Source organism: Siminovitchia terrae (genome assembly GCF_003605405.2).
In the GTDB taxonomy this organism is placed as follows: domain Bacteria; phylum Bacillota; class Bacilli; order Bacillales; family Bacillaceae_C; genus Siminovitchia; species Siminovitchia terrae.
Map to the genome: position 1 here is coordinate 57,672 of NZ_QYTW02000003.1, position 57,671 is coordinate 115,342.

Here is a 57,671-nt window from a genome sequence, read left to right on the forward strand (position 1 = left end):
GAGCGATGTATCATATGTACCAACCGCGAACGAGTTGCAAAATAGCATCTCAATTATTTTAATAGTGCATTCCGATTAACAGTATTGACATTTCGTATAACCAAAATTAAATTTTTATTTATTCCGACTCTTCTCTTTTCTCCATGAAAAAACACCTCCGAACTTTGGGTATATATCTCTATATACCCGTTCGAAGATGTTATATGTTGTCTCAAAATATTTGGTTAGCCCATCTCAATGAATTCAACAGAGATGTTTTTATTCTATTCTCATTCTATCGGGTCAGTTCACTTCTGTTATCTTGAAGTTTTATTAAGTCATTATTAGCCCTGTTGCCAGGTCCATTTCAGTGCTTGTTTTTCTAATTGTTGCACATATCCATCTTTTTCATCACAGTATCCTTCTATATCTTCTGGATGTCGTTGTGCAGCATTAACCTTAATTTCACCATATTCTCTTGCAATATCTGGATGGGCTCTTAAGTAATCCCTTACGCTTAAATGACGCTGAATTTCATACACGTTATCAAATTGAAATGCATGGATTTGATGAGTGCGATAATAACCACCCTTTGCATAGTATCGTCTTCCTTTGATGCCTAGTTCTCCACGTGGCTCATACCCCATGGAACGAAAGAGATTATCATACTGATCCAATGATTCAATTTTTTTAACGACTAGCAGAATATCAATGATTGGCTTTGCTTTTAGTCCTTTCACCGAAGTACTACCAATATGAAGAACTGAAACAATTTCTTCCCCAAGTGACTTTTGAAGAGATTCTGCTTCTTTCTGAAAAAGCATCTCCCATTCTTCTTGGTACGGTACAACATTGATTTGCATTGACATAAAAACGCTCCTTAAAATTTACTTCCAACTCATCTGAGCGTCCCATAAATGTAACATAAAATCCCTTACACGACAATATTTACAATATTTGAATCCGGTTTTTCAATGAACCGTACCTCAACTGCTCCCGAATCAAACATATAATATTCAAAATATTCCCGAAAATAATCAGGTAAATCTGGAGGGTTAAAAAGCTGCTACTTTTTCGATGCGGCTTTTTCTTCCTTAAAATATATATCTATTGCAACTTCTGCAACCGTCCTATATAGTTCATCAATCTCTTCCTGGGTCGGTTCCCTTTTGGGAACATGAAGCTTTACTAGTCCATGTTTCCCCTGAATTTGAATGATGTCATATTCCTCCATAACTTTTTCTTCCTGTGCTCGATCTATTCCGGTTTCTCGAAACGAACCAGTATCTTTAAGAAGTGGCTTACTATTTATTAATTTTTCTTTTGAGTCATGTGTCATTTTGATATCCTCAACCATCAAAACATCAGCCAGCATGAGTACGTCACTTCCTTTTCCTGATGTTCAACCGAACGCATTATGAGTATATGAATGAATAATTTGTCCACATTACCTCTGAACAACTTCTATTTCTTCGGATAGTTCGGCTTCTCTTTCGGACATCACACAAAAGAACGCTAATTCTCCACAAGAAAAGGACTCCCGTTGTTAAGGAGTCCTTTTCGTTCCATCTCAATTTCTGCGTTTCTAGCTGCTTTTTTCTCTGTATATCAAATGCGCTTCGGCGTATTTGCGCCCAGATTTTATCGAGCTACGCTCGATAAATTTCCTCTGAAAATCTGTGGCATCCGCCGGAGTCTTTAACTTTATTCAGCCAGGGTTTGGCCCCCCCACTGAATGGAATACCGATATGCATTCATCTCACCACTTACAGAAGTGGGAGACTTCTGCTGAATGAAGTTAAATCCTATAATTTGAAAGCCAAGGATGATGTCTTTATTCAGCAATAACCTTTAACGGTTCATACCACCTTTTGAGAAACTGCCCCATCCCTGTTCCACAAGCCTGTCGTCAAGTTCATCGAACCCAGTCTCAACTCCTCCTCAGCAAGTAATTGGGGAGGGACCGTAATCGTGGTTATAGCGCATGTTTCAATGACCAAACTCCGCCTAGCTTGAATATCCCCATTTTCATTACAATTCAAGTAAACACTCGGCTTACTTATCACTTTAGTCCACTTTGGTAAAGCTCATAAAAATGATGAGTAGGGCCGTTGCCCTTTCCAATTGATAAGGAATGCTGAATTGCGGTTGTGATATATTCCTTCGCTCTATGTACCGCTTCCTGTACATCACATCCCAAAGCGAGATTGGATGCAATAGCGGATGAATAGGTGCAGCCCGTGCCATGCGTATTTTTTGTATTAATTCTCTGTGCGTCGAACGAATAATATTGATCTCCGTCGAACAATATATCCAGTGCGTTTCCTGTGGCATGACCACCTTTTACAAGGACATTTTTACAGCCCATTTTATAAATCGCTTTTGCAGATCGTTTCATGTCTTCAATGTTATTAATTTCTATACCTGTGATCTTCTCCGCTTCAGGTATATTTGGGGTAACAAGGTCGGCTAACGGAATAACAGTTTTGATTAGAGTGTCTATTGCATCAGGATTCATAAGTGGACAACCGTTTTTCGCATACATAACTGGATCTATAACAATATTGGAGGGAGCATATTGTTCCATCCTTCCTGCAACAGATGTCATGCATTCAGGCTGTGATAGCATACCAACTTTCACTGCGTCCACATCTATATCTTCAAAAACTGCATCGATTTGTTTTTCAATCATATCAGGGCTTACATCTTGAATATCAATAACCCGACTCGTATTTTCAGCTACTACCGAAACAATAGCGCTCATTCCAAAAACTCCATGAGCTGAGAAGGTTTTTAAGTCTGCTTGAATTCCAGCACCACCGCTGCAATCTGAACCAGCAATACTTAATACTTTTTTCATACCTAAAATCCCCATTCTGCTCTAATATTTTTCAATCAACATATGAAATTCTTTATTCCTTTTTTATATTAAAAAACCCTTGTCCTGGGACAAGGGTAAACAACACTATCAAATGTTATTTGCTCCCTACGTCAGTATTAACTAACAGGTTCAAAGGGTCAGGTTTTAACCTTCTCAACTAATAGTCCCCCTGCAAAAATTACTATATTTTTTCAATTTTAATGTTGTGAAATAATGACTAATTTCGGAACATCACTTTCCTCTGAATCAGATGGTGTATTTTGTGTAGCTCCTTCTCCTTCAATACTCTCGACTTCTGTAACTTCTGTTTTATTTTCTGATACTGGGACTAATTTCGGAACATCACTTTCTTCTGAAACAGATAGTGTTTCTGTAGGTCCTCCTACTTCTATACTTCCAACTTCTGTTTTATTTTCTTTTGCTGGGACTAACTCAGCAACCTTATCTTCTTCTGAAACAGATGGTGTATTTTGTTGGGCTAATACAGCTCCTCCTACTCCAATACTTCCGAGGCCCAATAATGCAAAAGTGGATAAAGCCATAACAGATTTACTCATTTTTTTAACATGTAACATTTTGATCAATCTCCTTTTTAAATTCAGTTGTTCAGTTGAAAAAAACACTCCTAGAAAATAAGAATCAGGGTGCAGGTTTGCACGTTCAATCATATTTAATATTGTTTCGCCGTATTTCTTTCTTTCAGTTTGTGACATCTCCATTACTACATCTTCATCACAAGAAAGCTCACTCCACAGATGCACCTCTTTTTGTAATAAATAAACAAATGGATTGTACCAATGCACAATACTAGCGATTAATACGGCTCTTCTTATCCATAAATCTTTTTTCTTAAAGTGAATCAATTCGTGCTTAATAATCATATCTAATTCATCATTGGGAATCTTATATATCGGCAACACGATAATAGGTTTGAATATCCCAATAAAAACTGGACTCATATTACAATTACAATACGCAATTTCTATAGCAGTTGAGAGATTCATACGATTCACATTTTTATTAAACAGTTTCCGTACTTCACTTTCTTCCGACAGTATAAAACAAGACGCTTTCATCTTCTTCATAAACCTCTGATACGAGAAAAAAGCCCAAACACTTGTGACGATTACTCCTGTAATCCAAACCGCAAATAAAACTTGGACGAACGTCAATGGTAACGATAGTGTGTTCTGATGTATTACAGACTGACTCCCAAAAGAAATATCAGGGTTTTCTTTTCTGAAAATAGAAAGGAATTCAGTAGTAAAAAATATTGGAACCAGAAAAAAGAAAAGAGACATTTTTCTACTCCAATAACTCCATTTTGCAGACAATGACTCCTTTGTAACATACGTGATCAAAAAGGAAAGTAATAAAACAACACTTCCCGCAACTGTCAATGAAACCAATATCCTTAGCCACTCATTCATCATCACACCTACTTATCTGAAAACCATTTTTTGAGTTCCTCCATTTCATCTGGAGGAACTTTTTCGTCATATAATGATGCTAAAAAGTTCCTGACCGACCCTTTATACATCCTATCTAATACGCTTTGGGCTTCTCTCTTTCTATACTCTTTTATTGAAAGAAGTGGGATGTACACATTTGACCTACCATCTTTTTTTACATCCAGCATCCCCTTGTCCACCAACCTTGTCAAAAACGTGGTAAGGGTTTGGGATTTCCATCGTTTCCCTTTTTCACGATTAAAGAAGTCTAATAATTCTGTTGATCTGAACGATCGATTTTGTTCCCATATTACATTCATCAACTCCTCTTCGGTTTCAGACAACTTATAAAAATTCACCTCTTTCACCCCTTTGAAATTTATACTACATAACTGTAGTATTTAAACAGTACTACACGTCTGTAGTATATGTCAATAAAAAATCGGCTGTTGGTTTGTAAAATGTTATCAAATATGCCTTGGCGTATTTGCGCCCAGATTTTATTGAGCTCCGCCCGATAAATTTCCTCTAAAAATCTGTGGCATCCGCTGGAGGCTTTAACTTTATTCAGCCGGGGTTTGAACCCCCACTGAATGGAATACCAATATGCATTCATCTCACCACTTGCAGAACTGGGAGACTTCTGCTGAATGAAGTTAAAATCCATTACTTCTTTTAATTAATTTTTAGGGAATATCCCCTAAGTCAATAATAGGACACCAGATAAAACTACTATCCGGAAACAAAACTAAATAGAATATGTAGCAAAACAAATAAAGGAATGATTGGAAATGAAGAGGCCATTAAATCCTGAGGATCTGTTTGAATTAAAAATCGTCAGTGATCCACAAATTTCCCCTAATGGGAAGAGCATTGTCTATGTCGAAACAAGGATGGATCCTGTTACCAATAAATATTGCAGCCGCATCTGGATCGTTTCCACTTGCGGAGAAACCGAACCGCAACAATTTACATCCGGTCCTTGTCTAGATTTTGCTCCCCGTTGGTCCCCAGACGGCAAATGGCTAGCTTTCGTATCCACAAGGCGGGGGCATCCTCAACTTTGGATCATGCCCAGTACATGTGGCGAGGCCGAACCTCTCACTAATATTCGGTATATAGGTGGCATTCCTGTGCGGTCTCCAGATAGCCGAACCATCGCTTGTGTCGTTCATGTTAGCGCGGAAGGCCCGGAAGAGGACCAGGGTCGAAAAAAAAACGCCAATACAACGTTTTCAGAAGATGTGATCGTCATTGATCGTCTTGAGTATAATTTGGACACCACTGGTTATTTAGTCGGGAAACATTGGCATCTTTTCACTATCCCTGTCGTAGGTCCTGATCGCGGTAAATTCCAGCAACTCACGTTTGGTGACTACAACTACTCTTCCCCGCCATGGTCTCCCGATGGACTATACATCGCTTTAGCTGGAAACAGGACACCAGAACGTTTAGACCTTGCTTTGGTCAATGATATTTGGGTGATTCCTGCTAAAGAGGGAGAAACTCACCGGTTAACTCGCGATATATTCATCTGAATAGGAACTAGAAGCAAGTTTATTTAAAGATTTTTCTTTAAACCCATAAGTTTCTCCCCAATATTTCAACTTCGATTCAGCCATAATATGTTCCTTAAATGCATCTTATAGACTTTTATCACGGTCCACTTTGCAAAGAAGATGATGGGCATCCTCTGATAGAAATTCATCAATCAAATGCGCCTTGGCGTATTTGCGCCCAGATTTTATCGAGCTTCGCTCGATAAATTTCCTCTGAAAATCTGTGGCATCCGCCGGAGGCTTTAACTTTATTCAGTCGGGGTTTGAACCCCCACTGATGGAATACCAATATGCATTCATCTCACCACTTATAGAAGTGGGAGAGTTCTGCTGAATGAAGTTAAAAACTCGATAAATAGCTTTCATTATTGTTTGATCTTCATCTGTAACAAAACGCCATTTTCGTAATTTAAGTGTTTGTTTTATTAGCCAAAGTTGAGCGAGAGTTGTGTAATTTGAATTGATATGAAGACGGTCAATATACTTATTTCTTCTTGTGAATTCATTAAGTAACGTTTCGCACTCTATATCTGTTTCATCATCGTCTTCCGTGGGTGGCTGAGGTGAATGAGAGAAAAACGAAGTTTTACAACGACTCTTTTGACTGAGTTCTTCATAGGCTTTGATAATAGTTACGTAGAGACTTGGATGGATATACAAGGAAAATACTGCGTTGCCTTCCAACATAAACTTCCGAATCAAAAGAAAGAACAAAAGATGCGTTCGAAGATGGAATATAAGTTTCTTTACGAGTATTAATCCAATTCCTGCCTATTGGCTGGGTCTGTATTTTATTTAATTATTTTACCTGGATTCCCGACGACCGTCTTATTGGCTGGAACATCCTTTGTAATCACACTTCCCGCTCCAACGATAGCATTTTCACCGATGATCACAGCTGGAAGGAGGGTCGCGTTATTGCCGATTTTGGCCCCCTTGCAAATAATGGGCCCCTGATGCTTATAGTTCCCCATCCCCATATACTTATCGTTTGAGGACGAACAGCATGGACCAATGAACACCTCATCCTCAATCACCATATCAGCAGTTATATAACAGCCTGTTTGAATCGTCACACGTCTGCCAATTTTTGTATTTGTCTCGACAATAGCATTTCTGCCAACAATACTGTCCTCTCCGACAATGACCATTTCGCGAATACTAGATAAATCCCCCACAAATACCCCATTCTCAAGGGTCACATGGCGGTAAATCACACTATTGCAGCCTATTGTTACATGATCCTCTATGATTAGTGGATTGAGTATTTGTCCGGGCTTTCGTGTCATTTTTTTATTCGAGGACGTCGTCTTACCTAAAACGGTCAGATCGCCGATTTGCACGTAATTGCCAATGATCGTATCCTTTTTTATGACTACATGATGACCGATCGAAACGTGATTACCAATCACGACATTCTCTTCAACAACAACGTTCTCCCCCAGCGTAACGTCATTACCAATTTTCGCTGTTGCATGAATCATTCCCTTGCTCCTTTCTTTTGATAAGGAATGATGAAACAGAACTTCACTGATTCCTTAAAGTTTCCGATAAATTTTTATTAATTTATCTGTAACCCGTTCAGCCGCATGATAGGTTTCCACGTACTTTCTGCTTGCTACACCAATATCATGACGTTTTTTCGGATTCTTAATTAAATCTTGTAATACATCCTTCAATGTTTCTGGTGTTGCTTGCACAATCGGCAGGTCTTTAGGAAACTTCCTACGGACATCATCACGGATAAAAGCCACAACAGGTTTGCCCATCGCCATCGCTTCAACACTGAACATTCCATAGGTACCACATAATAACTGATCAATGATGATATCCGCTTCTCTATATTTAGCGAGCGCCTGATCGTGGCTCATCTTTTCAAGAAGTTGATAGGTGAATTTACCTTTTCCTTTGAGCTTCTTTCTGAGCTTCTTTATTGCTGCTTCGATATGATCAGAGCCTTTAAAAGCACGGTTCGTCGGGGCGTGGATAATAAGCGGATTTTCTTTATCGATCGATGGATATGAGACAGTAAAATCCTCAACATTACATGCAAGCGGGAGAACATACACTTTTTTATAGTAGTCTTTTACATAAGGATAGGCCTCATAATCTTGTACAATGGCGGTATCAATGTGCGCTGATATTATTTTTAACTGCCTATCAATTTCCTCATCGGAGAAATAAGTGGGAGGAAGCTTATAGGGATTTAACGAACCAACCATTTTTTCCGTGCGTACATCACTCCCCCAATGATGCATGACCATCTTCTTACCTAATTTTTTTAATAGTCCCAGATCAGAGAAATCATAAAAAAATGTATTTGCATTATGAAAGTGGATAATATCGCTTTTTTGCACTATAAATTCAAGATCCTTCAGAATTTCAAAAGCGTCGGAATTAATGATTTCGCCTTGATAGTTTAAATAGGTGTGAAAGGTATTATATCCTGCCGCTTGATGATCCTTTTTTCTTAATTCCTTACAAAGAATCCCCATTTGACCTGCTATTTCAGTTGATGCATGGACAATTTTCATATACATCTCTCCTTCCGCTATAGTATATTCACGGAAGAAAAGTTGGTCATTTCTTTTTCTATAATTGGGGAGATGCGTACTCACCGTTAATCCTATGATACATACGCTGTACTAGGATAAAAAAGAAAGGATGGGATATGCTTGTCACTATTTTTGACTGCAGATGAACTAGGAATCCAAAATCATCTGTGCTTGCTCCCATATGGAGAAAAGAGTGAGAATCCAACTTGGACAACAAAAAAATTAGAGCCGTATCTGCATTATCTAGAAAATGGCGTGAAAGTCGATAGAATGTTCAACGGCCTTATTTTTCAGGCGATTAGCGGAAGAAAGAATCATTATCTGTATCCAATGTATGCTTATCTAGGTCAGGAAGCAGAAAAAGTAGATTGGAACCTAGCGATAAGCAGACTCTTTGAAAGAAAGGTCAACTTTGATGCAGTTGCCAGAAACACAGCCGCTGGAGAAACAACAGACATATGGGTAACACTGCCTTACCCAATGCGTACGCAAACGGGGTTTGGTCGAAGAGAGTTGAATTTCAAAATAGAAAGGGACCGTTTCTTGGCCTTAAAATGGTGGATCCGTAAATTCCTTAGACGATGGAACCGGGCCACCCATCTGCATGACAAATTAAATTTTCGCGGCTTTGTTTGGCCTCGTGCGTCAATCGATGAGATTGATGGAAAACTAGTCAGGAAAGTAAACGCCTATATCCGGCTGAAAGGATACATGTCACTTTGGCTCCAGCAATACGGATCTGCAGGCTGTATAAAGTGGCAACGGTTCGGCTTTGATGCGGCCTGTTCCCATCCCAATTTTTATGGAGCCATGGGGCCTGACCATAAATGGATTAATACTGCCACTATTTTTGCCGAGCATTATAATACAGGTATTCAAATCACTGCAGGCAAAGGAGCAATGTATAAGGATAAACTGCTGCTTGATTATTTAGATTACGGGTATGATACGGGATATATGGAAAAAAGCCTTCTTGTCTATCAATTTCCTTTTCAAACGATGCAGGATCTGATTAAGCAGCATCCTGATGAATATGCGCTGCTTCATTCCTTTATCAATAATTCGTATAAACCGGCAAGGAAATCTTCCGCTATCCGGAGAAAACGCCGCTCAAAGAAGAAGGTTTCCCGATAAGAATGGAGAAAGCTGATGGCCATGACCATCAGCTTTGTTATTCGGAAGTTATACCTTAATATTTTCATAAATCTTAAGCAGCTGTTCCGCCACAACATCGTTAGTATGATAGGTTTCTACATAACGACGGCCTCTGATCCCCAGCTCTCTACGCAGGTGGGGATTCTCCAATAATTGCTTCACCTGCTCATCAAGCAGGTCAGGATTGGTATTCACAATCGGCAATCCGGCAGGAAAGGTTGAAACGAGATCTGGCCGAATATAGGTTAAAACCGGCTTGCCCAACGCCATTGATTCGACACTCAGCAATCCATAGGAGCCGCACCGAACTTGATCAATGATGATGTCAGCCTCCTCATAAAGCTTGATGACCTCCTCATGCTTCATCTTTTCAATCCGGCGATAATGAAAATCGTACTGACCTTTTAATCGTTCAATCGCTTCCTCTATATAGTAAGTCCCCTTAAAGTCAGGATTTGTCGGAGCGTGAAGAATCAAAGGTCTATCCTTTTGAACCGATGGATAGGATGGCTGAAAAGAGGCTATTTCGATGGCAATCGGGACCACATGCACTTTTTCATAGTATTCCTTCACATAGTCATATACCTCATAATCCTGAACAATCGCTTCCTTGATATGTTTGGAAATGCGCTTAAGCTTTGCATGGATGATTTCATCAGGAGGGGAATCCCCGGTATAAACGTAAGGGTTATTGCGTCGGGCTTGGTCATGAAAACGAACATCGTTCCCCCAATGATGCATAATCATCTTTTTTTTTCGTTTCCGAATTTCCGATAAATCTGAGAAATCGGTTGATAGTGTCGTGCCATAATGAAAATGAAATAAGTCATAGGTATCCAGAATTTCTTGATATCGCTCCTTCAGGCCCTGTTCATCTGTATTAATCAGATGATCTGTATACTCTAAATAGGAGTGAAAGGTATTATACCCAACAGAACAGTGCCCCTTTCTCTTCAGGGCACTGCTCAATACTCCCATTTGGCCAGCGATTTCGGTTGTACCGTGAAAAATCTTCAACCTATCCCTCTCCTTTTAGCCAGTTATAGGTCTTTATAATCCCCTCGGTCAAAGAATGGGTATTTTTCCAATTTAACTCCTGCTGAATTTTAGCAGCAGAAATGCATCTTCTTTCTACTACATCTACCTTCCGCTTTGGGGCAAATGCAAGCCTTGGCTCTGCTCCACTTGCCTTTTGCACCTCATTTGCCAGATTTAATATGGTTGTTTCAATTCCAGAACCGACATTATAGACATTACCGATCGCTTTGCCGTCAACTGTTGCTAGTATAACCGCATCCATTGCATCTTCAACATAAGTAAAATCTCTGGTTTGACTACCATCGCCAAATATCGTCATCGCCTCATCACGAAAGGCAGCTTCAAAAAATTTTGCAATAACACCGCAATAGGGGTTCGTTGCTAATTGACCCGGACCATAAACATTGGAAAACCTTAAAATTGTCACTGGTAATTTGTACATTTGATAATAAACCTGGCAATAATGCTCCATTGAGAATTTGCTGGCTGCATACGGCAGCTTGATATTATAGTAAGATTCAGGTGTAGGCAGTGTGGAGGCGTTACTATAGATAGAGGTTGTTGAAGCATAGATGAACCGTTTTAACTGCGGACAGCAGGCCTGTGACTTTTGCAGCAGCAAATAACCACCATAAAGGTTCGTCATAAAGTCATCAGTCATATTTTCAACGGATAAAATGAGATTTTTGCAGGCAAAATGAAAGATATACTCTACCTTTGGAAGAACTTCTTCAAGGACTTTTTCATTTGTTATACTTTCTTTATAGAAAGTCACTTTTTCTGATTGTGGGATAGCTGCGTGATTTCCAGTTGATAAATTATCAATAATATAAATATGCTCCGAGATTGGCAGCAGCCGTTTTACTAACTGAGATCCTAGAAACCCTGCTCCGCCGGTCACCACTACTTTTCCAAGATTCATAATTCACTTTCTTCCTTTCTGTTCATATCGGAGGTAGAAAATGACGGGAATGGATAGGACATCGTCTGTTTAGCCAAATAGGACTGGTATATCGAAAAAATAATTTCAAGCGCTTTTTTCCCTTCTGATCCATCGATCAGTACATGCTTGTTCTCAGACTTCACTGCCTCAATAAAATTTTCATACATATACACCTGTTCCATCCTATTCTCGAGCAGCTGCTCTAATTCCTCGAGCTTCGTATCCTCTCCTTCAATATGCCAGCGCGAAATCTGATTGAGCGAGGGGCCATTAAGGACAATCGTTCCTTTCTCTCCAAAAATGGATAAGGAATAACCCATGTTAGCAGGCTTCGTGACAATATTGGCCTCAATCATGCCCATTGCTTGATTCTGAAAATGGATAATTCCCAAGGCGACATCCTCTGTTTCTTTTACCTGTGAAAAATGACCGATTTCCCCATAAACAGTTTGAACATCGCCAAGAAACCATTGAAGTAAATCAATAACGTGGATGCCTTGATTAATTAACATTCCTCCGTCACTGGCCCATTTACCTCGCCATGCCGTTGATGTGTAGTAGTCCAATGTACGATTGATCCGTAACGATGCTACACCTAGATAAAGGCTGCCGAGCTTTCCGGAATCAATTATTCCTTTAATGGTTTGCATAATCGGTCGAAAGCGGAGCTGATGACACACCATGAGCTCCCGTTGTTGTTGGACAGCCAAGGCTACTAATTCATTCGAATCTTCGATTGATAGGGCCATTGGCTTTTCGAGCACAACATGCTTGTTTGCCAGCAGCGCCGCCTTTGCCATTATCGCATGCAATCCGGAGGATGAAGTAATAATGACCGCATCAACAGTAGAATCCTTTAGCAATTCTTGATAGTCCTGATAGGACTTAACCAAGTCCTCTTGACCTGACATCGTTAGATAATATTGTTTCATTTCCTCCATACGTGCTTCCTGCAAATCACTAACAGCTGCTAGCTTTGCTTCTTCACAGCTGGCTAATGCCTGGATATGCTTACTCGAAATAAAACCGCAGCCAATCAGCCCAAAGCGAACGGTCATTTAATTTCCTCCTTCCTGACGTAGGATGGAAACAATTTGATCCTGTTCCTCTTCCATTAAGAATGGATGCATGGGGATTGCAAATAACTTTTCCGATAACCTTTCTGCCACTGGAAAATCTCCCTCTTGATAACCAAGTCCACTGTAAACTTCTTGTAGATGGAGACAGCGTGGATAATAGACACCGGATTGAATGTTAGCCTTGGCCAAGGCTGCCATTAGCTCCGCACGTCGATCCGATTCCAAACAATATAAATGATAAATATGATCGTCTGCTTCCTGCGGTATCCTTATATGGACCGCATCCGCAAGCAATTGGCGATACCGGTCTGCCAACGCTCTTCTTTTTCCATTCCATTCTTCAATGTTAACAAGGTTAACCAGCAAGATGGCTGCGTGCAGTTCATCTAACCGGCTGTTATAACCAATTCGATCATGATAATACTTTTGGGCCGTACCATGAGCTCGCAATTTGCGAATCTGACTAGCCAACTCTGAATCGGAGGTTGTAATCATACCTCCATCTCCCATTGTTCCTAAGTTTTTCGTTGGGAAAAAGGAGAAACAAGCAGCATTCCCCAACCCACCGACAGGCCGGCCCTTGTAGGACGCTCCAAAAGCCTGACATGCATCCTCAATTACAAATAATCCATACTTTTTTGCTAATGCATTGAGTTCATCCATATCGGCGGGTTGTCCGAATAGGTGAACAGGAATAATGGCCTTTGTAGCGGAGGTTATTTTTTTCTCTACTTCCTTAGGATCGATGTTGAATGTGACTGGATCGACATCGGCAAAAACAGGTGTTGCTCCGACACGTGAAATGGCCTCAGCACTGGCAAAGAAGGTAAATGGTGATGTAATTACTTCATCACCCGCACCAATTCCGTATCCATCTAGAGTCAGCACTAATGCATCCGTACCGTTGGCCACCGCAATTGCATCTGAAACACCGAGCCGCTTCGCGATTTTTACTTCTAGCTCACGCACTTTTGTTCCTAGGACGTATTGGCCTCTTTCAATAACGGCATCGATTTCCTGCAAAATTTCATTTTTTACACTTTGAAATTGACGTTTTAAATCTACTAGGTTTATCATAGCCTTCCCCCTTCATCTCTAAATCAATTAAGTTAGTAATTTTATTTTCACAGCTAATCTATGACATTCCTTTCGATATGGAAACGGCTTGCAACCATGTATCCTGTCCAATTTTTTTATGAAGACTTGTCATTTTTTGAAATAAACTTCACCTAAATTTTAATAGTTGGATACCTGTCCATTCCATTCTCTTTCTCTTTACATATTTTAACTTGTATTTAAATTTTTCAGACAAGGAGCGTTGTAAAATGGAAAGCCATAATTCACAAAAGGAAAGGGATAAAATAGCGGTTATTGGTCTTGGTTATGTAGGCCTGCCCTTGGCTGTCATGTTGGCTGAAAAAGGCTTTCGGGTGATTGGAATTGACCGGGATGCCAATAAGGTAACCATGCTTCAACAAGCTCGCAGCTATATAGGCGATGTCAGTGACAGTACATTAAAGGCCTTGGCCGACACCGGGCGTTTCCAGTCAACTGGTGACTTTGATAAATTGCAAGAGGTAAATTCGATTATTATTTGTGTACCAACACCTATTACTGTTCAGAAAACCCCCGACCTCACCTATATTATTAGTGTCGGGAACGACATTCAGACGCGGCTGCATAAGGGGCAGCTTGTCATTTTGGAAAGCTCTACTTATCCAGGGACTACAACAGATGTATTATTGCCTATTCTTGAAAAAAGCGGATTAACAGTGGGGGAAGATTTCTTTTTGGCCAATTCCCCAGAACGGATTGATCCCGGGAATGACCGCTATCGGGTCGATGAAATTCCTAAGGTATTAGGGGGGACGACGGAAAATTGTCTAGAAAGAGCTTTGTCTTTATATAGCCAAATCTACAAACAAGTTGTTCCTGTTTCTTCAACCGAGGCCGCCGAATTAACGAAGCTGCTAGAGAATACTTTTCGGTTTGTGAATATTTCCTTTATTAACGAAATGGCCATTCTTTGTGACCAATTAAAGGTGAATATTTGGGAAGTCGTAGCGGCTGCATCCTCTAAGCCCTATGGTTTTACTCCGTTCTATCCCGGGCCAGGAATTGGCGGACATTGTATTCCGGTTGATCCATTCTATCTGCAATGGAAGCTACAGGAAATGAAGACAAGTAGCCACTTCATCAGCGTATCAGACTTCATCAATACACGAATTATCCAATATATCGTCTCTCGGACAGAAGAACTTCTAAAAACCAAACCACTCTCAACGGCCAAAGTTCTTCTTTACGGAGTTACCTATAAAAAAGACGTAGCCGATATTCGTGATGCACCAAATTTACAGATCATCGAGCAATTGATGGAAAAAGGGGCTGCAGTCTATTATCATGATCCATATATACCTTCTATTAAAGTAGCAAACAAAGACTTCTCCAGTATTGAATTGACAGATGAGCTGATCAGCAAGATGGATTGCGTCATCATCCTAACGGATCACTCCGTCCTGCCACTTGAACAGCTTTTACAACAAGCCCCGCTAGTGTTTGATACAAGAAATGTGACCCTTGGAAAACAGGGTAATGCAACAGTTGTCCGGCTTGGTGATGGGACGGTCCTGTAAGCTCAGCCTAAACTGATTCCATTAAGTTGCTAACAACATCGGCAAGCCGATGCTTTTTATTTTTCTATAGAAAAAACTCAAACAAAATCGAGGACACTAAAAAACTTATGTTTTTTGTCATTTTAATCTTAGGTGGATACAAAAGGCCATTTTCCGTATGCGTTCTAGTCGGAAAATGGCCTTTTGCCTTTTCTTTTTTATTTAAGATTTTCACGATTCGCTTGATGTTAACTGCAATTATCGCTGTGGCTCATTGAGTTTCCATACCAAATAAACCAGCAGATGATATCGTTTCGTACCCTTGTCTATGTTATAACTCACTATTTTTTGCCTCAATTTATATCGAGAGCTGTTCCTTAAACTCTTCACTGTTTTAAAATGCTTCTTGTTTCTTATGTTCAGATACTAACAGCACTCCAATTATCAAGGTGAGTTCTAAGCACAGTGCAGAATTTAACGATAAATCAAATATTACAGAAAATTATATAGTGATAATTGGAAGTAGAAGGGTTTGTCAAATAAAGTGTGTAAGTCCACTTTATTCAAGGTATTTTAACACCAACATACTTCTTTTCGACTTCTGTTAATTCTGTTAGTGCATACTCAATAGATTCTGCCATTACTTGAAAGCCTTTTATTTACTTTTTAGAAGGTGCATAAAATATGATGCGGTTACTAGAAAAGAAAATTCACAAGATTTATTTTTCCCTTAATGTAGTTAATCCCTATCAAATTGATCATCTAAGTATTATAGATCAAATAGCAGATTTACTAGGATTTTCTATCCATTATTATGATGAACCAAGTGAAGCAAATAATTGTGTCGGATCGTCTGCATCTAGACTCGAAAAGAAGGGCACAAAGCTCCCTTCATCCGCGGTTTGAAATGCGTTATTGACTTTGTGTTGACCAGAAGAGTTCTTCCGTGGGCCTTTTTTCAATATTTCATAGACATGGGAATAGACCTATCAGACAAGTGACGATTTTTCTCTCATTTTATGCGTTTGTCCAATGCACTTATTAAAACCTACATATAGTATTTTATGGGTTTGTATTAATACATCCCAAATTCGTTCAGCGGAGGTGTTTAGTATGGGAGGAATGGGAACTGGATTTGCTTTGATAGTAGTATTATTTATTTTGCTTATCATTGTAGGAGCTTCTTTTGTTGGAGGCGGATATTAATTACTTCAGTGTTTACTTCGTTGAGATTCAATCGAATTTAAGTGGCAGTCGAACCTGAAAGCCACTAGAATAGCCAGTTCATAGGTAATCAAATGCGCCTTGGCGTATTTGCGCCCAGATTTTATCGAGCTCCGCTCGATAAATTTCCTCTGAAAATCTGTGGCATCCGCCGGAGGCTTTAACTTTATTCAGCCGGGGTTTGAACCCCCACTGAATGGAATACCAATAGGCATTCATCTCACCACTTACAGAAGTGGGAGATTTCTGCTGAATGAAGTTAAATAAGTGGAGCACACATTTTTTTGTCCACATGTCCCTATTCGTTTTACACTTACCCGGATAATTTGTATTAGTCCTGTAAGGGGGGATATTTATGTCCTACGGCTGTGGGAAAAGATGTGGGTACGGCGGTTATGGGTATGGAGGTGGTTACGGCATGCGTATTTCCTTTGTGTTAATCGTGGTGCTTTTCATTCTGTTGATTATTGTCGGCACAGCATTTATCCGTTACTAGCCTCTTAAGGAATGAAGCAATAACCGGAACAGATTCCGATTCCATTTCGGCTCATCTTAACCGCTAGGAGCGCTTCATTAAAGCGCTCTATTATCCGTTTCATGGTATCTATACTATTTTAAAAACAAGAAAAAGCCCCCTACAATGAGGAGGGATGTGTAATGTTAAATGGAGGCCAGATTATTGGCTTTTTATTTTTATTTAATCCCTCAACTTTTTTTAGCTGCTGCGTATTCTGCACGGCCGTACCTTTATAGTTTTTGATAACGTGTTTGACAGCAAGCTTTACAAAAAAACCCGCTTTATTCTAGAAAGATGCTAATACGTTGTTAAACAAGCCTCCCATCGTTTAAAGTAATGTTGTTCTACAACTGGCGCAATACATAGGCGGAATATTAGATATTTGTTCCTTTAACCTACCAGCAGGCATTGACAAGGCCCCCAGAATATTTGAACTTCAATTCTTCCTTTGGCCAAACATCAATTAATTTTTTAGGCAATCCCCTAATTCAACAATTGGATCCCATGGTAAAACTTCTATCCGGATAACAAGTTAAATAGAATATATAGAAAAACAAATTAAGGAATGATTGGAAATGAAGAGACCATTAAATCCTGAGGATCTTTTTGAATTAAAGATCGTTAGTGATCCGCAAATATCCCCTGATGGAAAGAGCATTGTCTATGTCGAAACAAAGATGGATCGTGTTACCAATAAATATTACAGCCGCATTTGGTTCGTTTCCACTAGCGGAGAAACCGAACCGCAACAATATACATCCGGTCCTGGTCTAGATTATGCTCCCCGTTGGTCCCCAGACGGCAAATGGCTAGCTTTCGTATCCACAAGGCGGGGACACTCTCAACTCTGGATCATGCCCAGTACAGGTGGCGAAGCCGAACCGCTCACTAATATTCGATACATCGGCGGAATTCCTGTATGGTCTCCGGACAGCCGTACCATTGCTTGTGTCGTTCACGTCGGTCCAAAAGGCCCAGAAGAGAAGCATGGTCGAAAAAAAACACCAAGACAACGTTTTTCAGAAGATGTGCTCGTCATTGATCGTCTTGAGTATAAGTTGGACACCACTGGTTATTTAGTCGGGAAACATTGGCACCTTTTTACTATCCCTGTCGTAGGTCCTGATCGCGGTAAATTCCAGCAGCTCACGTTTGGCGACTACAACTACTCTTCCCCGGCATGGTCTCCCGATGGACAATACATCGCAGTAGCCGGTAACAGGACACCAGAACGTTTAGACCTCGCTTTAGTCAATGATATTTGGGTGATTGCTGCTACAGGGGGAGAACCTCACCGGTTAACCCGAAGTCAAGGGCCTGCCAACCATCCAGCATGGTCCCCTGATGGACAAGTGATTGCTTATGTTGGACACGATCGGAGTTACGGCAGTTATACGAACCCAGGCATTTGGATGGTTGCTGCATCCGGGGGAGAGCCATGGGAATTAACTAACGGCTTCCCCTATCCCGTAGGTGATAAATCAATTGGGGACATCCGCGGTCATCAGGAGCCTTCGATTAGCTTAACTTGGGCTCCTGATGGTCACAACATTTATACATGTGTAAGTAAGGCCGGAGCCGTTCATCTTTGGCGCTTTTCACTTCCAGATAATCAAGCAATTCAAATGACCACTGGGAATTCAGTCATTTACAATGTAAGCTTTACTCTGGACACTCGTCAGGTGGTGATGGCCATTACTACAGCTACGCTGCCAAATGACATCTGGGTTGCTGACATCTCTAATGAAACGATTACCAACAAACGTCGTCTAACAAGAGTGAACCAAGATTGGCTCAGTCAGCTTGCCATTTCCGAGCCGATCCGTTTTTCCTCACGTTCGGCGAATGGTCCGGAGGTCGAAGGTTGGATTCTTTATCCGCCTGGGAGGATGTCTGCACGAAGTCTAATTCCTGCGATCCTGGAAATCCACGGTGGACCGATGATTATGTATGGCTATGTCTTCTTCCTTGAATTCCAACTGCTAGCTTCACAAGGTTTTGCCGTGATTTATACCAACCCTCGCGGGAGCATGGGCTATGGACAGGAGTTTGTCGCAGCTATCCGAGGCGATTGGGGAAACCATGATTATATGGACTTGATGGCGGCAATGGACTACGTTCTTTCGAAGGGATTGCTCGATCCAAACCGTCTTGGTGTTGCGGGCGGAAGCTACGGTGGTTATATGACTAACTGGATCGTCACCCAAACCCACCGTTTCAAAGCTGCCGTCTCGATGAGAGGCATCAGCAATCTGTATAGTTTATTTGGTACGTCAGACGGTGGATTTTTAAAGGCCGATGAATATAGTGGGCCACCTTGGGTGTTTCCGGAAAAGTATATGAAGCGCTCGCCAATCAAGTATGTGGCCAATGTTCGAACACCGCTCTTAATCATTGGAAGCACCCACGATTTTCGAGTTCCTATTGAACAGGGTGAACAATTTTATACTGCCCTGAAGTTTCAGGGACGTAACGTGCGCATGGTCCGCTTTCTCAATGATACCCATGAGCTGTCACGTTCTGGAAACCCCTGGCATCGGGTGATTCGACTGGAACATATTCTAAGCTGGTTTCAGAAACACCTTAAGTTGACTACTGGTACAAATAATAAATAAGGAAATAAAACATAGAAGACGTTCGGACCCGCGCCGGACGTCTTTCTTTATATTGGGTTTGGTTTTTAGAATCCAATTTGTTGAAGGAATCAACATCGTAGTACAGTGAAAAGACGAAACTTACGTACAAGTTATTTTATGAAACATTCTAGATGTCATTGATATTTCTAATTTCTTTCTGATGGATCAAGAATAGTCCAATAAATTTCGTATGATTAGCCATGATTCTCTATGGAACACTCACAAATAGTACAGGATCTATTCTATTGTTTAAATTTTGCGAATATCCATTCCGAATCATGATTTAATCCCCCTACTTATAATTTCTAAACAGGATGCTATTCGTGTAATGTGTTTCTCCTTGAAAAAATTCTATCTAAATGTATTCAATGAAGGGAACTTCATTCCAAATATATATACATGATTTTAATGTCACAAACAAGATCGGGTTCTTTAAGTTTTAAAGCAGGTGCTTCTTTCTATTCCATAGTCATATCCTTCATCATTTTTGCTTGAATGTCCTTAAAGGTATCAGTGCTAAAAATGCTTTGAGCTTTTTTCTCTAATTCATTTATGATTTCATCATTTTCTAGTAATACCTCTCTTATCCGCTGTATTAGTTGAAGGGCGCTTGGTCCAGTGACTTGCTTGGCAATTCGTTCGAGAAGAACCTTCGCATCAACTGAAAATTTAGGGACGAAGCTAAGACACATTACCATATTGATCTGAAGGGCTTTGCTATATTCCTTTGTAAACGCACGGCGAACACCACCTCTTACACCTGCATAACCATATGAAATCTCGGAAACAGCCCGATAAAAAAGAATCATTCCATCTGCATGACTTGATTCCGGATTTAACCGAAATTCACTCACTAAAGATACTAAACGCTGTACTATAAGTTTAGCCGACTCCATTGTTTGCCACCAATCCAACAAATGATGCTGCTCCTCCGCGCTTAATTTCATGTATTGTGAATTTGACATTTTTCATTCCCCCTTTATGCCCTTACAAGCGTGGAATAGCTTGTATATTCTCGATCCGTTTACGTATGGTTTCCCATTCAGGACCCAGTAGAGTCCGACCGAGTCTGATCGCTTCTTTGATTCTTTCCCCAATTTGATGATTTAAATAGCGGCTTTGCTCAACCAGATAAAAAACATCGGGATTTGCTCTTTTTACAGCCAGTTCAAAATTAGGGCTTAATTGTTTTAGGCTGATACCAAGTGTATCAAGGTCGAACACCAGCATTTCCTTTACTAAAGATAAGGATTCACCTTGTCGAATCCGATGAATCGTTCCTTGTACCGCATCAAAACCATAACCGATATCTGCAACAGAAGCATGGTATGGATTCAATCCCGGTGCAGCCCGCATGGATGGAATAACTCGAAATCCTGTAGTAATGGAACACACTACTTCTTTTGCAGCCATCCCTTTCTCTAAGGCTGCATGAATGGCTTCAAGATAAGAATCTGTTTGACCGGAATCCATACCCTTGAAGGTAATTGTCATTGATTTGTCCCTCCTCTTTGTAATCTATAACTATGTACTGGGATCCTTGAAAATTTATATTATGTACTAAGATACTTGAAATTTATAATTGTGATTAGGCCTATTCAAGCAACGTTTTCTCCGAAGGGAAAGTCTTTATATATTGTCGATTTTGGAATCTTAAGGAGCCCGTCCTCAGGAAAAAAGCCAATCCGTAAAACCGGTACTTTTTGGCGCGTTAAGAAGGATGAAAGACAATTTCGGCGTATCCATTGCCTTGGATACATACCTGAAAATCAGGTACAAGCCTGATTTATTGATTGCCTAACTATAGATGCACCAATATCTTTGCCGTTGACTTTGCCCTTAGGGTAAGGTGTATAAAAGAATTGAACAAAGTATCGATATTTAAAGTATTTAATCCGAATCAAATGCGCCTTGGCGTATTTGCGCCCAGATTTTATCGAGCCCCGCTCGATAAATTTCCTCTGAAAATCTGTGGCATCCGCCTGAGGCTTTGACTTTATTCAGCCGGGGGTTGCCCCCACTGAATGGAATACCAATATGCATTCAACTCACCACTTACAGAAGGACTTCTGCTGAATGAAGTTAAAAAGTGCTATTTTCCCAAGTCCCTCTCCATTCCTTCTTTCCCAATGCTAAAACCGACTTTCCCTATTATTTCAGCTGTTATATAGTCTTCCCGAGAAAAAATATTAGAGATTAGAATGGAGATGTATCATTTCTTGGACTTGATTACAGTTAGGAAATAAACTGAATAGAGAGTGAAATCCTGCGGATTTATGAGTGGAGAAAATAATTATAAAGCGATTAGAAGTAACACAAGTCTAGTACCGGCAAGAGAATGAAGAATTAATCGGTAAAAAGAAAAAGACTGAATCCATATTGGATCCAGCCCGAATTGTTATTGGTTTTGGATTTTAAAAACTTAATTAATAATGATGTGCTCCCGTCTCTTTTTTCTCCTCTTTTCTCTCTTCTGGTTACCGACTTTTCAACAGGAGATAGCCATACTTTTTTACTCAAACTTTATTTCCAAGTTGCAACAAACTTCATTTTGAATAAAGATTCATCAAAATAGAGTTAACTTTTAAAAAAAGTTTGATAAGAAACAGGTTACTTAGCAATAAAAAGAATGGTTAGGAACATTCTATCTCTAGAAGAGTCAAAATGGTACACAATTAGAATAATGAATAATATAACCATTCTCTTTAGACCAGTCCCATAAACCATTCCAAAAGTTTTCACATACATCAAGTATTTTTTTAGAGTCATACAGATGACCTGACATCACCATTTTGCAAAGTGCATCAAATCCTTCTGGCTTATCTGTAAAAGCTATGGCCTCGGGTAATACTTGAGTAGATGTCGTAAAATATCGTTTGTTGTGTAAGCCTAAAATCATCGCACCTGTAGTTGCTATTTTTATAGCCAAGGTAGGTAAGAATGTTTCCGGGCCTTGAATTTCTATATTTCTCAATTTACCAATATATTCGTACATTTCCTCAACTAAAGTTTTACAAATCGCTTCTTTAAAAATTGTATTATCCACAGAACTTGCTTTTTGTCTGAGCTCTTGGAAAAATTCTTCGGGATCATAAATTGGTAGTATAGAGAAAAATTGTCCATGAGTAAGCGGCCAATCATCTTCTACTGTAGTAGCCTCTTCTACAATATCTTCTGCACTATCCACGTTTACCTCTGCTTTCCAATCACCTGATGTCCATTCATAGCAATAACCATCTTCTAAAGAATTTAAAATACATTTAATTTCAATATCTGAAAATGGACCATCTGTTTTTCTAGCTAAAGAACCATAGATACCAATAGCTTTAACCTCTGAACCATATTTTTCTAATAATTGATTTGCTATCATAAAAGCAATTTTTATTCTCTCTTCTCTTGTAACTTTTCTTGGACCAATCATATACGTATCTCCTTTTTAATAGAAATATTGAATGAGATAATATATAAATGGTCAGGGAGGACCACGGGCTTAACGGGGGACTTTATCTGCTGTCATTTAATAACACCTCTCATAAAATTAAATACAATTTATTGATTATCAAATGCGCCTTGGCGTATTTGCGCCCAGATTTTATCGAGCTCCACTTGATAAAATTCCTCTGAAAATCTGTGGCATCCGTATTTGTAATATCTCTTTCTCGATTATACAAATTGGGGGGGTTAAAGAAAAGCAAACGTGTTAACGATAGCTGTTATAATAGCACAGCACCCAAATAGAATTACCCACCTTGCCCATTTATTTTCAGTGCCCTTACGTCTACTTATAAACAATGAGACAAAACTTATTATTAACACTAGTATACCCAATATCAGTTCTGATATAATTCCTATTTTCATTCCTTTTGCTCCTTTATTCATCGATTCAAACAGTTTTTGAATCAATCCCATCGTAATGTCCAAAAAGGCATCCGACTACCGAACAACCAGAACTTAATTCAATTCAATACGTTCAATATTCCGAATAGTAAACGCAACAATACCAAGAGCAATTACTGCCAAGGCCAGCGGAATGTAAATAATATTAGCCAATGAAAAATTCGGACCCATCGATTGGCTTGTCACACTAACGATTAAAAGTGAAGAAATAATCGTTGCTGGTGTCGAATATTTCCTCATCCCGAAATATAGCGGTACGAGTGCTGCTACTGCAGTCGTCAGGCTAAACATGATTACTTTTATTATCCCCGCAAAAAAATCGCTTGGAGTTAAACTGATTGTAGAAGTAAAGTGAAAGATTTGATTCAATCCAATAAAACCAATCATCACCACTATATGAGAAATTGTCATTGCAATGAATGTCATACAAACAATAAGAATCAATTTTGCGCTAAGGATTTTTTTACGATTGATTGGGTAGGAAAACATGATGTGAATCGTTCGATTCTTAAACTCCTGAATAATCATTTTTGAAATAAGTACTGCGGCAAATACGATAAAAACACCTCTAACACTTGCTCCACTTATCGTAAAAATTCCTGTCACATCTTTCATCATTTCGGTGCCTTCACTTTTTTCAATTACAGAAATCATACATAATAAACCCAGAATAAATATATTTGCAAGAATAGCACCTTTGACAAACCATCCTAACTTATTCTTTTTTGATTCAAGTCTTATTAAATGAAACAAAATAATCGACTCCTTGACTTATCAAATGCGCCTTGGCGTATTTGCGCCCAGATTTTATCGAGCTCCGCTCGATAAATTTCCTCAGAAAATCTGTGGCATCCGCCGGAGGCTTTAACTTTATTCAGCCAGGGTTTGAACCCCCCCACTGAATGGAATACCAATATGCATTCATCTCACCACTTACAGAAGTGAGAGACTTCTGCTGAATGAAGTTAATATGTTACCATTGATACTTGTTCTCTTTAGCCAAAAGTTAACTAACGACCTGATCTAACTCAACTTTTTTGATGAAATACTCTTCTAATGTTGTCCGTTTTTTATCAATAGACTCAATATTGATATCTTCAAGTATTAATGTCTTAGAAATAGAAGATTGAGGCACTTCTGTAGCATAGATGCGAATGGTTTGATCATCAACCACCTTAAAGTTATTAATACCTAATTTATCATGCAGCACCATAGCCGCTTTTCTTTGATTGCTCGTCACCAATTCTATGTACTCTGTATTACTCTCCTTTATCGAATCCATAGACGCCTCCTCCATCAGTTTACCGCCTTTAATGACACCGATCGTGTCTGCGATCTGCTCAATCTCACCAATAATGTGGCTGGAAAGGAGCAAGGTCATACCGTATTCTTGATTAAGCATCTTGAATAATTTTCTCATAGCCTTAATCCCTGCAGGATCCAGTCCATTAATGGGCTCATCTAGAATCAAGAATTCCGGCTTTGTGATGATCGCTCTGGCAACACAAAGACGCTGTCTCATCCCTAGTGAAAGTTCTTTGGGCAGCTTATTCTCAACATTTTCAAGCCCAACCCGATCCAAAGCATCATGAATCGCCTGCTTGCTATGGTATCCCATATAAGCACAATGCAGCTCTAAATTTTCGCGCGCAGTCATTTTCTCATAAAAAATCGGGTATTCGATCATACTGCCTATTCTCTTCAAGTATTCGAAAGAATCATGTTTGAGTGGTTTTCCGAAGATGGTGATCTCTCCATGTGATGGCTTAATCATATTAGTTAACATCTTCATAATTGTTGATTTACCTGAACCATTCGGTCCAAGAAATCCATAAATCTCACCTTGTTTAATATTCATCGTTACATTCGATACAGCATTATGCCCTTGGAAAGTTTTTGTTAGATTTCTTGTCTGTACAACATAGTCCATGATGCCCCTCCTTGTTTTCTAACTGGTTTCAGTCTAGCAAGCAGCCCTTGCTTTTTTCTGTCTTAATTCTTACGAAAATCTTAAGAAAACTGTGCGCTACTTATTAAGTCGTTTCAATGAAAATGTAAATGACGTTTTTTCAAATGGAATGGATTGTATGGAAATGTCTCCTTGCATTTCTTCAACCAGTCTTTTTGTAATAGTTAAACCTAGACCACTTCCCTGGAAGGATTTATTTCTTGATTCTTCAAGCGTGAACATACGTTCAAATACACGCTCCTGTTCAGTTTCATTAATTCCTTTTCCTTTATCGAAAACTTCGACATAGACCCTCGTTTCATCATGAAACACCTTTAAACCGATCATCTTGCCATCCGCACCATAGCGCAGACCATTTGAAATCAAGTTATTTAATACCCGGTTTAAAGCTTCCTCATTGCCGAGAGCAAAAACGGGATTTTCTGGTATCTCAATGACCACTTCCAACCCTTTGATTTGGATCCATTCATAGAACAATAGGATATTATTTTTACAAATCTCAGTTAGATTAACTTTTTCAAGCGGAATACCTTTATCACCGGATTCTAACTTAGCCAAGTCAAAAAATGTATTCATTAACGTAATGAGTTCTAATGTCTTACTTTGTACTTGTTGCAGCAAGCGGACTCTTTCTTGTTCATTAATGTGAGGCTGGTTCTGAAGCATTTCAATATAGCCTGCGATCACTGTTAGCGGTGTTTTAAGATCATGGGAGACATTCGCCAGCATCCGTTTCATAGAGGCTTTCATTTTTTTATACTGACGTACATTTTCTTGATAATCATCAACCATTTGATTTAACTGATCTAGCATTTCGATAAGTTGCCTATCATCTGTGACGATGAGAATTCTCTCACTTGATTGTGAGGCTTTCATCTGTCCAAGTTTATTTGTTATATAAGCGAGATTCTTGTTTCTTGCCTTCTTTGATTGATATTGATAGATTATACAAATAAGAAGGGCAATTATGACACAGCTTAATATAGTAGTCATTTAAAAATCTCCCAGCTTGTACCCGATCCCCCATATTGTTTTGATATAGGCTGGTTTCGATGGGGTATCCTCGATTTTTTCTCTTAGTCGGCTTATGTGAACATTAATAATATTTTCATCACCATAGTAATCGTCCTCCCAGACGGAACGATAAATCTGCTCTTTTGTAAAAACTTTCTTTTGATTTTCAAAAAACAAACAAAGAATCTTCCATTCCTTTGATGTTAAGTTGATCTCAATGCCGTTCTTTGTCGCACAATGATTCTCCGTGTCCAATTCAATCTCATGAACTTTGATTATTGTTGTATTTCGTTCTATTTGAGGAACTATGTACTGCGTGGATCTTCTTATAGCTGCTTTCACTCTTGCCGCAAGCTCAACCATTGAAAATGGTTTAGTGATATAATCATCTGCTCCTAAACCAAGTCCTAGTGCTTTATCCACTTCGCTATCTTTTGCTGACATAATAATGACGGGAATGTAACTCTTAGTCCGAACCATTTGAAGAAAGTCCATACCATTTAACTTTGGCAACATTAGGTCTAATAAAACCAAATCATAATGCTCATGCTTAAAGGCATTCACTGCTTCCTCTCCATCAAAAACACATTTAACATGAAAAGCCTCATTATTTAAATATGTTTTTACCATATTACTAATAGCCGGATCGTCTTCAACAAGTAAAATAGTTTTCTGCATCCAAAAGCAACGCCTTTCCTGTAATACTTTTATATAATACTTTTATATTCTTAATTTCCAAATTCAATCAATAGCATCGTTTCGTTTCATACAATCACTAGTTCGGTTTTATAATATCAATATAATTTAATAATAATTTGCTCTATGGGTACACATTGCATACTGTCAGCACTCGGCGGGCTATTTTTATTGATTATCGTATTTATTTCTTCAGAAGGAATCATAGTGAAACTACCATACTATATAATATTTGTAAAATGGATCATTTTACCTACTTGTATGGTTTTTGATATAATTACGTTCCTTTTAGAATGATGATCGGATGACCTCCGATTCTATTTCTTCTTTTCCCACCCTAAAATATTTGGAAAAATACTGAACACAAGAGAAAAGGTCTTGAAACTTACCGGACAAAGGAAGAATGGATATTGGATTAATAAAACCGATAGGATTCCTACCTATTTTCCCATAAAAAAAACCGAAGGCATGTCGGAGAACAAACAAGAAGAACCTTCGGGTTTGAAACATTATGTTTATTTAAGGGCCGTTCATTTTTATGAGGAATGTCATTATAGTACCAACGTATCTTTTGTCATTTCCTTTAATGCAACAGCATTGGGAAAGTATGAAAACTCTCGCTGAGTTTTTGAAATAGGGGCAAAGCCCTAAAAAGCGGTGTTATAATTAAAAGAACCGTAGTATTAAAACATTGGGAGGGGGGGACGCGTGCCCCAGATAACAACATTCTACTCTAGTCCCTTTCTAGCTATGCAAACTACCTTTTAACCAGGCGCGTGGACGGTATGGACCTACCGGGATTTGGATCAAGCAGGTTTTTCCTTTCGAATCAATCCTGTAAAGTTCATCACAATGGTTCGCATCAAACCCTAGCAGTGGATGCCCTCCCATCCCTAAAGCATTCGACATCAAGAGCAGGCGTTGCACGAGGATGCCTGCTTCCATCTGTTGAATGCGATATCCTCTATACCCCCATTCTTCTCTGAAGTGACCCCTTTCGCCAACGACATGCAAACAAAGCGGAACTTGATACAGATTCACATTAGGTATTGTTAATCCATTTTGTAAAAACTCCCGGTGATCCCCTTGGTTTATCTTTCGAAGTGTATGAGCGCTATTGTCATAAGAGTAGGCACCATCTGGAACTCCCTCTACGTTATAAAAACTGCCATACAAAGAAACACGAGTCTCAATATTCCCATTCGTTTCATCAAGGTCATTCTGATATGAGAAAGAAAGTGTTTCTTTCAATAAAGTGGATAGTTGTGTTTGACTCACTTTCCCTATCATAAAATCGATTTCAGGTGAATGCCGCTTCCTGCAAACGGATGCGAGATCGTACGAAAAGCTCTCCGTAAACGGCAGCAAGATCATCTCCGTACCCAAGGAATGTTCCCGACTATTATTTTTCCTAGTTTTCACAAATGACTTCGTTGTTTCAATCATTGAAGCTTTATTAATTTTTCTCAGCATCGGATAATCAATGACTCTCTTCGAACGGTTATAAGTAACATGCTTTAATAATGGCACTTCCCGGCACAATTCAGAGGCAGAGGCATCTTTTTCTCTGTGATGATTGTTGTCAACATAATTGTTCAACTGATTCATAGATAATGGGATCACCGCATATACACTTTCATCCTGATCGGTTAGCCCAAGCAAATGATTGATTGCCCGATCAAGAAATTGGTAGCATACCCACGAAGAGAACCCCATCCTATTGGCCACTTCTAACGACTGGCCAATTAACACACCTGCATCCAGCCCTTGGAGCCTGTAGGAAAAATTATTGTATTTATAGAAATTTTTCCAAAAAACCGTCGAGACAAAAACGGTGCAAAAACAATTTGGAATATGATGACCATTTTCCAGACTTCTGGATAAGTAGAAATCGTAATTTCCTTCGCGCACTAATATAAGGCGGTGATGTGCAACATCGTAATGGTAAATTCCCTCTGGAGCTTCTTCCAGCTTTATATACACGTACAATTCATTAGGGTACAGTGCCCCTCCAGAGGGAACAAACCTCCGTATCGACTGGGCTTTTCCCTCATAAAAAGCGGATTGAGAGTATTGAGTAAGCCCGTATACATACCATAGGAAATGACCAAGCTCCTCTAGTCCAGGCTTTAAATGTTCTCCCCTTCTCTCAAGTGTCAAGGGCACATCTGCGGTAAGCGGAATCTCTGGTAATCCCCGGTACAGTTTATAGGGCAGCGGTGCGTCTTCCCAATCCACCTGCCAATCCGGCGGAGAGACTTTTTCCGTGTCAAAATGCAGATGGTGCAGAAACGTTTCCAGCTCCACTCTTCAGCCTCCTACTCTACCATTATGGGAATGGATGGGGATTTGGATTTAGCTGTTCATACGATAACGGCGCCTTCATAAATCCTAGTTGCATTGGTACCCTTAGGACCCTCTCCAGCCCTTTCACACGGGTTAGATGATGCCCAAATGTCATCGGCAACATTCCAGGAATCAATACCTTTACACAGAATAACCCGTTCCGTTCGGTTATTGGTGTTGTTTGGTCAACCACAATAACTTCAAGGTTTAATCGGCGAAACCTGTTGAGAATATCCTGGAGATCATCCTTTAAATCGTTATTTCTCGGCGGCTGCTTGAATTCCTCAGCAAATGTACGTAAAGGACGATGATCATCCAATAAAAAATTTAGTCGTTCCTCAGCTTCCGGGAGACCGTACAGCAGGCCATGGTCTTCCATGGTGCGCACAGCGAACGGATCCTGCAGCATCCTTTCATATTTCTGCCGATTTTCCTCCAGTTTTTCGTCATGCCTAGACATCATTCCTGCGAGTTCGTAAATCGTGCTTTTTACAGCCCTTACAGGATCAGGGCTAGCTCCGGCTGCACAAATGAGGTTTAACCCCTTTGATCTTCTGTTTTTTGCCACTCCCCAAACGCTCGTAATCCCATGTTCCATCGTCGAATTATAAAAATGAAGGTCATATCCCGCCACCTCACGCACCCGATCGACCATCAGCTGTAAATCCTTGTCACCGGCAGAGCTGAGGTCAATGCGCGGAAGTGGGAGCTGAGCATACCAGGTTAACAAGAATGAGTCTCGTTCGACGACCTCCATAATGGCATGGAATATGGCTTCCTCCAAACTCCCCCCCAATGCACATCCATTTGAAGTTTCATAAACAAAGCCTTCTCCATAGCCCAAACTGTAATAGGCGAGTAACTCCGGAACCAGAATAGGACGTTCGTGTAAAAACGAGTAGCCCCAGACCCAATTCATTGGGGCATCAGGATAAAACGGTTTAAACGGAAAATGAGGCTTTTCATATTGCTCCTTATCATGTAAACCTACCCTTGTAGGATTTAGTGCTTGATTCTCTAATTGACGATAACTATCACGTACTATCGTCCTTTTTCCTCGGGGCCCGAGCCCACAATATCGCTCCAGACCTTCTAAGATTGCAGTCAGCTCACTCATTTCATAAGAATTGGACCTTCCTGCTACTCCCTCATCCGCTCCAAACAGCGGCATGTTGACTATAACATCTGCAAATGGCAGCGTGAAATCCTGTACTTTCCCATTCATGACACCAGTACGCTCATCGAGGTAATCTTTGACTAACACTGCTTTTAATTCATCCATCGAACGGCAGCGATAGCGACCAGCAGTAATTTTAGGACTAGATTCTAAGCGAATTTGAGCACTTTCCGATGTGTCATCAGGCAAATGACTACAGATCGGGCACAGTGGGTCAGGCAAGAAAAGGTGACTAGAGTTCGTTAACGTTCTCAGGTTAGTAATGAAGACCTTTTCTTCCAAGCTGCTCGGTTGTCTTTGTAAAAACCTCTGCACTTCGTTACATATCAAAGTTGCCATATGCGATAGGCCAGTCCGTGATGTCCATGCATCTTGCCTCGCACTTTCTTCTGCTGCCATTCTCATCTGAAACTCCCACATTTCTCGGCTATCGGCTCCAGCTATCATGCGCCGTAGATCAGCACAGCGAGAACATCCAGGTATATCTGGGTGTACGAATGGACCAATGATTCCTTCCCCAAACAAAACGAAACCTCGAAGCCACGGGATACCTATGGCTCGGAATCTTTCTTCCGCTTTTTGATGAACCGATGGATGCCAGGCATCGTGCAGAACCAGAGCTATTTTTGTATCTTCGGGAACCTTTTCTACTATGCTTTGACGCTTTACGATGAAGTTTTCAGACAATTGTTCGTAGACAAAATCCGCTAATAACCCCTGTCCGTCAATTAGAATATGGGCAGCCATCAGAATCCCTCCTCTCGTACCTGTACACCAAACACCCCTGCCATTTCCTGTTTTAAAAAAGGTTCGAATGTAAGATCATAAACTAATAACCGTTTGTTGTTTTGGTTCAAGACCTGAATGGAAGATTGCAATAGCTCAGATTGCGACAATTCATTAGAAGAAGGGATATCGAGTTTGCTTTCCATTTTTTTAAGAAAAACCGCTGACTCCATCTCTTTCCTCATGATGGAATTCTCCTGGCTTTGAGAATCCAAAAGCGCTTGTTTCAGTGCATTTTGCAAGGCTAATGTCGTATTTAAACCTACACTTGAATACCAACGGCCATTCGTTCTTACGCCTATCACGGGAAAGCCTGATATATCCTCTTTCAAGCCAATTGTTGGGGAACCGTTCAAGGTAGTCAGGGCATTTAAATAAAATCTGCATGACCTATCTTTTATTGATCCTATTTGCATATGAAATATCGTATCCCGTTGATCACTTTTTCTTTTTCTCAATTCTTCATTTAAATAAACTTGCAGCCCTCGACAAACTGCCTCTTCGATTGTTTCTCCTGCTCCGATACCTATAAATCCCTCGGTTATGTTCACGCTAACCTGATCATTCTGTTTTTTGAATTCCAACGAATCGATCATTTGTGAAACATACATTTCAATCCCTGTTAGGCCCGCATCTCTTTTTGCTTCTTCATGTGTTAGGCCGGCACAGACAACTTCTGACAGGAGCTCGGCCGGTCCCTCAGACATTGGATTAACCGCTTGAACAGAGCACTGTGCAAGTGGAAGCTGTGACAGACTTCGTTCCTCCCATGTATGGAAAATGCCAGTCTTTTCGGAAGTTAATCGACTGAAATGTTCCAAAAGGTTAAGCGTCGGGTTATCTCTGACCGGTTCCTGTTTGAGCCTTACATCAAGATCTTCAACAAGTTTGGGCGTTAAACCTCTAGATGTAACCAACGGATGTGTGATGAATGATAACCAATCACCTTCCAGCGTATCAAGATCAAGCAGGTAAATTTGATTACTCTGGTTTGAATCCCCAATTCCTGTAACATGCTTGAAAAGCTCAAATACAGTGACATTCGCAAGAATTGATCCCGGTGTTGAAGAGAATAGCGGCGGCCGCTGTTCTGTCTGCAATGCAGATCGGTGGATTCGGCTCCATGCGGACTCCCAGCACCCTTCCGATTCCGGATGAAATAATGGACCAGAGAGCCCCACTTGCTGTATGCATATAGCGGGGATAAATGACTTACTTTCCTCTTTGCAAACTTGGTTAAGCGCCCTTAGTTCATTTACATTTCCATCCTGCGAAACGTACATAATCCAATCATAGGGCTGCACAGCCTCTTTCCAGAAGCTCCTTCCCGCCTCTTTTTGAAATTGCACCTCCGCTAACTCTACATCGGAATCCGTCTTGCTGGCATTCTGCACTAGTTCGTTCAACCGCAACCGACTTGTAGGAATGGAATCTGTTACCAAGACATTTATTTTAGGCAGCCCTGATTCGAATAACGCTGAAACCAATGAAACTAGCAAGGGGCCCGAGCCAACAGCCAGAACTTTAGCTTGACGGTATTTTTGAAAACGATACGCACCAGATTCCACAAAATTCTCTATAAATTCAATCTGCGAAGCATATTTTTCAAGAACGGAACTATTTAATTGATGGGGAGTATCTTTGCTTACATCCCGAACAAAGCCATTCTTGTATAGCGTTTCTCCGATCTCATAAACCCTGTTCCGATACGGTACTGTTAGTCCTTCTGTCAATTCTCCCAAAGTTTTCTCCCCATCAAACATCGGTATCAACTTCTCAATCCACTGATAAATTGTATTTCCTTCCATCCGAAATGAACTTAAATTATTTCGAAAATACACACCACCCTTAGAATCAGGGAGGAAAAATGTATCCCTATTAACCTTTAGACGTGTGGACGAGTTAAGTTTTGACATTCAGCTCCTCCTTATTCCTAATCTTTACGAATTGTGCATTATCATTTTATGTACTTTTAGTTGTCCAGTATGATAAAGGAAAAGTGGAGGGCGACGATTAGCGACGTATAGACTGGAGTGACTCCGACGAGATAAAGGAAACACGGGGACAAAGGAGACTTATCGTAGGAAGAGGTGCGAAGGCTGCTAGTCGCTGGAACCCGGAGCTGGACAATAAGAAAAGTGGAAGCGCTCGTTTAGCGATATACAAACTGGAGTGCCTCTGACGAGATAGAGAATAAGGAAGTGCGAGAGTGCCTGCTTATCGGCGACAAGCATAAGGCAAGCGTTGAAGAAGTCGTAGTTTGCCTTCAGAAGCGATTGACTTATGACCTCGAGCCGACAGGCTCAGGACGCTACATCCTGTCGCTTCGCTTGCACTAGCACATCCATTTGCGTCGGCCAGACAACACGGTGACGAAGGCCGCCTCAGACCGGCACATCCTGTGGCTTCGGTGCACTAGGACGTCCTGTCCGTCGGAGCCGATGCTGAGCGCTAGAGCTAGACAGGGAGAAATTATCCACAGTAGTAAAATTTTTAGTTTCCCATACACCCCAGAAAAGAAATGCCTTGCACCAAATCGTGCAGAGGCAATTTCTTTTCATAAAATAACCATTTTTTCTTTTGACCTAAATAAAGAATCCTCCAAAACAGCCAAAGCCAAAACCAAAGCAACCAAGGCCAAAACAACCACCACAGCGAAAACCGCCACAACGGAAACAACCGCCACAACGACCACATTGCCTACTGTCAAACTGAAGCGGAACTTGGCTGTGATAAGTCATAGGAATTAATTCACCAACATGGTAATTACCCATTGCTAATCCCTGTAATTCGTTTTGAAAATGCATTTGTACCTCCCCTTTCTATTTAATAATCAGGGTAAACCACACCAGACAAGAGAGTTGAATTGAAATAATTTTCGGTTTCCCATTATTAAAAACTTCTACTCTCCTCAACAAAATATGTTGGTTTTAGGTTGTTGTTACTGATGTAAGAGCCTATTTCACGTTGTATTATAGAACGTTACAGGAAGTACTTATATCAAATGCACCTTGGCGTATCTGCGCCCAGATTTTATCGAGCTCCGCTCGATTAATTTCCTCTGAAATTCTGTGGCATCCGCCGGAGGCTTTAACTTTATTCAGCCGAGGTTTGAACCCCCACTGAATGGAATACCAATATGCTTTCATCTCACCACTTACAGAAGTGGGAGAACTTCTGCTGAATGGAGTTAAAATTGCTCTTTTTTAGTTCTGATTTTTATACATCTTATTGCAATAATTAAGTATGTAGTTCATACATTGTATGGTGTCATTAATCCTGTGTTTCTTGGAATTATAGTAACGTATATCTAACCCTTCTGAAATGCTAATCACTTCTTTAATGATGTTATGCCATATTTCTGGCATATGATTGATTGCATATTTACCTGCTTCTACTTTTGAAATGATCTCATGTTCTCTAAGTGTATAGAATTGGCGTAACATCCCGGTAATGGACCACTGTAATTCCTGATCTAAAAATTTATTTGGTAATAGAGGTGCTATTCTTTTGAATTTTTTTAAAGTATTCATTCGATTGAACCAATAGGTATTCATATTGGTTAGTACGTAATTAGCCAGATCACTCTCATCAACATCAAAGTGGAATGAGGTAATATTAGGACCAATAATACCGATTCCTTTGTTTTTCAGAATCCACCAAGTAATCGGGTTAATCTCATGATTACTCCAACGTACTTTTCCTTCATTTACATATAAACATTTTTTTGTTTCAGTCGGCTTCTTACCTATGTCTTCCCAAAGAAGATAGCATCCGTCCATTCCTGTTTTTTTATATTTATTTTTTAACTCTCGATGAGAGTTAGATAATGCTTTTATCTCTGCTTCAGTTAATTGGCGGTTAACAATTGCAATGAAATCAATATCACTAGAGCCATTAATATAAGCATTAAGAGCAATTGAACCGTGTAAATATAATCCTTCAAGCGTATTAGGAATTCGTTCGTTAAATAACGCAATATAATCCCTTAAAATATTTTGAACTGAGATTGGAACTCTTGAATCCATAAAATAACTCCTATTTAATCAAATGCGCCTTGGCGTATTTGCATCCAGAATTGATTGAGCTCCGCTCGATCAATTTCCTCTGAAAATCTGTGGCAACCGCCGGAGGCTTTAACTTTATTCAGCCGGGGTTGAACCCCCACTGAATGGAATAACAATATGCTCATCTCACCACTTACAGAAGTCGGAGACTTCTGCTGAATGAAGTTAAATCCACACCCACTCAAACATAAAAAGAGTGATAAGTTCTTTCTATCAGATTATTTGATTACTCATTTTTAACATTATAACGTACCAAACGTTATCTATTTCATCATCACTAATCTCTTTTGACTCTGCTTCTGATTTATTTTTCCCTATTTCAAATTCACATCTTTCCTTTATTATATAAACGCTAGATGAACTATCAAAGAAATTTTTGTTTGTTATTCATTGACCCCACCTCATTAATATCTTGACTTTAACGCCAACGTTAATGTCAAGATATTAATGAGGTGATTAGTTTGTATACAATTTCAGAAGTAAGCAAAAGATTTAATATTTCGCAGCGTACATTGCGATATTATCATGAAATTAATTTACTTATACCCAATGTTAATCATAAGACAAACTACAGACATTATGATGACGCTCATTTGATTGATTTACAAATTATTATAAGTTTAAAAAAAATGGGAATGAGTCTCGATCAAATAAAAGGCATGTTAGAAGGTATTAGATCTAAAAATACAAACCACCGTTTAGAAAATGCCATAAATCTAGAAATCTCAGTTATAGATAAAGAAGTTGCAAAATTAATGAATAGAAAGAATAAACTATTAAGACTTAAAAATGGAATAGAATTAAATCCTACAATGATTTCTTTTGATATACAAAGACTTTTAGAATATATAACGCATAATGATATAAATAAAGAAAGTACTTTTCCAATTCAAAATTTTAGTGCCGAAGAAATAGAAATATTAAAAGGACTTCCTAATTTAGATGACCCTACTGCTGTTAATAGAGACATGAAAGAACTCTTACAAATGATTGGTCGCGGTATCTCAAAGTCAAATGATTTACTAGAAAAACAAATATATACAAAATACCTTAAGGTCGTACCTCCACTATTTAATTACAACTATAATTTAGAAAAAAAGTATTTCGATGTATTAGAAGAAAGCGCATCAAAAGAGGCTAAAGTTATTCCCTTTAACCAATCGTTTTTCAATTATGTCAATCAGATACTAGTAAAATTTGATGATAGGAGGCATTAAAAATGCCTATACTAACACTAATAATTATTTGCGAAATCTTATTCTGGGTGTTTGCAGTTCTTGGCGTTTTCTTCAGATCCATTACCAAAATGCCAAAGCTTGGAGCATTTTTCTTAATCCTCATACCTATAGACGATTTTCTACTAATTATTTTTAATATTGTATCATTATTAATAGGCGAACCTTTTAATTATAGTCATAGTTTATCTGGACTTTATTTAGGTATAACATTAGCGTTTGGCGAAACGATTATTAAATGGGTGGATAATAAAATTAATAAAGTTAAAACAAACAAGAAAAAAGACTACAAATATGAAATGTTTTACTTTAAAAAATGGGTACTTGCAGTATTCATTTACCTAGTAGTTATGGCTATTTTTTATATTATACTCTACCTCAAAGGCAAACCTTATAATACTTTTGAAGCATTACCTGGATTCGCTATTGTTACTGTTATTTGGTATATGACAGGACCTCTATGGGTAAAAAAATAAAAATAGAGCTTTATATTTTTTCTTAATTATTTCCTCTTTAAGTTTTAATTGTAGCTTTAACTTTATTCAGCCGAGGTTTGAACCCCCGCTGAATGGAATACCAACATACATTCATCTCACCACTTACAGAAGTGGGAGACTTCTGCTGAATGAAGTTAAATTATAGCTTAATCCTCATTTTTAATTTATTTGGGTTTATTTAACGCTTACCGTTTAAAATATAACACCTGAAAAATTCCCTTTTAATACTTCTTTTTCATTCTGATTTTCACAAGAAAAGGACGCAGAAATGGCTGTTCTATTGTTTTTTTGCCTTTCGTATTTTTCAATTTTAACTTCACAAATTATTGTATCTCCCGTAAACACAGGCCTTAAAAACTCAAAATTCATAGTTCGAGCTAGTATGTTATTATCTCCACCTACTTTTGTTGGTAGAGTTGCCGTCAATAACCCTTGAATTACAAGTCTCCCCTGTTCATCTGGGATAATATGATGATTCCCTTTATCACCTGAAATTTCTGTAAATAATCCAACATCTCTCACAGAAAAAGTTCGTTCAAACAAAATTATATCTCCTACTTTTAATGACATATAAATCTCTCCTTGAAGGTTTTATACTGTATTATTTGAGAAAATCTTGAGGTTCCCATTCTATCGGCTTTATGGTCCTATTCATCCATTTCTGTTGCGGTGCTATGTATGGGGTCGTGGCGATTAAAAGATTATTGTGCCAGCTAGCTGCTCCGGAACGAATCATTTCGTCGAGCAGGATCTGAATAAATTCTTCAGGTTGAAGCTGGAAAGAGTAACGTGCAAAATCTTGGAACCAACCACACTTTAATAGGTAGTTATCGATTTCTTCTTTTGCCAATCCGTTTTTAATGATTAATGTGAATGCAAAAATCCTCTTACAGGCATGCCATGAAATTTTTTCCGGCATTTTTAACCACTTTTCAAATCTTTCCCTTGCCGCATCAATAGCAGCCAAAGGATCCTCCATTTGAGGTCCATGTCCTGAATATGCCTGTTGAATCCGAAGCGTAGACAATCGATCTAAACTTTCAATAGATCGTTGGAGAGATGAGACACCCTCTCGAAAGATATTTAACCATCCGATATCATTCTTGTGAAAAAGATCCCCGCAGATTAATATCTCTTCGGTAGGTTCATATAAAGAAAGATGCCCTAACGTATGTCCTGGTGTATGCAAGACTTTCAAGGTTTTACTTCCTGTATTAATCTCATCGTTATCTGAGAGTTTTGTATCGACTCGATAAGGTTCTACAGGTTGATCTAACCACTCTGCACAACAGGCTTCAGGGTCACAATAATTAATTAAATCGGCTTCCCATTTATGAGCAGCAATCGTAACACCATAATTTTTTTGAAGTTTGAAATTGCCTCCTACATGATCACTATGATAGTGAGTGTTCACAATAAGGTGTAATTCTTCTGGTGATACACCTACCTCTTTAATTAATTGCTCTGTATCTTTCGCATCACTTCCAAAACCAGTATCAATAAGGATCGGGAGTTGATCCTTAATAAGGATCATGTTTGCACTTGGAAATTTTCTTTCAAAAAAAATAATACTGGATTTTTTCATAAGATATTCCTCCATAAATTCATTGAATAAACAATGACGATTCGAACGTTCACTCAATTATATTGTTGATAGAGTCTCCATCAATAACCCTTGAATTACATGTTAATCTGGAGTTATTTGATGAAGCCTTCATTTAGTCTAAAAAAAATGCTCCAGTGGTTTCGATAACATGAAGATAACTCAAGCGTCTGTTCATCATGTACAAACTGCTGTGCCTTCGACGTGTTTTATAGCTTCCTCAATATAAACAAAACCGGCCTCTTACTGACAGCCGGCTTCATAAAAGTCATTCCTTATTATTTTCAAAAACAATTTTCCCATCAAACAATGTAAGCTGAGGAGACGAATTTGACACATCTTCTACGTCGGTTTTCTCTATATCAATGTCATACATAATCAAGTCTGCCTTTTTTCCCTCCTCGATTGATCCTGTTTCTTCTTCCATAAAGTTGGCATAGGCACCACCATAAGTGGAGGCTTTCATGATTTCCTGGATGTTCAACCGCTCCTCGGCCGGTTTAAGCGGTCCTATGTTTGGCGCTTTCACTTCTTCATCCGGATCAGCTGTTCTCGTCAAATCCATACCCTCATACCACATATCATGTATTCTCTGAGGGATTGTGCGTTTCACCGCCCCATATAAAAGCCAGCCTATATCAGGTTCAGAGACAGAGAAATCACTGTGTATAGCCAAATTTACCCCTTTGTCCAGAAGACTCTTCACAGGATATGTGTTGTCTGCTCGTTCTTTGCCAAGATATGGAACATAAAGCTCCCAGTAGTAATCGTCCATGGCGAACCAGTAAGGGGCAATAACTGCATTCATTTTGAGATCTCCCATCCTCTTTGCATCTTCATCACTAAGCATCTGGACATGTGCAAATGAGTGTCTGGAGTCACTATCTCCGTTAGTTTCACGCACTTTTTCCAAAGCATCCAAGCTGTATTTTGCAGCAGCATCACCTATTTGATGTATATGAAGCTGGAAACCAGCCTTGTCAATTTTTGTAAAAATGGCCTCCATTGTATCGTCTTCCCACACTTTGATGCCTCTCCAACCATCGTCACTGTTGTTGTATGGTTCCAGCAAGTATCCTGTCTCTTCTTCCAACACTTGATCGGCAAAAAATTTAAAGGAATTTATCTGGAAGTAATCTGTGGTAAACTCTTTGGACTGTTCTATTGCTTTATCGATATATTTCTCGTAGCCTGCTATATCTTTTGCCATTTCCGGAGACATGCCCCAGGCACCTCTCACACGCATAGTAAGTTTTCCTTCCTCGGCCAGCTCCTGATAGGCATTATAATAATTATCATTGTCAATACTCACAATTGCATCAAAAACTGTTGTTAAGCCCTCTTCATTGAACCATTCTTGAACCCAAAGTATGGCCTCTTTATATTGCTCCTTTGTATAATCGGGCTCCTGGTCTTTGACCAACTGCATTGCAGATTCTTGAAGAAGTCCTGAAGGTTCTCCAGTTTTCGGATCACGCTGAATAACGCCACCAGTCGGGTTTTTCGTGTCCTTATTGACTTTGGCTTTCTCTAACGCTTTGGAATTTACCCACATGGAATGGCCGTCAGCGGAAGTAAGAATGATCGGCTTGTCACCACTTATTTTATCAAGATCTTCCTTTCTGGGGCCTACCCTATCAAAAGATGAACGCATAAATCCTGAACCAGCGTATACCTCCATGTCGGGATTCTCTTCGACGAACTCTTTGATCACTTCAAGATATGCTTCTTTTTCGAAGGCCTCATGTAAATTTATTTCATACAAATATGCAACTGCCCCATACACCGGGTGCATATGACTGTCTACAATACCAGGCATTACGGTACCGCCTTTGGCATCTATTTTGCTGGTATCGGGACCTACCAGCTTCTCGGCACCAGCATTATCCCCAACATAAGTGATTAAACTGTCTTTGATGGCAACCGCCTGAGCCGAAGTGCCTTTTTCATCTGCGGTAAAAACTGATGCGTTTGTAATGACAATGTCAGCTTCATTTCTATCGTCATTAGCGACGTTTTTGTCTTTGTTATTGTCTTGGTCCTTACTGACTTCGTTGCCGACACATGCGGATAAAGAGAAAATCAGTATGAATATGAAAGAAGTAATACAAATTCTTTTTAAATTTGTACCCAATAAATAAGCCCCCTTTTTATCCCTTTAGATAATTATTATATAACAGTCTATTCCCTCTATTCAGACTATTGATTGTTAGGATTTATAACAGAAGTTGCTATTTCCTTTTGCAACTCAACTTGGATAAATAACAACTTCCAGGGTTTATTGTTCATCCCCATGCAGCATGTTATAATTATTCGAAATATACAAAAAACGTTTTTATATGACCTGAGAGGTGCCTTATGAAGACTATTAATAATGCTGGAAAATTTGATTTTAGTCCGCTGATTGAACACAGAATAAATGAAGACTCATCTCCAGTACAGGTCTTTGCGGCAAAAGTTGAAAATTATCCGATCCATCTCCATCAAGAGTTGGAAATAATTTATGTGTTGAAGGGCTCCGTAATGCTTCGGTCAAGCGTTGATAGAATAAAGCTGTCAACAGGGGATATTTATATAGTAAACAGCATGGACATGCATGAAATTTCAATTTTTGATGATGAAAACTTACTGCTTTTTGTTCATATCGATCTAGAGGCATACAAAGATTATTCACCGGAAATTGACCGTATTATCTTTGCATCCCAATCTTCAAGCGACAATACCATTACAGCAATAAAAAAATTCATTTTAGAAATCTACATTGAAAAGCAGGCAGAAAATGTATTCAACAAGAAACTTAACAGTCTGGCAATAAAACTCATCCTCCATCTTATCAACAATTGTCAGTTTGCAAGCAGATATGGAAATACGTTAAATAACAACAATAAATTCAAAGGCAAAAATATTTTTCACATACAACGCATACAAAGAATAGCTGATTACATATATGAGAATTTCAATCGAAAGATCACATTAGAAGAAATAGCTGAAAGGGAATTTATAAGCAAATATTACCTCTCCCATACTTTAAAACATGCGGTAGGCTCCAGCTTCCAAGAAATCCTTACTCTTGTACGTATTGAGGAATCTGAAAAACTCTTGCTATCAACAAACCGTTCAATAGAGGAAGTGGCGCATCTTAGCGGCTGTTCATCGCCGCTGTATTATTCGAGGAACTTCAAGCGTTATTTCGGAGATACTCCATCCGCATACAGAAAGAAAAAAATATCCAACATTATAAGTAACTCTCCTCCTGAATTGGAAGTTATAAGCAGCAAAGATATCATGAAAACGCTCATTTTACTTTCTGAGGGAAAAGTGAAACAGCCGGAGACAAAAATAAACACCCCTGTTATTTTACCGATAGACCTCGAAGAAAAACGCATTGGAAATCATACCGATATTTCGATGAATGTTTGTCTTCGCATAAAAAATATAAAAGAGATGTTTGAGCCATATTTTACTGATATGATTTATAAAATCTGTAATGATTTGACTCTGTCCGCCATTGCTATTCAGTATTATCAATTGATAGAGATGTATGATTTTTTTGGTTCGTGGAATTGGATGACCCCCCTTTTTCAAATAATGAAAGAAAATGATCTAGTATTGATTGTCTCAGAGCAGAATGCGAGCGAACTTCAAGCATATTGCCTTGAAAAAGGAGTAAAATGTGAGCTAGGCAAAAGGGGCCAAACAAAAAAAAGCGAAATTCTCCAAAAAACCGCAAAATTTTTTTGCTTAAATAGGGATATTCATAAAATTGAAACGGCAACAACCACCTACATAATGCTTGAAGAGGATATGCTTCTTATCAATAGCAACGGAAATTTATTGCAAAAAAGAGAATACAATAGATTATCTTTTTTGCCTTTAATGGAAGGCACAATCATTTACAACGGTGAAAATCATATAGCAATCCATAACAATGAGGGCTTTTGTATTTTCATTTACAATACCGAAATGATCGATACTAGAGAATTTATTTTGAAGATTAACAACATTGATAGGAATTACAGTATTATAGAATACTATTTTAAAGATGAGGATTACGGTGCATCGGATATATATAAAATGTTGGGCTCCCCTAAACAATTGGCACAAGAAGTTGTAACGGCAATAGAAAGAGCAGCCTTTCCCAAAGCCAGCTTTTCTACAATCGGAGAATCGTTTTTTCATGATTTGTATATTGTGCTCTCTCCGGGTGAAAGCGTACTTATTTATATGAGACAAGTATAGACTGAAGAGTAACAGGCTCACCGTAACAATTTTCCGGAATACGCCACCCATAGCTTCAGAAACCTTCCAACATTTTATCCATAGTAAGTATTCACATGCTATGGTTAAGAATAATAGAAATCATTTTGCGATCCCATTAATCGCTTAAATAGTAGCGAAATTCATACTGTTGTCCTTGAATAGAGGCTAAATTTGTGTATATTTAAAAATAATTATATAAGATAGACATTTTCTAGGTTCCGTAACAATATGTAGTTTGGTTTCAGATAAAACTCACAGTCCTGCTGTGTCACGGATGGATAAAAGCCTGGGAGATACTGTACAACAGTTATCTCCCAGGCTTTTTTTACGGAAAAGAATAGAATTGGATGTAGTGTTTGAATGAATACAATTGTATTAAAGTAATTATCGCTGCAATATTTGAAGTTTCTTGGGTCATCAGATTCGCATATGATTTTTGTATTTTGAAGGAACAGTTATATCTATATTGTCAGTTTTTATCTAATGTAAATTTCGATCTCCCCTTCTTATGTTGTTTCCTATTTGAAATTTTTTGTTATATGCCTTGTAAAATCAATTTATCTAACATTATTTTTCCAGAAATCCCAAAAACATCGGGTGGGCTCTATAAATTCAGAATATTATTAACAAATTGATATTGACGTCGAGTATACTCGATTATTTAGAACAAAATTATCCATAAAGGAAAGCACTTTACTTCTTTAATGAATACCAAGCATTGGATTCTCAGAATTGGCCTGACCTGCGAGAAAGAAGCTGTTTTAATATAAAAATATTTTTCCGACTAAAATGTAAGCGGTTAAACATTGCCTTAGACTTAGAAAATAAGGGAGATGTTCGTATTTTGATTCAGTGAGTTATGCTGGAATATCGATGAAAGGTAGATTTAAAAAGCTCGATTAACAATAGGAGGAAATGAATTGGTCGCATATAAAATATGGGCATCACATTAGTTTGATATTGTACCTATAAACTAGACAATTAGAAAAACACAAAACTAAGGAGGTTACTAGTTATGAATGCAGATGTCATCATCCAAGGGAATAATATTTTTACAGGAAGAGATAACCAAACGATGAAAGGTTTTATAGCGATTAAAGATAAGTCAATTGTTGCCGTTGATACAGGACAAAACATGGACAAATATATCGGAAACGGAACAAAAGTCTTTCGTTTCGACAATGAACTCATTACGCCAGGCTTTCACGATTTCCACATCCATTTGTTTTTAGGGAGCTTGTCTCACGATAGTGTGTCTGTACACGAGGCGCGCTCGGAACGAGAAGCTGCCGTGATGGTCAAACAGTTCGCGGATAGCCGCCCCGATGATCCATGGGTATTAGGCTTTAATTGGTACCATCCGGATTGGAACGAGGCGAAGTTACCAACGTTCCACTCGTTAGATGAACTCATTCCAAATCGTCCTGTACTGGTGTTAAATGCCGAAGGACACAGTGCTTGGCTGAACAGTAAAGCGTTAGACGTGTTAGGCATTGATGAACACACACCGAATCCTCCGTCTGGGGAAATTTCACGGGATGAACATGGCAATTTGACTGGGTTGCTTTATGAAGGGGCTATTCGCAATGCGTTACCGGCGTTCCAACTCCCCCGCCAACGCAGAGTGAGCATTTTCAAAAAATTTTTAGCACAGGCTGCTAAGTTGGGAGTTACCGGTGTTAGCGACATGTTTGCTGCAACTGGGTACGAATTAGGTGACTTGGGTTTGTATCGAGAGTTCGAACAAAACGGAACATTAACGACCCGGATAAATTTTTTAACGGCGTTAGACGGTGACCTCGACCGAGCACGTACGTTACGTAATACATACACATCAAGCCTCCTCCGTTTTTCAGGACTTAAGCAGTTTCTTGACGGTGTACCGACGACATATACAGCATTGATGGTCGAACCGTATGCAGACAATCTATCCACAAAAGGGGAGCCGTTTCTACCTCCTGAAATGATAGAAAAATGGGTGCTTGAAGCAGACCGGGACGGATTTCGTGTCCGTTTGCATGCATGTGGGGATGGGGCAGTTCGGCTTGGACTGGACGTTTATGAAACGGCAAAGAGGAAAAATGGAAGACGAGATTCCCGTCACACTATAGAACATATCGAAGTAATTCATCCTGATGATATCAAGAGGTTCGGTCAATTGGGTGTTATCGCCTTGATGCAACCAGCGCATATGGCCCTCACCGAGTCGTTCACCGATAACGCGTACCTGAATCGATTAGGACTAGAACGCCAACCATTCACTTGGCCGATAAAATCGTTGGTCCAATCAGGTGCTCCGATGGCTTTAGGTAGTGATTTTCCGGTCGTCGAATTAAATCCAATGCTAGAGATTTACCGTGCAGTGACACGACTTCACAATGATGGGGAGCCAAAAGGGGGATGGAATCCAGCTGAGAAAATTACTCTCGCTGAGGCGTTAAGATATTACACACTAGGCACTGCCTACGGTAATTTTATGGAAGACGTGCTAGGGACGATTGAAGTGGGCAAGTACGCTGATGTCGTAGTAATGGATCGGAATTTGTTTGCAACAGAGCTGGAAGAAATGCTCGAAGCGAAGGTTAAATTGACAATACTGAATGGACAAGTTATTTATGAAGATTGAGAATCTAGACAATAAAGATAGAAGGGATGGATGTAATGAGAACTGAAGCTGAATTTAAACGAGTACTTACGTTATTTCCCGTTGTATTATTCGGTCTAGCTTATATGGTTCCCCTGACAGTCTTTACAACGTATGGTATCGTGTCCCAATTGACGAAGGGAATGCTTCCTGCCGCTTATATTGTTACGTTACTTACGATGTTGTTTACGGCTTACAGTTACGGGCGTATGGTTAAAGCATATCCTTATGCCGGTAGCGCATACACGTATGCCCAAAAATCACTGAACCCGCACATTGGATTTTGTGCGGGATGGATATTGTTGCTTGATTATTTATTTCTGCCAATGCTTAACTATTTAGTGAGTGACATTTATTTGAACGCTGAATTCCCATCTCTTCCCGCCTGGGCGTGGAGCCTTTTGGTAATCATCATCGTTACGTTGATTAATGTTAGAGGGATTAAACTCGTTGCGGGTGTAAATTTTGCGTTAATTGCATTTCAGTTCATTTTTATTACCGCGTTTATCATTTTGTCAATAAAAGGTCTTCTTACTGGTGAAGGGGCAGGGACGCTTTTTTCAACACTGCCATTTTTCAATCCTGATGGATCGGTTTCGTTAGTGTTCTCCGGCGCTGCCATTTTATGTCTCTCATTTTTAGGATTTGATGCTGTGACGACAATTTCAGAAGAAACAGTAAATGCGAAGAAAATCATACCGAGGGCGATTTTTCTTGTCACTATTATCGGTGGGGTATTGTTTATAGTCATTTCTTACCTTGGGCAGCTTATTTACCCGGACTACATGTCATTTAATGATCCTGATTCTGCCGGGTTAGAGATAGCAGCGCTTATTGGTGGGAATGCGTTTAAAGCATTAAGGGGTCACTACTTACAAACACCGCCGCTTTTCTACTTATACCAAAGGTTGAAAGAGCTGTCACAACGGCTTTGTGAAAATGACTGTAAAGATGTCTGCATGGAATCTACCGGAAAATACTAGATTTCCGTGTTTAATGTACCTGTAACATCACTTTTGTACATCCTAAGTTGTATTGTAAAAATAAAGTGAGTATTTAACACTATGGAAACAATAAGGATAGAGGTTAAACACCGGCCGAACATTTTTTTGACATTCATTTTTTTTAAGCTGTAAGAATACATAACACGACTTTCTTAAAATCTATCATGTTAATGGTTATCTTTTATTATATAACCCTGAAAAAAGTCAAAAAAACGGCCTAAGGATTCTACTCATCTGTGGCCGTCTTTCATTATTTACATCACTATAGAGGCACCTGTTCTTTCTCAAAAGATCTCTCTTCTTTTCTTTCTCTTTCTTTCAGGACATAGCTAAGTAAATCGAGAGAAATACGAGCTGCAACCTGACCTGTCATTCCCGTCGGATCATAAGGTGGTGCTACCTCTACAATATCAAAACCGATGACATTTCCTCTTTTAGCTATTCCCTCAAGTAATTCGTTTATTTCATCATATAGAAGCCCTCCGGGTGATGGGGTTCCTGTTCCTGGAGCAATTGATGGATCTATTCCGTCTATGTCAATCGTAACATAATATTTTTCCCCTGCAGGAATATGTTCAAGTACTTGCTCTAATCCCATTTCTCTCATCTGCCGTGGGGATAAAATGACACTTCCATAATCTCTTGCGGCGTCAACATCTTCTTTTTTGCTGCTGCTGATACCACGAATGCCAAATTGGAAGATTTGCTGTACATGATCCAATTCAGATAAACGGCGAATACAGTTTCCGTGCCCGTATCTCATTCCGGACCGATGGTCCGCCCAATCCAAGTGGGCATCAATTTGAATGACATGAAATGGTCCCAATTCCTCCAATCCTTTGCCAACAGGAGCTGTAATAGAATGGTCTCCTCCCAAAACAACGGGTAATGCTCCTTTTGATACAATCTTTCTAATTGCTGCTTCTGTATTTTCATGACATTGCATGATATCGCCATGGACCATGTCAACATCTCCACAATCAACAATTTTCCAATCGGGGCCTAGATACATGATGTCGTTTTCAATATCGTACGCACCCTCCAAACCAAAACTATAAAGGGTTGACCCTTCACGAATTCCCCTTGGCCCCATTCGGGCACCAGACTTCCATTGTGTCCCCATATCGTTCGGAACACCAATGACTGCAACATCTGCATTCAGTTTCTCCAAGTCCTTACACATAGGATATTTTCCAAAAGTACAGATTCCTGTAAACGGTAAGTTTAAAAATTGCTTTTCATTTTTGTTGTCCATATAGTTTCCTCCACTTGTTAAATTAATAGCGTAAAAAACCGCCGTAAAAACTGCTCCAAACAGTAGAATAATAGATTGATTTAATCCTAGAGAAAATTCCTTAAAAAACTAGTGTCCCAGGGGGACACTATAAAATGCTTCCTAATTCCCAAACCAGTTGGTTGGCTCAACTTCTAAATTGATATTGATTTGTTTTGCTTCAGTGAATTCTTCCAAACCAAAGGTTCCCAGCCCGCGGCCAATTCCGCTTTGTTTATAGCCCCCCCAAGGAGCTTCGTTATAAGCGAGGTTATAGGCATTGACCCATGTAATCCCCGCACGTATTTTTTTAATGACTCTTAAAGCCTTTGCTCCGTCTTGGGAAAAGACGCCTGCCGCAAGGCCGTAAGAGGTATCGTTCGCCAGTAGGATGGCCTCCGCTTCATCTTTAAATTTTTGAACGACCAGAACAGGACCGAATATCTCCTCTTGTACAATTTTCATGTTAGGCTTTGTATCAATAAATATGGTAGGCTCAATAAAATACCCTTTCTCAAGCCCATTTTCTGTGATTCGTCTACCACCGCAAGCCAATGTTGCTCCTTCTTCGATTCCGGTTTGGATATATTTGAGCACTTTTTCCATATGTGATTTGCTGACGAGAGCCCCCATTTCTGTGGAAGTTTGATCGCCAGGACCCACGCGTATTTCTTTCGCTTTTTTTACCAATCTATCAAGGAATTTTTCATGAATGCTTTCTTCAAGTAGTAAACGCGACCCAGCATTGCACACCTGCCCTGCGTTCATAAAAATTCCAAATAAAGCATAATCAACTGCAGTTTCAAAATCTGCATCCGCAAAAACAATATTAGGAGATTTGCCACCGAGTTCCAATGATATATTTTTGATGTTTCCGGACGCTTTTTTCATAATACTTCTTCCAGTAGTTGTACTTCCTGTAAATGAAATCATATCTACTTTATCGTTTTCAGCAATTTCATTTCCAACTGTTGCTCCATCGCCCATGACAAGGTTGGCGACTCCCGATGGTATTCCAACTTCTTCTATTATCTCGAATAACTTGACAGTTGTTATCGGTGTAACACCGGATGGTTTATATACTACTGTATTGCCTGCTGCAAGAGCAGGAGCTAATTTCCATGCACCAGTTAACAAAGGAAAATTCCATGGAGCGATGAGACCACAAACACCGACAGGTTCCCGTACAACCATCGCTTGAACCGGATCAGACACGGGGTATGTTTGGCCATCCGGTTTTGTAATTAATCCAGCATGATAACGAAAACAATCTACGGCATCAGCAATGTCATACTCTGATTCTCTGAAAGGTTTCCCGGTATTAGCAGATTCAAGTTTGCTTAGCCTCGATGCATTTTCTTCAATTTTATCCGCAATTTTAAACAAATAGGACGCTCGTTCAGCAGCCGGCAGATCAGACCAAATTCCCGAATCAAATGCCTTACGCGCCGAATCAATAGCCGTTCTAGCGTCTTCTTCATTCCCTTTAGCCACTTCAGCAATGATCTTGCCGTTTGCCGGATTGATTACATCGTCCGTCTCCTTGCTGAAGGAATCCAGCCACTCACCGTTAATAAACATTTGTAATTTTAACATTGGCAATACCTCCGGTTCATTATTTTTTTGGCTTTCTTTTTTAACATGCACGCCAGGATGAGAAATCCCGTGAACTTGTGATTAACGCTTAAATCTCGAAATCTCTTATCAAATGCGCCTTGGCGTATTTGCGCCCAGATTTTATCGAGCTCCGCTCGATAAATTTCCTCTGAAAATCTGTGGCATCCGCCGGAGGCTTTGACTTTATTCAGCCGGCGTTTGAACCCCCACTGAATGGAATACCAATATGCATTCATCTCACCACTTACAGAAGTGAGAGACTTCTGCTGAATGAAGTTAAAAATTCTTATATTGAAGTCATAGTTTCTTCCTCGTATGCTGACTGGAATAATTTCAAATAGTCATCGTACGTCAGTTTTCGTGAATTTGTGTTTGTGCATAAATGCTTGAATGCTCCTTCAGCGAGAAAGGGGAAGTCGTCCGGATTGACATCGCTTAAGCTGCTAAAGCTTGGTATCCCGATGTGATTTGCAAGCTCTTTTAATAAACGCACTCCTTCAAGTGCAGTTCCCTCAGGTGATTGTCCAGGCCTTGCGCCTAGTTTTAAAGCTATTTCCGCATGTTTTTCGGGATCGGAAGGAATATTATTTTCAAAAACATAAGGAAGGAAAATGGCATTTGCCACGCCGTGGGGCGTATCGTAAAGGCCTCCCAAGGGCTCGGCCATTGCATGAACCGCTCCAAGATCTGCATTGTCAAATGCCATACCTGCAATCAGGCTGGCTACGAGCATATTTCTTCTTGCTTCCAGGTTATTTCCATTTTCTACAGCCTGTGGAAGATATTTTGCAATTAACTCAATTGAGTATAGACTTAGACCATCTGAAATCGGCTGTGAAATATTGCTTGTATATGCTTCAATTGCATGAGTTAGTGCATCCATTCCTGTTGCAGCTGTCAAGGAACGAGGCAAAGACAGGGTTAATTCCGGATCTAAAATGGCAAGCTTTGGAGCTATTCTTATATCCAAAATAGCCTCTTTTTGTTTCGTGTCTGTATCTGTAATGACAGAACCTGTTGTAACCTCACTGCCGGTACCCGACGTGGTCGGAATACAGATCAGCGGAGTTATCTCCTGCTCAAGCAGATTTACCCCGTAACGCTCTCTGAGTTCCCCGCCATGTGTTAACAATGTACCGATTGCTTTTGCCGTATCCATTGAACTTCCTCCACCGAGACCAACCAATAGATCGATGTTCTTGTCTTTATATTGCTGATAGGCTTTTTGACAATCAACGTCTTTGGGGTTGGGGGTGACCTCGTCATATACAAGATAATGAATTCCTTCCTGGTCGAATGCACAAGTTACTTTTTCTAGAACACCGGTTTTCGCCAATCCCTTATCTGTAAGAATAAGGGCCATTGTTCCTCCAAGTTCTTTCGCTCTTTTTCCGACATGTTTAACAGTTCCGTTTCCAAATTCTATGGATGTAGGCAGATTGAATTGAAAGTTCCAAACCATGACTCTCTTCTCCTTTATGTTGTATTTTCAATACGAGGTTTTTTATTGGGAATATTCCATCTCTTGAACTTTTTCAAATTGATTCTAACCTTATCGGTTGGATGATCACCTCCCTAGAATATCGACATTCAATTCGTGCTTCACTTTTCTTGCTCTTATCACGGTGTAGCTTTTTGGTCAAATTGAATTTCGGAAAGTTTTTTGTTAGACAGTTTAGTCAAATATATAAGGTAGACAAAGCCGCAGACCATCCAAACTCCCCCGATAATTAATGCTGAGGTTTCCAAGTTTGTCCACAACCAAAAAGTAAGTGATGCCCCGGTGAGCGGCAAACAAAGATACTTTACAAAGTCTTCTAAAGTAGAGCGCTTACAATTTCTGATAAAATAATGAGCAATCACTGATAGATTAACAGAGGTAAAAGCCATAAGCGCACCAAAGTTAATAAACTTTATTACTTGTTCAAGAGTCAAAACGATGCCAATCATGGAAAATAAAGCAATGACAGTGATTGCCCGAGACGGCGTTTTAAATTTTGGATGCACATATCCAAATACATTTTTCGGCAATACGGAATCCCTTCCCATGGCAAACAACACACGTGATGCACTCGTTGTTGCAGCAATGCCAGAAGTAAAATTTCCCATTAACATGACAGCAATAAATAATGCTTTGAAAAAGTTTCCACCTATAATAGCTGCTATTTCAAGTGATGCAGAATCGGCATGCTTGAATGAAAACCCTGGAAGAACCAATTGTGAAAGATAGGAGGAAGTTATATATAAAAAACCGACAATGAGCAGCATAATAATAATTGCTCTAGGAATGGTTTTTTTGGGATCGACTGTTTCTTCAGACAAAGTAGTGAGCGAGTCGAAACCAAGAAAGCTAAAGCATAGGATAGCCGCCCCCGATAAAACGACCGGTATAGGAACATCAGGACTAAACAATGGCTTACTGGAAATGAGCGTCCCCGCTCCCACTCCTCCCAATAGGCTTTTGATGGATAATATGCAAAATAAACTAACAAACACTATCTGAGTGATTACAAAAATTTTACTCATGAGAGCCGATATATTAATGCCTAAGATACTTGGGATCACAATAGAAGCAGTCCAAAGAATAATCCAGATAAAATGCGGAATTCCAGGAAGAACCACACTTAAATAGATTGTCGACATCAAGGCTGTAACTAAAGGTGTCAACATATAATCCAGCATGATTGTCCAGCCGACAATAAATCCTACGCCAGGATGCATGGATTTTTGAGCAAAAGTATAGGCCGAGCCTGCAATAGGATATGCTTTTGCCATTTCTGCATAGCTGAGTGCTGTAGAAAATATGGCTAAAAATGCAAGGATATATGCGCCGGTTATGACTCCATGTGAGGTAACAGTCGCTATTCCATACGTATTGAAAAACACTGCGGGGTTATTCCATGCAATCCCTAAAATAACAACTTGAGATAGGGTTAATATTCTTGCAAGCTTTATTTTTTCCATTTAGATCCTCCTGTCTATTTGGTTCTTCACCCCTAATGCTCTAATACTTACGTATTTTTCTCCTTTCCAAATCTCTCTTAAATTGAGAAAAATTCAGCTAATAATTGTCCATGTATTCTCTCCTTTTCAATTGGTATAATAATTCGGATGGTTTTAAAATTTCCTTATTTGAATTCTAAAGTTTTGTGTTACACAAATGTCAACAGTTATATTTCTTTTTTTGGAACAATAATTTTTCAAAGGGGATACAATAAATGAAAGAAAAATTAACTATTGGAGAAATGGCTAAACTAAGAAACTTAACTACTGAGACGCTACGACACTATGATCGAATTGATTTATTTAAACCGCAATATATTGATCCCCACTCGGGATATCGTTATTACTCTATCTATCAGTACGAGATTTTAGGCACCATCAAAGAATTGCGCCAGTTGGGTTTGAGTACCGATGAAATTAAAGGCTACTTCGATGAAAGAAGTTTTAACAACTCCTTAGAATTACTTACATTCAAACATCTAGAACTTGTTTCAAAACTTAAAGAGTTAACTGACTTGGAAGAAAATATTAGAGAGAAAATTTCATACCTGAAGCAAGTTGAGAAAGATGATGAAGATAAAGAGGTAATATTTCGTAAGATAAAAAGCAGGAAGTTAATCACGTTAAATGAAAACATTAACAACAATCTACAACTTTGTTACGGTGTTATCAAGTTGGAGAATATGTTGAACGAAAAGGCGCCGATTTTGGCCAGCAATAGACTGGGCATTATCATTAAAGAAGAAGACCTTAGATTGCATAAATTTGAAGAACCGTCTGTTATTTTTATTGTTGCAAAAAACAAACAGAGGATACCCAAAAAACACCAACGGACAGTTCCGGGTGGGCTGTTCGCGTGTATCCGTTATAATGGAGAATTACTTTGGAATCGAAGTGAAAGCTTAGCCAAGATCCTTAACCACCTTGATAAACATGGGTATCGTATTAAAGGCGATGCACTGCAAATCATGTACGTAGATATTACAATTACAGACAAACCAAATGAGATTAAATTCGAAATTCAAGTCCCCATTGAAAAAGTATGAAAAAAATGGGCCGTCCATCAGCTTCTATTTAATGGACGGCCTTAGTAAGGTATCTATTAAAGATATATCAGTCGTTTACTATAACGAACTCTCCTTTTCGTTCATTAGGTATTTCTTTAGGGAGTCTTTTTCTTACCTCTATCACTGACTTATATATTTAAAACGGGAATGCTCAATAAATCGCTGTATTTATTTCCTATAATTACAATATTGAGAAAATACTAACAGTGATACAGGTAAAAAGGATCCCTTTTTAGTACTTTTCGCCAAAATCTTATTTTTACTATGTGTATCATGCTAGTAGAAAAGATAATTACTGATTCAATAGCATATCTCAAAATTAAATATTCGCAGGTCGCATAAATTTATGATTCTTTAGGAGTAAGCGTCAAATATCCCACCTATTGGTTTGTAATAAAGTTTGATTAAAATGGATTCATACCTAGCAGATTTTAAGTATCGGATTTATAAAAAAGTTTGAACATTTTCCACCTATGTTTTCCTTAATCTCGCACTTCAATGGAATAACGAAATAAGGGCTTAGTCTTAAAATCGCTTATTGCTTGTGAACTATGTTAAAGGAGAATATACTACTCATTTTATCCCTTTCCATTGAGAATTTGCTGCATACATTTTTCACCCCTTGACACTCGAGTTTTGGATTGTTTGGGTGAGAATAATGAAGAATGTAAACTCTTTCCCGTCCCGGCGTCAATGCTTCAAAAGAAGTTTTCAAGGCAGGAATTTCTTCGAATTTATTTTGAAGTTCTTCAGGAATGAAATATTCTTCATGCTTTTTTAATTCCACTTTCAAACCGGCTTTTTCAACTTCAATGGCTTGATAAATATAGGCTTTCAAGATGGGTTTCATCTCGAGTATTTCTTGAGAAACGGTGAACCGAATCTGGCGCGCGCCTGTACATTCTCCGTTTGTTGGATTAGAATCCCATGGGCATCCTTTAACAAGGTACCTTTGTGAACAGGAGCGCACAATATTCTATCAAATGCGCCTTGGCGTATTTGCGCCCAGATTTTATCGAGCTCCGCTCGATAAATTCCCTCTAAAAATCTGTGGCATCCGCCGGAGGCTTTAACTTTATTCAGCCGGGGTTTGAACCCCCGCTGAATGGAATACCAACATGCATTCATCTCACCACTTGCAGAAGTGGGAGACTTCTGCTGAATGAAGTTAAATCCATGTATTAAAACTATGTTTTTTTCTCAAATATGTAACAAGTATGCATCCACTTAAATTCTTCGGTCAGCTCACAGTAAAGAACGATATTTCTCAAATTCTTATCTTCTTCCACTTTTTAGCTTTACTTAATATTTCATCAAACTTAGGTTCATACTACTATTTGTCATCAAGGAACAGTCCTCTTCAATTTTTCAATCCAGCATCTCCAACTAAAATTAAGCAGTTATTTTTTGCGGGAAAATTTTACTCATTTTACTTAACAAAATAAATAAAACCACAATGATTAATATAATCGGGGCTAACTCTTTCGGGAAAAATAGCATTAGAGCTAGTCCTACTAGTAAAGGTGTCTTTAAAATAGCGATCGAAGCACTACTACCTATAACAGCTACGATAAAGAGCATATCTAGTTGTGGAAATAAAGTAGCGATAGCGTAGCCTTGTAAAATGGAAGCAAATATAACTGGTAAAACATTTCCACCAATCCAACCTGACTTTAAACAAAACTCCATAAAAATCAGTTTTAAAACAGAACCCAAAATTAAAATAGTAATCGAAAGTGTCGGTATTAAACTAGGTAAATCTCGCATAGAAAGTTGGCCGGAAAAGAGTAGATTAGGAGCGATTAAAGACATTAAACCAATACCAATACCACCGATAACAGCACTTAAAATTATTTTATTGTTCATTTTAGAAAAGAATTTATTCATTGCTATTTCCATAAGCTCATAAAGTTTACTAAACAAAGTGCCAAACAAAACAAAAGGAATAAAAAGAAACAATTCATCCAACCCCCAACTACTTTCCCCTAACTTTGTCACAAAAGGGGGCTGATCTGATATTTTAATTAAAATCATAAACGTCACCATACCGTTAACGATAAATAACATATATAATAATTTCTTAAATAAAAGCAGCTTTTTCTCCTTAGGAGCCCGATCAGGATTATAGGGAATAAGGTAGTTATGCGGTAAGGCTAATTTTTTCAGTCTAACTAACCAAGATTCCTTTTTCCATTCGTTGTAGGAAAAATAATAGTAACGCATTTTATCTCCCTGCCATACCGATAACGCAATAACAGAACTTAATATGGCTGCTGCAGGACCTACACTTGCACCAAAGATTAAAATTAAAAAAGCAACTAAGAAATTGATATATATATATGAATAGTCAATTCTTTGAGTTGTTTTTAATTCAACAATAGCATCATTAGCTGTTTTAGGTAGATTCCCCCACTTATACCTGCTAACACCTACTAAAACACCACCAAAAATACATAGTAATAATGTATAAATGGAGGGTACTTCGAATTTATTGGATATGTCAGTCCATAAAAAATCTGTCAAGCCATTAACTAAAATTAAAAAAACAGAAGATATAAAACCGATTATCCCACTTAGAATTAAGCCATAAACAATTAATCCGATTATTTTAAAGTACTTCTCGGTCAAAATAAAATTCACCACTTTTTAAATGTATATTAAACTCTCTCTAGTTGCATTAAGCAACTATATTCATTTGAAATACAAATAATTTTAATAATGTCGATATAACTATACTAGACTTTACCATGAAAGGGCTAGTCATTTCCTATCTAAATTGCAGGTTTGGAATTTGTTTAAAAGCGCGCTTTAATAGAAGAAACCCACCCGTTTTAAAAAAAGATTGATCAAAATGCGGGGAGAGTTGATTTCAGTTAAAAAAGAATAGTTTTGTTCAAAATCTGATAAGAATTCATGCTGTCTTTTTTTATTCCTTTTAATCGTGTGGAGCGACCTTTTGAGGATATATCTTGAATCTTTAGCCACGTTTATGCTCTGCACCAATACCTAAACCTCGTCCTTCTTTAATCCACTTTTCCGTTATAGATATTATTGTTCTTTTTGACATAAAAACACCCTTTGGATAATCATATCCAAAGGGGTAAGACGGGAATTTCAAATCCTTCCTCCACAGCCTTAATAATTAAGCTATTTTTATTATAACTTCCTGTTCCACTTCCTTCATCCATTACCTTTGATCAAAATGGTTCTTTGCTTACCTCATTGATATAGTCATTTTATAAAAAAGTTTGATGATTTAATATGAAAATCCTAACAGCTTAATGGCATTCGAAGTTCATATCATGAAGTTTTTTGTGGACACTCAAGAGAACGTAAAATCGTGATTTCATTTAATTAATTTGGTGAAATACCTAAGACGACAATTGATTAAAGCCTCTTGCGTATGCTCTTTTATGATTATTTCATACAAGTATAACTTTCCTGACTATATCAATCGACTTTTCGATAAGGAACCTCAACTCCTTCATCGATAAATAAATGATTAGCAACATCCATATAACTCATCGTATTACGTACCCAATAATATGACTCATCTATTTTAAAAAGTGGCATAGACAACTGATGCTCAAATGAAATCATAAATTGTACATCTTTTTCAATTGTAAATCTTGTGCCAAGTCCATCTGCTAATTCATATCGACCTGTAATATCCTCTTTATTAGTGAGTGGTAAAGTTTCTACATTTTTTGGTGCTTCTACAGCATATTGTTTTCCCATTAAGTAATCCATAATTTCTTGTTCATATTTCGGAAACACTTCTTGATTCGTTGCTAACACAACCACTTCCTCTGTGTATATATTTATAAAGGCTTGTGCTGAGCAACCAACCCATCCACCTGTATGACCAACCCACTCATTTTGAATGA

General features: G+C 38.9%; 54 protein-coding genes, 2 pseudogenes and 1 riboswitch (1 of these 57 only partly in view). Of the genes and pseudogenes, 14 read left to right on the forward strand and 42 right to left on the reverse strand.

From position 1 onward, the window contains the following. Positions 1-323: 323 nt before the first annotated feature. From D5F11_RS04670 to D5F11_RS04695, 6 genes are all read right to left on the reverse strand, one after another. Positions 324-848, reverse strand: coding sequence for a GrpB family protein (locus D5F11_RS04670; protein ID WP_306428769.1), 525 nt, complete (start codon positions 846-848; stop codon positions 324-326). Positions 849-1,045: 197 nt separating this feature from the next. Then, positions 1,046-1,354 carry a hypothetical protein gene (locus D5F11_RS04675; RefSeq protein ID WP_120116146.1) on the reverse strand — a complete coding sequence of 103 codons (309 nt, stop codon included), beginning with the start codon at positions 1,352-1,354 and terminating at the stop codon, positions 1,046-1,048. Positions 1,355-2,041: 687 nt separating this feature from the next. After that, positions 2,042-2,839: a bifunctional hydroxymethylpyrimidine kinase/phosphomethylpyrimidine kinase gene (gene thiD / locus D5F11_RS04680; RefSeq protein ID WP_120116144.1), complete on the reverse strand. Its 798-nt coding sequence runs from the start codon at positions 2,837-2,839 to the stop codon at positions 2,042-2,044. A gap of 106 nt (positions 2,840-2,945) precedes the next feature. Then, positions 2,946-3,041: riboswitch (TPP riboswitch) on the reverse strand. A gap of 16 nt (positions 3,042-3,057) precedes the next feature. Beyond that, complete coding sequence (locus tag D5F11_RS04685; protein ID WP_185830502.1) at positions 3,058-4,290, reverse strand: M56 family metallopeptidase; 1,233 nt, start codon at positions 4,288-4,290, stop codon at positions 3,058-3,060. An 8-nt stretch (positions 4,291-4,298) separates the two neighbouring features. Next, positions 4,299-4,670: a BlaI/MecI/CopY family transcriptional regulator gene (locus tag D5F11_RS04690; protein WP_281277063.1), complete on the reverse strand. Its 372-nt coding sequence runs from the start codon at positions 4,668-4,670 to the stop codon at positions 4,299-4,301. A 20-nt stretch (positions 4,671-4,690) separates the two neighbouring features. After that, positions 4,691-4,927, reverse strand: a complete 237-nt coding sequence (locus D5F11_RS04695; RefSeq protein WP_126646504.1) for a hypothetical protein — start codon at positions 4,925-4,927, stop codon at positions 4,691-4,693. A gap of 175 nt (positions 4,928-5,102) precedes the next feature. Here D5F11_RS04695 and D5F11_RS04700 point away from each other — a divergent pair, with 175 nt between their 5' ends. After that, positions 5,103-5,849 carry a TolB family protein gene (locus tag D5F11_RS04700; RefSeq protein WP_120116140.1) on the forward strand — a complete coding sequence of 249 codons (747 nt, stop codon included), beginning with the start codon at positions 5,103-5,105 and terminating at the stop codon, positions 5,847-5,849. Between the two features lie 169 nt (positions 5,850-6,018). On the opposite strand, the gene D5F11_RS25935 is transcribed toward D5F11_RS04700, so the two are convergent. Beyond that, positions 6,019-6,159: a hypothetical protein gene (locus D5F11_RS25935; protein ID WP_185830503.1), complete on the reverse strand. Its 141-nt coding sequence runs from the start codon at positions 6,157-6,159 to the stop codon at positions 6,019-6,021. 278 nt (positions 6,160-6,437) lie between these two features. On the opposite strand from D5F11_RS25935, the gene D5F11_RS25940 reads away from it, so the two are divergent. Next, complete coding sequence (locus D5F11_RS25940; RefSeq protein ID WP_120116139.1) at positions 6,438-6,629, forward strand: hypothetical protein; 192 nt, start codon at positions 6,438-6,440, stop codon at positions 6,627-6,629. A 32-nt stretch (positions 6,630-6,661) separates the two neighbouring features. Here the strand turns inward: D5F11_RS25940 and D5F11_RS04710 are convergent, their stop codons facing one another. Further along, positions 6,662-7,354, reverse strand: a complete 693-nt coding sequence (locus D5F11_RS04710; protein WP_120116138.1) for an N-acetyltransferase — start codon at positions 7,352-7,354, stop codon at positions 6,662-6,664. 54 nt (positions 7,355-7,408) lie between these two features. Continuing rightward, positions 7,409-8,404 (reverse strand): glycosyltransferase, encoded by a 996-nt coding sequence (locus D5F11_RS04715; protein ID WP_120116137.1) that lies wholly within the window; start codon positions 8,402-8,404, stop codon positions 7,409-7,411. A gap of 141 nt (positions 8,405-8,545) precedes the next feature. Here D5F11_RS04715 and D5F11_RS04720 point away from each other — a divergent pair, with 141 nt between their 5' ends. After that, a complete protein-coding gene (locus D5F11_RS04720; protein ID WP_185830504.1) occupies positions 8,546-9,559 on the forward strand; it encodes a DUF4855 domain-containing protein in 1,014 nt (337 codons plus the stop codon). Positions 9,560-9,607: 48 nt separating this feature from the next. Here the strand turns inward: D5F11_RS04720 and D5F11_RS04725 are convergent, their stop codons facing one another. Genes D5F11_RS04725 through D5F11_RS04740 form a run of 4 tightly spaced genes read right to left on the reverse strand, consistent with a single transcriptional unit; the run spans position 9,608 to position 13,717 of the window. Next, entirely contained in the window at positions 9,608-10,597 is a 990-nt protein-coding gene (locus tag D5F11_RS04725; RefSeq protein ID WP_120116135.1) for a glycosyltransferase family 4 protein, read from the reverse strand. A gap of 1 nt (position 10,598) precedes the next feature. Next, a complete protein-coding gene (locus D5F11_RS04730) occupies positions 10,599-11,540 on the reverse strand; it encodes an NAD-dependent epimerase/dehydratase family protein (protein WP_120116134.1) in 942 nt (313 codons plus the stop codon). Further along, the gene (locus D5F11_RS04735) at positions 11,537-12,619 is read right to left on the reverse strand and encodes a Gfo/Idh/MocA family protein (RefSeq protein WP_120116133.1); all 1,083 of its coding nucleotides are present in this window, start codon (positions 12,617-12,619) and stop codon (positions 11,537-11,539) included. Before D5F11_RS04735 ends, D5F11_RS04730 begins: the two co-directional genes overlap by 4 nt. Beyond that, entirely contained in the window at positions 12,620-13,717 is a 1,098-nt protein-coding gene (locus D5F11_RS04740) for a DegT/DnrJ/EryC1/StrS family aminotransferase (protein WP_120116132.1), read from the reverse strand. Positions 13,718-13,965: 248 nt separating this feature from the next. Between D5F11_RS04740 and D5F11_RS04745 the strand changes: the two genes are divergently transcribed. The 3 genes from D5F11_RS04745 to D5F11_RS04755 all read left to right on the forward strand — a co-directional run bounded on the left by D5F11_RS04745 (position 13,966) and on the right by D5F11_RS04755 (position 16,458). After that, a complete protein-coding gene (locus D5F11_RS04745) occupies positions 13,966-15,273 on the forward strand; it encodes a nucleotide sugar dehydrogenase (protein ID WP_120116131.1) in 1,308 nt (435 codons plus the stop codon). A 663-nt stretch (positions 15,274-15,936) separates the two neighbouring features. Then, positions 15,937-16,158 (forward strand): hypothetical protein, encoded by a 222-nt coding sequence (locus D5F11_RS04750; protein WP_120116130.1) that lies wholly within the window; start codon positions 15,937-15,939, stop codon positions 16,156-16,158. Positions 16,159-16,374: 216 nt separating this feature from the next. Further along, a complete protein-coding gene (locus D5F11_RS04755; protein WP_244861976.1) occupies positions 16,375-16,458 on the forward strand; it encodes a YjcZ family sporulation protein in 84 nt (27 codons plus the stop codon). A gap of 78 nt (positions 16,459-16,536) precedes the next feature. On the opposite strand, the gene D5F11_RS25945 is transcribed toward D5F11_RS04755, so the two are convergent. Continuing rightward, positions 16,537-16,695, reverse strand: a complete 159-nt coding sequence (locus tag D5F11_RS25945; protein ID WP_185830505.1) for a hypothetical protein — start codon at positions 16,693-16,695, stop codon at positions 16,537-16,539. A gap of 136 nt (positions 16,696-16,831) precedes the next feature. Here D5F11_RS25945 and D5F11_RS27700 point away from each other — a divergent pair, with 136 nt between their 5' ends. Together D5F11_RS27700 and D5F11_RS04765 are read left to right on the forward strand one after the other, a co-directional pair. After that, the gene (locus tag D5F11_RS27700) at positions 16,832-16,972 is read left to right on the forward strand and encodes a YjcZ family sporulation protein (RefSeq protein ID WP_120116128.1); all 141 of its coding nucleotides are present in this window, start codon (positions 16,832-16,834) and stop codon (positions 16,970-16,972) included. Between the two features lie 596 nt (positions 16,973-17,568). Next, positions 17,569-19,608, forward strand: coding sequence for a S9 family peptidase (locus D5F11_RS04765; RefSeq protein ID WP_120116127.1), 2,040 nt, complete (start codon positions 17,569-17,571; stop codon positions 19,606-19,608). Between the two features lie 479 nt (positions 19,609-20,087). Here D5F11_RS04765 and D5F11_RS04770 read toward each other — a convergent pair whose 3' ends face one another. The 16 genes from D5F11_RS04770 to D5F11_RS25970 form a co-directional block, all read right to left on the reverse strand. After that, entirely contained in the window at positions 20,088-20,594 is a 507-nt protein-coding gene (locus D5F11_RS04770) for a hypothetical protein (protein ID WP_120116126.1), read from the reverse strand. A 22-nt stretch (positions 20,595-20,616) separates the two neighbouring features. Beyond that, on the reverse strand, positions 20,617-21,123 hold the full coding sequence (locus D5F11_RS04775; protein WP_120116125.1) for a hypothetical protein: 507 nt from the start codon (positions 21,121-21,123) through the stop codon (positions 20,617-20,619). 396 nt (positions 21,124-21,519) lie between these two features. Further along, positions 21,520-21,672: a hypothetical protein gene (locus tag D5F11_RS25955; protein WP_185830506.1), complete on the reverse strand. Its 153-nt coding sequence runs from the start codon at positions 21,670-21,672 to the stop codon at positions 21,520-21,522. Between the two features lie 616 nt (positions 21,673-22,288). Beyond that, entirely contained in the window at positions 22,289-23,050 is a 762-nt protein-coding gene (locus D5F11_RS04780; protein WP_120116124.1) for an ANT(4')-I family aminoglycoside nucleotidyltransferase, read from the reverse strand. Between the two features lie 530 nt (positions 23,051-23,580). Further along, positions 23,581-24,279 (reverse strand): ABC transporter permease, encoded by a 699-nt coding sequence (locus tag D5F11_RS04790; RefSeq protein WP_185830507.1) that lies wholly within the window; start codon positions 24,277-24,279, stop codon positions 23,581-23,583. Then, complete coding sequence (locus D5F11_RS25960) at positions 24,267-24,440, reverse strand: hypothetical protein (RefSeq protein ID WP_185830508.1); 174 nt, start codon at positions 24,438-24,440, stop codon at positions 24,267-24,269. The genes D5F11_RS04790 and D5F11_RS25960 overlap by 13 nt, the downstream gene beginning before the upstream one ends. Before the next feature lie 92 nt (positions 24,441-24,532). Then, on the reverse strand, positions 24,533-25,456 hold the full coding sequence (locus D5F11_RS04795) for an ABC transporter ATP-binding protein (RefSeq protein ID WP_120116121.1): 924 nt from the start codon (positions 25,454-25,456) through the stop codon (positions 24,533-24,535). A gap of 96 nt (positions 25,457-25,552) precedes the next feature. Further along, the gene (locus tag D5F11_RS04800; RefSeq protein ID WP_120116120.1) at positions 25,553-26,488 is read right to left on the reverse strand and encodes a sensor histidine kinase; all 936 of its coding nucleotides are present in this window, start codon (positions 26,486-26,488) and stop codon (positions 25,553-25,555) included. After that, on the reverse strand, positions 26,489-27,187 hold the full coding sequence (locus D5F11_RS04805) for a response regulator transcription factor (protein WP_120116119.1): 699 nt from the start codon (positions 27,185-27,187) through the stop codon (positions 26,489-26,491). A gap of 762 nt (positions 27,188-27,949) precedes the next feature. Continuing rightward, positions 27,950-29,512, reverse strand: coding sequence for a SagB family peptide dehydrogenase (locus tag D5F11_RS04810; protein ID WP_120116117.1), 1,563 nt, complete (start codon positions 29,510-29,512; stop codon positions 27,950-27,952). A 22-nt stretch (positions 29,513-29,534) separates the two neighbouring features. After that, complete coding sequence (locus D5F11_RS04815; protein WP_120116116.1) at positions 29,535-31,475, reverse strand: TOMM precursor leader peptide-binding protein; 1,941 nt, start codon at positions 31,473-31,475, stop codon at positions 29,535-29,537. Beyond that, positions 31,475-33,430 (reverse strand): putative thiazole-containing bacteriocin maturation protein, encoded by a 1,956-nt coding sequence (locus D5F11_RS04820; protein WP_120116115.1) that lies wholly within the window; start codon positions 33,428-33,430, stop codon positions 31,475-31,477. The genes D5F11_RS04815 and D5F11_RS04820 overlap by 1 nt, the downstream gene beginning before the upstream one ends. A gap of 669 nt (positions 33,431-34,099) precedes the next feature. Then, positions 34,100-34,321, reverse strand: coding sequence for a heterocycloanthracin/sonorensin family bacteriocin (locus tag D5F11_RS04825; protein WP_120116114.1), 222 nt, complete (start codon positions 34,319-34,321; stop codon positions 34,100-34,102). Between the two features lie 165 nt (positions 34,322-34,486). Further along, positions 34,487-34,663, reverse strand: coding sequence for a hypothetical protein (locus tag D5F11_RS25965; protein WP_185830509.1), 177 nt, complete (start codon positions 34,661-34,663; stop codon positions 34,487-34,489). 57 nt (positions 34,664-34,720) lie between these two features. Continuing rightward, complete coding sequence (locus D5F11_RS04830; RefSeq protein WP_120116113.1) at positions 34,721-35,542, reverse strand: aminoglycoside adenylyltransferase domain-containing protein; 822 nt, start codon at positions 35,540-35,542, stop codon at positions 34,721-34,723. A 14-nt stretch (positions 35,543-35,556) separates the two neighbouring features. Next, positions 35,557-35,697, reverse strand: a complete 141-nt coding sequence (locus D5F11_RS25970; protein WP_185830510.1) for a hypothetical protein — start codon at positions 35,695-35,697, stop codon at positions 35,557-35,559. A gap of 345 nt (positions 35,698-36,042) precedes the next feature. Here D5F11_RS25970 and D5F11_RS04835 point away from each other — a divergent pair, with 345 nt between their 5' ends. Continuing rightward, positions 36,043-36,798 (forward strand): MerR family transcriptional regulator, encoded by a 756-nt coding sequence (locus D5F11_RS04835; RefSeq protein ID WP_185830511.1) that lies wholly within the window; start codon positions 36,043-36,045, stop codon positions 36,796-36,798. 2 nt (positions 36,799-36,800) lie between these two features. Next, positions 36,801-37,292 carry a hypothetical protein gene (locus D5F11_RS04840; protein WP_120116111.1) on the forward strand — a complete coding sequence of 164 codons (492 nt, stop codon included), beginning with the start codon at positions 36,801-36,803 and terminating at the stop codon, positions 37,290-37,292. Between the two features lie 213 nt (positions 37,293-37,505). On the opposite strand, the gene D5F11_RS04845 is transcribed toward D5F11_RS04840, so the two are convergent. The 3 genes from D5F11_RS04845 to D5F11_RS04855 form a co-directional block, all read right to left on the reverse strand. After that, positions 37,506-37,883, reverse strand: a complete 378-nt coding sequence (locus D5F11_RS04845) for a hotdog domain-containing protein (protein ID WP_120116110.1) — start codon at positions 37,881-37,883, stop codon at positions 37,506-37,508. Between the two features lie 31 nt (positions 37,884-37,914). Further along, positions 37,915-38,898, reverse strand: coding sequence for an MBL fold metallo-hydrolase (locus tag D5F11_RS04850; protein WP_120116109.1), 984 nt, complete (start codon positions 38,896-38,898; stop codon positions 37,915-37,917). Positions 38,899-39,184: 286 nt separating this feature from the next. Continuing rightward, entirely contained in the window at positions 39,185-41,050 is a 1,866-nt protein-coding gene (locus D5F11_RS04855) for an amidohydrolase (protein WP_120116108.1), read from the reverse strand. Positions 41,051-41,274: 224 nt separating this feature from the next. Here D5F11_RS04855 and D5F11_RS04860 point away from each other — a divergent pair, with 224 nt between their 5' ends. The 3 genes from D5F11_RS04860 (at position 41,275) to D5F11_RS04870 (ending at position 46,803) form a co-directional block, all read left to right on the forward strand. Continuing rightward, the gene (locus D5F11_RS04860; protein WP_120116107.1) at positions 41,275-43,155 is read left to right on the forward strand and encodes an AraC family transcriptional regulator; all 1,881 of its coding nucleotides are present in this window, start codon (positions 41,275-41,277) and stop codon (positions 43,153-43,155) included. Between the two features lie 1,036 nt (positions 43,156-44,191). Continuing rightward, positions 44,192-45,802, forward strand: coding sequence for an amidohydrolase (locus D5F11_RS04865; protein ID WP_120116106.1), 1,611 nt, complete (start codon positions 44,192-44,194; stop codon positions 45,800-45,802). Between the two features lie 35 nt (positions 45,803-45,837). Next, on the forward strand, positions 45,838-46,803 hold the full coding sequence (locus tag D5F11_RS04870) for an APC family permease (RefSeq protein WP_120116105.1): 966 nt from the start codon (positions 45,838-45,840) through the stop codon (positions 46,801-46,803). Between the two features lie 283 nt (positions 46,804-47,086). On the opposite strand, the gene speB is transcribed toward D5F11_RS04870, so the two are convergent. The 5 genes from speB to D5F11_RS04895 all read right to left on the reverse strand — a co-directional run bounded on the left by speB (position 47,087) and on the right by D5F11_RS04895 (position 52,678). Then, complete coding sequence (speB, locus tag D5F11_RS04875) at positions 47,087-48,079, reverse strand: agmatinase (protein WP_120116104.1); 993 nt, start codon at positions 48,077-48,079, stop codon at positions 47,087-47,089. Positions 48,080-48,220: 141 nt separating this feature from the next. Then, positions 48,221-49,693 carry an aldehyde dehydrogenase family protein gene (locus tag D5F11_RS04880; protein ID WP_120116103.1) on the reverse strand — a complete coding sequence of 491 codons (1,473 nt, stop codon included), beginning with the start codon at positions 49,691-49,693 and terminating at the stop codon, positions 48,221-48,223. Beyond that, positions 49,687-49,950, reverse strand: coding sequence for a hypothetical protein (locus tag D5F11_RS04885; protein WP_120116102.1), 264 nt, complete (start codon positions 49,948-49,950; stop codon positions 49,687-49,689). Before D5F11_RS04885 ends, D5F11_RS04880 begins: the two co-directional genes overlap by 7 nt. 50 nt (positions 49,951-50,000) lie before the next feature. Continuing rightward, positions 50,001-51,176, reverse strand: coding sequence for an iron-containing alcohol dehydrogenase (locus D5F11_RS04890; protein ID WP_120116101.1), 1,176 nt, complete (start codon positions 51,174-51,176; stop codon positions 50,001-50,003). A 158-nt stretch (positions 51,177-51,334) separates the two neighbouring features. Next, complete coding sequence (locus D5F11_RS04895; RefSeq protein WP_120116100.1) at positions 51,335-52,678, reverse strand: APC family permease; 1,344 nt, start codon at positions 52,676-52,678, stop codon at positions 51,335-51,337. A gap of 254 nt (positions 52,679-52,932) precedes the next feature. Here D5F11_RS04895 and D5F11_RS04900 point away from each other — a divergent pair, with 254 nt between their 5' ends. After that, positions 52,933-53,763 (forward strand): MerR family transcriptional regulator, encoded by an 831-nt coding sequence (locus D5F11_RS04900; RefSeq protein ID WP_120116099.1) that lies wholly within the window; start codon positions 52,933-52,935, stop codon positions 53,761-53,763. A gap of 599 nt (positions 53,764-54,362) precedes the next feature. Here the strand turns inward: D5F11_RS04900 and D5F11_RS04905 are convergent. The 4 genes and pseudogenes from D5F11_RS04905 to D5F11_RS04920 form a co-directional block, all read right to left on the reverse strand. Then, positions 54,363-54,761: pseudogene (locus tag D5F11_RS04905) on the reverse strand (YdeI/OmpD-associated family protein); the annotation flags it as partial. A 415-nt stretch (positions 54,762-55,176) separates the two neighbouring features. Next, a complete protein-coding gene (locus tag D5F11_RS04910; protein ID WP_120116098.1) occupies positions 55,177-56,412 on the reverse strand; it encodes a chloride channel protein in 1,236 nt (411 codons plus the stop codon). Positions 56,413-56,652: 240 nt separating this feature from the next. After that, positions 56,653-56,851: pseudogene (locus D5F11_RS27900) on the reverse strand (PDDEXK family nuclease); the annotation flags it as partial. Positions 56,852-57,234: 383 nt separating this feature from the next. Continuing rightward, positions 57,235-57,671, reverse strand: the 3' portion of a protein-coding gene (locus D5F11_RS04920) for a serine hydrolase domain-containing protein (protein WP_120116097.1). Its footprint extends 760 nt past the window's final position; the window shows 437 of its 1,197 coding nt (coding positions 761-1,197); its start codon lies off the right edge, out of view; it ends in the stop codon at positions 57,235-57,237.

Coding starts and splice junctions, on each gene's coding strand:
- D5F11_RS04670 (WP_306428769.1), bottom strand. CDS start 848: ATGTCAATGCAAATCAATGTTGTACCGTACCAAGAAGAATGGGAGATG.
- D5F11_RS04675 (WP_120116146.1), bottom strand. CDS start 1,354: ATGCTGGCTGATGTTTTGATGGTTGAGGATATCAAAATGACACATGAC.
- thiD (WP_120116144.1), bottom strand. CDS start 2,839: ATGAAAAAAGTATTAAGTATTGCTGGTTCAGATTGCAGCGGTGGTGCT.
- D5F11_RS04685 (WP_185830502.1), bottom strand. CDS start 4,290: ATGAATGAGTGGCTAAGGATATTGGTTTCATTGACAGTTGCGGGAAGT.
- D5F11_RS04695 (WP_126646504.1), bottom strand. CDS start 4,927: ATGAATGCATATTGGTATTCCATTCAGTGGGGGTTCAAACCCCGGCTG.
- D5F11_RS04700 (WP_120116140.1), top strand. CDS start 5,103: ATGAAGAGGCCATTAAATCCTGAGGATCTGTTTGAATTAAAAATCGTC.
- D5F11_RS25940 (WP_120116139.1), top strand. CDS start 6,438: ATGAGAGAAAAACGAAGTTTTACAACGACTCTTTTGACTGAGTTCTTC.
- D5F11_RS04710 (WP_120116138.1), bottom strand. CDS start 7,354: ATGATTCATGCAACAGCGAAAATTGGTAATGACGTTACGCTGGGGGAG.
- D5F11_RS04715 (WP_120116137.1), bottom strand. CDS start 8,404: ATGAAAATTGTCCATGCATCAACTGAAATAGCAGGTCAAATGGGGATT.
- D5F11_RS04730 (WP_120116134.1), bottom strand. CDS start 11,540: ATGAATCTTGGAAAAGTAGTGGTGACCGGCGGAGCAGGGTTTCTAGGA.
- D5F11_RS04735 (WP_120116133.1), bottom strand. CDS start 12,619: ATGACCGTTCGCTTTGGGCTGATTGGCTGCGGTTTTATTTCGAGTAAG.
- D5F11_RS04740 (WP_120116132.1), bottom strand. CDS start 13,717: ATGATAAACCTAGTAGATTTAAAACGTCAATTTCAAAGTGTAAAAAAT.
- D5F11_RS04745 (WP_120116131.1), top strand. CDS start 13,966: ATGGAAAGCCATAATTCACAAAAGGAAAGGGATAAAATAGCGGTTATT.
- D5F11_RS04750 (WP_120116130.1), top strand. CDS start 15,937: ATGATGCGGTTACTAGAAAAGAAAATTCACAAGATTTATTTTTCCCTT.
- D5F11_RS04755 (WP_244861976.1), top strand. CDS start 16,375: ATGGGAACTGGATTTGCTTTGATAGTAGTATTATTTATTTTGCTTATC.
- D5F11_RS25945 (WP_185830505.1), bottom strand. CDS start 16,695: ATGAATGCCTATTGGTATTCCATTCAGTGGGGGTTCAAACCCCGGCTG.
- D5F11_RS27700 (WP_120116128.1), top strand. CDS start 16,832: ATGTCCTACGGCTGTGGGAAAAGATGTGGGTACGGCGGTTATGGGTAT.
- D5F11_RS04765 (WP_120116127.1), top strand. CDS start 17,569: ATGAAGAGACCATTAAATCCTGAGGATCTTTTTGAATTAAAGATCGTT.
- D5F11_RS04770 (WP_120116126.1), bottom strand. CDS start 20,594: ATGTCAAATTCACAATACATGAAATTAAGCGCGGAGGAGCAGCATCAT.
- D5F11_RS04775 (WP_120116125.1), bottom strand. CDS start 21,123: ATGACAATTACCTTCAAGGGTATGGATTCCGGTCAAACAGATTCTTAT.
- D5F11_RS25955 (WP_185830506.1), bottom strand. CDS start 21,672: ATGCATATTGGTATTCCATTCAGTGGGGGCAACCCCCGGCTGAATAAA.
- D5F11_RS04780 (WP_120116124.1), bottom strand. CDS start 23,050: ATGATTGGTCCAAGAAAAGTTACAAGAGAAGAGAGAATAAAAATTGCT.
- D5F11_RS04795 (WP_120116121.1), bottom strand. CDS start 25,456: ATGGACTATGTTGTACAGACAAGAAATCTAACAAAAACTTTCCAAGGG.
- D5F11_RS04800 (WP_120116120.1), bottom strand. CDS start 26,488: ATGACTACTATATTAAGCTGTGTCATAATTGCCCTTCTTATTTGTATA.
- D5F11_RS04805 (WP_120116119.1), bottom strand. CDS start 27,187: ATGCAGAAAACTATTTTACTTGTTGAAGACGATCCGGCTATTAGTAAT.
- D5F11_RS04815 (WP_120116116.1), bottom strand. CDS start 31,475: ATGGCTGCCCATATTCTAATTGACGGACAGGGGTTATTAGCGGATTTT.
- D5F11_RS04820 (WP_120116115.1), bottom strand. CDS start 33,430: ATGTCAAAACTTAACTCGTCCACACGTCTAAAGGTTAATAGGGATACA.
- D5F11_RS04825 (WP_120116114.1), bottom strand. CDS start 34,321: ATGCATTTTCAAAACGAATTACAGGGATTAGCAATGGGTAATTACCAT.
- D5F11_RS25965 (WP_185830509.1), bottom strand. CDS start 34,663: ATGAAAGCATATTGGTATTCCATTCAGTGGGGGTTCAAACCTCGGCTG.
- D5F11_RS04830 (WP_120116113.1), bottom strand. CDS start 35,542: ATGGATTCAAGAGTTCCAATCTCAGTTCAAAATATTTTAAGGGATTAT.
- D5F11_RS04840 (WP_120116111.1), top strand. CDS start 36,801: ATGCCTATACTAACACTAATAATTATTTGCGAAATCTTATTCTGGGTG.
- D5F11_RS04845 (WP_120116110.1), bottom strand. CDS start 37,883: ATGTCATTAAAAGTAGGAGATATAATTTTGTTTGAACGAACTTTTTCT.
- D5F11_RS04850 (WP_120116109.1), bottom strand. CDS start 38,898: ATGAAAAAATCCAGTATTATTTTTTTTGAAAGAAAATTTCCAAGTGCA.
- D5F11_RS04860 (WP_120116107.1), top strand. CDS start 41,275: ATGAAGACTATTAATAATGCTGGAAAATTTGATTTTAGTCCGCTGATT.
- D5F11_RS04865 (WP_120116106.1), top strand. CDS start 44,192: ATGAATGCAGATGTCATCATCCAAGGGAATAATATTTTTACAGGAAGA.
- D5F11_RS04870 (WP_120116105.1), top strand. CDS start 45,838: ATGAGAACTGAAGCTGAATTTAAACGAGTACTTACGTTATTTCCCGTT.
- speB (WP_120116104.1), bottom strand. CDS start 48,079: ATGGACAACAAAAATGAAAAGCAATTTTTAAACTTACCGTTTACAGGA.
- D5F11_RS04880 (WP_120116103.1), bottom strand. CDS start 49,693: ATGTTAAAATTACAAATGTTTATTAACGGTGAGTGGCTGGATTCCTTC.
- D5F11_RS04885 (WP_120116102.1), bottom strand. CDS start 49,950: ATGAATGCATATTGGTATTCCATTCAGTGGGGGTTCAAACGCCGGCTG.
- D5F11_RS04890 (WP_120116101.1), bottom strand. CDS start 51,176: ATGGTTTGGAACTTTCAATTCAATCTGCCTACATCCATAGAATTTGGA.
- D5F11_RS04895 (WP_120116100.1), bottom strand. CDS start 52,678: ATGGAAAAAATAAAGCTTGCAAGAATATTAACCCTATCTCAAGTTGTT.
- D5F11_RS04900 (WP_120116099.1), top strand. CDS start 52,933: ATGAAAGAAAAATTAACTATTGGAGAAATGGCTAAACTAAGAAACTTA.